Below are 57671 nucleotides of genomic sequence, written 5' to 3' on the forward strand. Positions count from 1 at the left end.
CCCGTGAGCCATAACTACATGGGCCGGATCACCGATTTTGACCATTTCGCAGTGGGTGAAAATCTTGATATCGCCACATGGGACAGCTACCCGCTGGGCTTTCTCGAGGATCGGGTGGGCGCGGATGCGGCGCAGCAGCACCGCTATGCGCGGCAGGGCGACCCTGACTTTCAGGCGTTCCACCACGATCTTTACCGCGCCGTGGGCAAGGGACGCTGGTGGGTGATGGAACAGCAGCCCGGCCCGGTCAACTGGGCCCCGCACAACCCTGTGCCACTGGCCGGTATGGTGCGTCTGTGGACATGGGAGGCCTTCGCTCACGGGGCCGAAGCGGTGTGCTATTTCCGCTGGCGACAGGCCCCTTTCGCCCAAGAGCAACTGCACGCCGGCTTGCTGCGCCCCGACAGTGCCGACGCCTTCGCGATGGCGGAGGTCCGGCAGGTCGGCGCAGAGATGGCCAAGGCTCCGGATGTGCAGCCCGCGCAGGCACCGGTCGCGCTGCTGTTCGACTATGACGCGGATTTCGCATGGGCGACCCAGCCCCATGGTGCGGATCTAAGCTATTTCGGGTTGGTCTTTCACACCTACAAGGCGCTGCGGCGTCAGGGGCTGTCGGTCGATATCCTGCCCGCCACCTGCCGCGATTTTGACGGCTACGGGCTGGTGATGGCACCGGGGGTGATGCACATGCCGGACGCTCTGAAACAGGCGCTGGCGCGCAGCGCGGCGACGGTCATCTATGGCCCCCGCAGCGGCGCGCGCACGTCCGAGATGGCGATCCCCGTGCCGCTGCCCCCCGCAATCGACGGGTTGGACGTAACGGTCACGCAGGTCGAAAGCCTGCGGCATGACATCTTCGTGCCGCTGGAGGGCGGTGGGAAAGTGATCCGCTACCGTGATGTGCTGGACGGCACGGCAAAGGTCATCTTGCAGACCGCTGACGCAGAGCCGGTTGCCATGCGCGACGGGCAGCAGATCTATCTGGGGGGCTGGCTGGATGAGCGCACGCTCGACCAATTCATCGGCGGGCTGTGCGGCGAGGCAGGTATCGACGTGCTGCCGATGCCCGAAGGGGTGCGTACCCGCACGACGGGGGGCGAACGGTTCTGGTTCAATTATTCAGATGCAGAGGTTGCCTGCCACGGTGTCGAACTGCCCGCCGCGGGCGTTCTGCGTGTGCCGCTCTGACCACAAGGGCGCGGCTCAAGAGACCGGATACCGCCGCGTCATTGGCGGTATCCGGTGCGTCACTTTACCAAGATGTGATGACGGTCCCGTGGTAGCTTTCGTCGATGAAGGCTTTGATCTCGTCCGAGTGATACGCCTCTAGCAGGGTCTTCACCCACGGCGCGTCTTCCTTGCCTTCTTGCACAACGATCACGTTCACATAGGGGTTGTCGGCGCTTTCCATCGCGATGGAATCCTCTTTGGGGCTAAGGCCCGAGGCGATGGCGTAGTTGGTGTTGATCAGCGCCGCATCCAGATCGGCCAGCGAACGGGGCAGCTGCGCCGCGTCAAGTTCTTTGAACGACAGGTCTTTGGGGTTCTCGGTGATGTCCAGAACGGTGGGCACCAGACCCGCAGCGGGGTCGACCTTGATCATGCCAAGCTGTTGCAGCACCAGCAACGCGCGCCCGCCGTTGGTGGGGTCGTTCGGGATGCCAAAGGTTGCGCCTTCTTCAAGCTCGGCGATATCGGTGATCTTGTCCGAATAGATGCCCATCGGCGTGGTGATCGTGTTGCCCACAACCGCCAGCGCAAAGCCGCGGTCTTTCATCTGTGCCTCAAGGTAAGGCACGTGCTGGAAGGAGTTCGCCTCGATGTCGCCATCGGCCAGCGCCTGGTTCGGCACCACATAGTCAGAGAATTCGACAACGTCGATCTCAAGGCCCATCGGTTCGGCCACACGGGCGACCTCTTCCATGATCTCGGCGTGCTCGCCGGGGGAAACGCCGACTTTGATCTGCTCGGCCATCAGCGATGTCGCCATAAGCGCGAGGGTAGAGGTCAGGGTCGCAATGCGTAGCATGTATATGCTCCTTTAACTGGGAAACGAAATTGGGAGGAGGAGACGGGCGCTATTGCCCGCCGCTTTTGGTGGCGCGTTTGTCGACAGCGGCTGCGATGCGTTCGCCGATCGATTGCACAAGCTGCACCAAGACGATGAGGATGATCACGACAACCGCCATAACGTCGGGCATAAACCGCTGATACCCATAGCGAATGCCCAGATCGCCCAGACCTTCGCCGCCCACGGCACCGACCATGGCGGAATAGCCGATCAGGCTCACGATGGCGAGGGTGAGGCCAAGCGTGATGCCGGGCAGCGCTTCGGGCAGCAGCACCTTGCGGATGATCTGCAACGGGGTCGCCCCCATGGCGCGCGCCGCCTCGATCAGGCCGGAATCAACCTCGCGGATCGCGTTTTCCACCAGACGCGCGATGAAGGGCACGGTGGCGATCGTCAATGGCACAATCGCGGCTGTCGTGCCGATCGACGTGCCCGCAACCATCCGCGTGAAGGGGATGATCGCGACCACCAGAATGATGAACGGCACCGACCGCGTGGCATTGACCACCAGCCCGAGCACCTTGTTGACCCACGGGGCCGACAGCAGTTCGCCGCGTTGCGAGGTCGCCAGAAACAACCCCAAGGGCAGGCCAAGCAGCGTCCCTAGCAGCGCCGAGATGGCGACCATATAAAGCGTCTGGCCCGTGGCCTCGATCAGTAGGTTGATAAGGTTAGCCGACATAGCCAAGCACCTCCGTCATAAGCCCGTGGCTTTCCAAAAATGAACGCGCCTCTGCGGCCTTGGCCACAGGCAGCGATACCAGCAGGTTGCCGAAGGGGCGGGTGCCGATTTCCTCGACCGCGCCGGCAAGGATATTGACCGGAATGCCCATGTCCTGCGTCAGCCGCGCCAGCATCGGGTCGGTGGCGTGTTGGCCCGCAAAAGTCACGCGGATCACCTCTTCGCCGCCCTGCGCGGGGGCGTTTGGGACCAGACGATCCTTGACGAAAGCGGGCAGGGTGACGCCGGTCACCCCCGACAGGAAAGACCGCGTGGTCGCATGCTGAGGCGCGGTGAAGATATCGTAGGTCTCGCCATGTTCGACGATGCGGCCCCCGTCGATCACGGCGACGTGGCTCGCGATGTCACGGACCACGGCCATCTCGTGGGTGATCAGCAGAATGGTCAGCCCCAGCTCGCGGTTGATGTCCTTGAGCAGCGACAGCACCGTTTGCGTCGTTTCAGGGTCCAGCGCGGATGTCGCCTCGTCCGACAGCAGCACTTTGGGGCCGGTGGCCAGTGCCCGCGCGATGCCGACGCGTTGTTTTTGCCCGCCCGACAGCTCTGCCGGATAGCGAGTGGCGTGCGCGCTTAGTCCGACCCGTTCGATCAGGTCGGCCACGCGGGGTTTGATTTGCGAGGACGGCACACTGGCGATTTCCAGCGGTAGGGCGATGTTGCCCGCCACGCTGCGCGAGGCCAGCAGGTTAAAGTGCTGAAAGATCATCCCCACATCGCGGCGGATCGCACGCAGCTTGGACCCTTTTGCAGCCCCCACATTCTGCCCGCCCACCAGAACCGAGCCCGTCGTAGGCCGCTCGATCCCGTTGACCATGCGCAGCAGCGTCGATTTGCCAGCCCCCGACCGTCCGATGATGCCGGTGATCGACCCTGGCGCCATCGCCAAAGAGACGCCTTCAAGCGCCGTGACAGTCGTGCCGCCGGATTTGGAATAGGCTTTGCCCACGTTCTCAAACGTGATCGAAGCGCCGTTGGGTTCTGTCATGATCGGTCCAGCCTGCGGTCGGTTGCGGTGGCGCCCGTAGACAGAAAGGCAGGGGGTATTGCAAGCGCAGTTTTCGCATACCCGCCCTGACTTTACCGATGTGCTGAACGCTAGGTTTTCACAGGTCCAGCACCAGATGCCCCCCCGCTGCCGCCGCGCGCGACTGGCAGGTGATCAACGTGGTTTCACGCTGCGCCTGTGACAGCACATAATCGCGGTGATCGGCGTCGCCCTCGACCAGCCCGCAAGCGCAAACCCCGCAGATCCCGTCGGCGCATTTCACATCCACGGGCACGCCTGCCTCTGTCAGCATATCCGACAGGCTGCGGTCGGCGGGGACGTGGATGTCTTTGCCGGTCTTGGCCAGATGGACCGTAAAGCTGTGGTTCTCGCGCGGGGGGGCTTCGGGGACGGCGAAATATTCGATGTGACACTGATCCTCGGCAAAGCCCGCGCGCGCGGCGGCGGTCATCGCGGCCTCCATATAGGCGGGGGTGCCGCAGGCGTAGGCATGGCTGCCCACAGGATGGCCCGACAGGATCGTGTCAAACTCTGCCCGACTGCCCTGATCGCTGACGTGCAGCACGGCATGGGCGGCCCAAGGGGCGGCAGCGATCTCTGCCGCAAAGGCCAGATCAGCGGCGGTGCGGGCAGAATAATGCAGCGCGAAGTCGCGGCCCAAATGGTGCAGGCGGTGCGCCATAGCAATCATCGGGGTGATACCGATGCCACCGCCCATCAACACGCTGAAGGGGGCGTCTTCGGTCAGGGGGAAATGGTTGATCGGACGCGCCGCGAAAATCTTGCGCCCCTGCGTGAAGATACGGTGCATCAGAGCGCTGCCGCCGCGGCCCTGATCCTCGCGCTGGACGGCAATGACATAGCGCGACCGGTCCGAGGGATCGCCGCACATGGAATATTGGCGCAGGTACTCGGGCGCGATCACCACATCCAGATGCGCCCCTGCCTGCCACAGGGGCAGATCGGCCCCGTCGGGATCGCGCAGTTCATATCGCGTGATGCCGTCGCTTAACACATCCGCGCGGGTGACGGTCAGCGGCAATACCGGACTATCCGCCAATGGCTTGAGCGCAGGGACCAGCCCTTGCGTGTCTCCGCTTGCGACCCGCGCGCGGTGTGTGGCGGCGGGGATCATCGCGCCATAGGCGCGGATGCCGGCCTCGCGGTCCATCGGGTCGGGGTAGGGGTAGGGATGCGGGGCAAGCGGCGCAGGGTAGACGGCCAGCGTCTGGTCCGTCGCGCGCAGCTTCAGGTCTTTTTGCAGACCGCGGGTGTTCACCGGCTTGTCCGTGGGGCGGTAGCCGCCGTCATCCTGCACCTCCAGATCCCACCACCATTTCTTGACGGGGTTGATGTCGCCACGGTCCAGCAGATCGTCGAGCTTGGCCAGCGCTGGCGCGGTGGCGGGCAGCTTCATCGCGGTCCAGCGCCACACGCTGTCGGCCAAGATCCCCTCAAGGTTCCACGGGCAGGTCTTCATGCAGCGCCCGCACATGGCGCCGCCCTCGGTCGTGATCCGGTATGTGGCGCATTTCTGGCTGTCGGATTTCCAGATCTCGTAGCCGTTGAACATCAGCTTCGGCCCCGCCGTGATCGCCCCCGAGGGACATTCCCGCGCGCATTTCTGGCAGCTTTCGCAGAATTTCTGCAGGCCGAAGTCGATCGGCTTGTCATGGGTCATCGGTAGGGTGGTCGTCACCGCGCCCGATTTCAGACGCGGGCCGAGATAGGGGTTCAGGATGACTTCGCCGATGCGGCTGACCTCGCCCAAGCCCGACAGCAGCAGCAGCGGGGGTTGCAGCACATCGCCATCCATCACCGTATGCGCCTTGGCCGGATATCCCAGATCGCGGATCAACCGCGCCAGCACGCCGCCCACAAGGCTGAACCGCAGATAGGCGCGCATGGATTGCGCCACGCTGATCCAGTCATCGCCCGAAGCCCCCTCCATCGTGTCGAAACCCTGATCAATAACGAGGCTGATCGCCTGATCATGGGGCGGGTCGATCGCGGTGCCGGTGGCGTCGTGGCTGTACCACGCCCAATCGGGGCAACGGCTGACGCCCACGGCATCGGCCCCCAGGAAATAGGCAACCGCCTTGACCATCTCTGCCGCCTGTTGCGAGGCTAGGGCGGTTTGCGTTTCGGCAGCTTGCCCGTCTTGCAGCAGGCCAAAGGCCCCAAGCGCGCGCCGCTGCGCCATAGAGGTCGGCGTCTTGCGGATGTAGCGCCCGCCGGTGGCCCCGTCTTGCAGCTTTTTGCCCATGTCCCCGAACAGCGCACGGCTGAACATATCGGTGCGTTTGGGTAGGCGCGGGATGCGCGGTTCGTCCATATAGGTCGTGGGGCTGTCCACGCGCTTAAGCTTTTCGAAAGGCTGCGCGCCATCGACAAAGCGCCGCTGTGCATAGGCGGGCGGCGTGCGGGGCAGGGCGGCGGCGGCCAGAGGGCGATCACAGGCCAGATCCATCGCCATGGTGACGGCGGCCAGCGAAAAGCGCGTGCCGAAAAAAGGAGCGGTCAGGTGACCGTCTTGGGGCAGCGCCAGCCCCGCCGCGACCGCCAGCTGGTTCAGATCCACATCGCTTGCCGTCATCGTGTGCCCGCGCGCCGGACGCCCCAGCAGGCGGATGTAATTCGACAATACCGCCGCCGATTCCGCGGCCAGTAGAGACGACCGGTGATCCTCCATCCCCGCGATCCATGTCGCACCGGGTTCATCCTGTTCGACTGCGCGAGGATGCGCGAAAAGCAGTACCAGCGCATGGGTATGGCCTACGATATCCGTCTCGGGTGCGGTGACGGAGTCGCGCAGGTCAGCCATGATCGCATCCACACCAGAGGCGAGCGTTTTGACCTGACGCGTCTGCAAATCCTGCGCCAGCCGCGCCACATCCGCATTGCGCAGGGGCTGTGCCAGATTGTGGTCGGGGGCTAGCTTGCAAATCCCCACCATCGTCGCATCGTTGAAATGGGCAAACGCCTTGAGATGCTGCGCCCGCTCGGTCAGATCGGCGGGGATCTCGGCCAAGGCCTTGTTCACCAGGCCCTCGCGGATCGCATCCAGCATGGCGCGGTGATCCCGCGTCGCTTGGGCCAGCGGACGCGCGTTCTCCGTCACTCCCAAGGGGGTGAAGGCCGGCACCGGCCCCGAAGCACCCTCCGCCCGCCGCAGCTTTTCAGTCGGGTAGGCACCCATATGGATGGGGCGGTTTTTGCGGGAACGCAGCCGTGGAGTCATGGGTATTGCCTCTTAATTCGGCGTTATAGTTGTCCTAGATCAACTATTTTGCAAGCAAACAGTAGCGGTGCGGCAAAAATGAAGTATTCATGCTTTATGACCGGACCCGAGAACACCTCTGCCGCTGCCTCCTATCGTCTGCACGACAGGCTGGGCTTTCGCGTGTCGCGGCTGGCCGCGGTTATGCGTGCCAGTCTGGATGCAGAGCTTTCGCAGCTTGGGCTGACACGGTTGGAATGGTGCGTCTTGGCCAGTATCGCGCTGGAAGGCATCACCGCGCCCTCCGGTATCGCCGAGAATATCGGCATCACCCGCCCCACGGCGTCGCGGACGTTCAAGCAGATGCGCGACAAAGGCTGGCTGGTGCAGAACCTGACAGAAGGCGACGGGCGCGCCCGTGCGATCACGCTGACCGAGGCGGGGCAAGACCTACTCGCGCGTGCGCGGGTGCTGGTCGACGCGCATCAGGCGCGGTTTCTGGACAAGCTCGCCCCCCAAGCGGCGGCGCATTTCCTATCCGCGCTGGATAGGCTGCTTGAAGGGGTTCACGACCGGTTCGACGATCCGTAAGGTGTTTCAGGTCACCACGGGAAAGACGTTCGACTGCTTCAGCACGCCATAGGCAAAGCTGGAATCAATCGACGCGATGCCGGGGATGTTGTGCAGCTTGTGGCGCACGAATTCTTCGTAGCTTTTCAGATCCTCGACCAGCACGCGCAACAGATAATCCTCGCTGCCGGTGATGACATAGCAATCGAGGATCTGTTCGGTCTCGTGCACCTTCTTCTCGAACAGTTTTACCACGTCGCCCGTGTGGCTGCTTAGCCGGATGCGCACCAGCGCGGTCACGGGCAGCCCGTACGCGCGCTCATCCACAATCGCGGTATAGCCCTTGATCACGCCCTTTTCCTCAAGCGCGCGGGTGCGCCGCAAACAGGGTGAGGGCGACAGATTCACCTGAGCTGCCAGATCCTGATTGGTCAGACGCCCGTTACGCTGCAGCGCTTTGATGATCTCGCGATCTTTACTGTCCATCTTGGCCCTCTAAGGGCAGGATATGCCCCAAATTCATAATATCGCGCAATCATTAGCAAGCATCTGCCCGTGGATACAGCGTAAAACAGCGCAAATACAACGCGCAGGACGAATATGCTCAGTTCCCCCTCACTGCCCGCCGCACATGGACTTGGTCCGCGGCAGATCCCCCTTCGGCCCCTGGTTGGCTATCTCGCGATTGCGGTGACCGTGCTGGTCTGGGCGGGGTTCGCGCTGTCCACCCGTGCCGCCAGCGGGGCGCAGCTGACGTTTGGCGATGTTGCGCTGATCCGGTCGGGTATTCCGGCGCTGTTCTTTTTACCCTTCCTGCCAAAACGTATCGCTGTGTTAAGGCAGTTGCCCGCGCATCGCTGGCTGATGATCGCGGCGGGGGCGGGGCTGCCGTTCTTCTGGCTCGCGGCTATGGGCGGGGCGCAGACCTCGGCCACGCATGTGGGGGCGTTGATTGCCGGGACGACACCGGTGTCGGTGGCTGTTCTGACGTGGGTGATCTACCGCCAGCGCCCCGCGGTGATGCTGCCGCTGGGGATCATCCTTGTGGGGGTGGCGGCGCTGATCGGGGCCTCGGGCAATTTGGCGGCAGGCAGTTTGACCGGCGTGGCGCTGCTGCTGTCGGCCAGTCTGCTCTGGGGGTGCTATACTTTGGGGCTGCGGGGCAGCGGCTTGGACCCGATTGGCTGCGCGCTGGTGCTGGCACTGCCGTCCACGCTGGTGCTGCTGCCGCTGCTCGCCACGGGGGGGCTGCCCAGCAATCTGACGCAGGTGCGACTGGCCGAGGCGATGCCGTTCATCCTTGCCCAAGGGGTCGGTGTCGGCCTTGTGTCGAGCCTGACCTATGCCATCGCCATCGCCCGCCTTGGCGTCGCGAAATGTGCCGCGATCGGGTCGCTCGCCCCTGCGATTGCGGCGGTGCTTGCCGTGCCGCTGCTGCACGAGGCCCTGACGCTTGGCACGATTTTGGCCGTTCTCATCATTTGCGCCGGCGTCATGCTGGCCAACCGCCCCAAGGAGTAACCCCGATGCTCGACGCGCTTGCCGCCCTTCCCGAAGACCCGATCTGGGGACTGACCTCTGCCTTTCGCGCCGACCCGCGCGCCCACAAGATCGACATGGTCATCGGCGTCTACCGCGATGACAAAGGGGCCACGCCGAATATGAAGGCGGTGCGCATGGCCGAACTCGCCTTGGCGCAGGACAGTGCGCCGAAAACCTACCGCGCTTTGGCGGGCAATGCGGTGTTCAACGCGGGCATGGCGCGGCTGGTCTTGGGCGATGCGCCCGCGCGGATCGCGCGCAGCCATGTGATCCAGACGGTCGGCGGGACAGGTGCCCTGCGCGTGCTGGGGGATATGCTGGCCAGCCTGCGCCCCGACACCACGGTCTGGAGTACGAACCCCGGCTATGTGAACCACCGTCCGATATTCGAGGGGGCCGGGCTGACGCTGCAGCTGTATCGCTGGCAGGCCAAGGGCGACGCGCTGGATCTTGACCGCGTGCTCGCGGATCTGGCGGCGGCAAAGCCGGGGGATGTGGTGCTGCTGCACGGCTGCTGCCACAACCCCACGGGCATCGATCCCGATGCGGATATGTGGCATGCGCTGGCCGGATTTTGCGCGGCGCGAGGGCTGATCCCGTTGATCGACATTGCCTATCAGGGCTTTGGCCGCGGGCTTGACGCAGATGCGGCGGGGCTTCGGGTGATGGTCGATGCGGTGCCCGTGGCGATGGTTGCGGCAAGCGGGTCCAAGAACATGGGGCTATATTGCGAACGTATCGGGGCGGCGATGGTGCTGGGGCCGGATGCGGCGTCCATCGCCCATGTGGGTCGCCACCTAGAGACATTGACCCGCGCGAATTATTCGATGCCGCCCGAACATGGTGCCGCTGTCGCCTGCCACGTCTTTGACACCCGCACCATCTGGGAGGAAGAGCTCAACAGTATGCGCGCTCGTGTCCAATCGCTGCGGCAGCAATTGGCAGATGCGCTGGCCGCGATAGATGCGGCCCCCGCATTTCAAGCGCTGCGGCACCATCAGGGGATGTTTTCCCTGCTGCCCCTCGCGCCCGACCAGATGGAGAGCCTGCGCCATGACCACGCGATCTATGGCACGGCCAACGGTCGGATCAATATCGCCGGTCTGCGCAGCACGCAGATCGAACAGGTCGCGGCGGCGCTTCGGGAGGTGTCACAGGCGTGACGCTGGCCCGCCCCTTGGGCCAGCGTCTGTAGGCCTTAGCGCGGAGCGGCGTCGAGCATCCCCAGACGCGGCTCTGTCAGCGAGGTCACGGCAATGCGCCCGTCGGGCAGGGTCACGGCACCCGTGGTCAACGCATAGTCCCCTGCCGGATCCTGAAGCGTTTCCAGCACCTTGCCCGAGGCATCCATTCGCAGGACAAAGCCATAGCGCAGCGGCGCGGGTTTCATTGCGTCGGGCAGGCGCATGATCACGCGGCGCAGGAAGGGGCTGTTTGCCAGTTGATCCATGACGGGGTTGCGCGGGCTGACCAGACCGACCCAGAATGTGCCATCGGGGGCGTTGTTGATATTGTCTGGAAACCCCGGCAGGTTCTCCAGCACCACCGTGCCTGCGCTGCCGTCCATGGGGAAGCGCCAGACGCGGTAGTTGCCGGTTTCGACCACAAATACCGCGCTGTTCGCGTCATCCACCGCCACCCCGTTGGCAAAGTTCAGACCGTCGGCAAAGACAGTCGTTTCGCCCGATGCGGGGTCGTATTTCAGGATGCGGCCGTTCGACGAATGCTCCACCAGATCCAACACCGACGCCGCCAGCGTGCCGCCGTTATCCTGCGCACCAAAGCGGGTCGAGGCATCCGAGAAATAGACGCTCCCATCGGCGGCGATATCCACATCATCGGCGTAAAGGATCGGGCTGCCGTCCTTGGTCGTCTCGGCCAGCAGGGTCACCTTGCCGCCGCGGTCCACCGACAGCAGGCCACGATAGGCGTCGGCGACGTAAAGCGTGCCGCTGTCGTCAAATTCGATCCCAAGGGGGCGGCCCTCGGTCTGCGCAAAGACGGTGATGGCCCCGTTCTCTTCGATCCGCAGGATTTCACCATCATGGGTGGCGACATGTACCAGCCCGTCCGGGCCGATATCGGCATCCTCCGGCCCGCTGCGGCCCTCAAGCTCGACGATCTTCAATGCGGTCAAACGGTCGTTGACCGCGAAATCACCGGTGTAGCCCTGATCCGGCGGGGCCTCCCACGCGACGGGGGCGACGGATACGGGCCAGAACGCGAGGTAGGCAAGCAAGGCCAGCAGGGCGATGCCCAGTAGTGTAAATAGTTTTTTCATCGGTGATCTCCTCCCCAGGGCTCGCGCCGAAGTAGTGGCGCACAGCGTAGGGTTGCTGATCCCTCGGGCAGGTGCAAGAGGCTACGCCGCGCGATTTATGTCAGCCGCTTTGGCCCGCGCCGAGGTCGCATCCCCCGCAGTGGTGAACACCGCGAGGGGGTGATGCTTAGCTCTCTACCTTGAACGTCAGCCCCGCATTGGCTGTGAGCCGGTCGATGATCGCACCACCAAAGGCAGGGGCCGCCGTCAGCACGCCGCCGGGGGTGTCGGCGGCTTCCTCGATCAGACACAGCGCCGCTTCGGTCAGCATTTTGGAGGTGGAGCCATAGCCCGGATCGCGGTCGCCTTTGACGCCAACGGTCAGCCGCTCTTTGTCAGCGGAGGTGCCGGTGAACATCAGGTCATAGCTGCCGTTGTCGCGTTCTTCTTTCGATGGGCCTTCGCCGGGTTTGATATCATCATCGCCCATCGGGTTGGATTTGGCGATGCTCTTGGCGATCGCCTCGCCTTTTTCGCCCTTGCCGGTGAACATCATCTCTTCATAGGTGAAATCCGTGCCGTAGGGGTGGCCCATCAGCATATTCGACCGGTGCACGTTCTTGGTATTGATCGACGCCATCACGAAGGGGGCGACCCAGATGCCGAAATCGGGGTCTTCGTAGGGTTTGTTGCCGTAAGGCTGTGTCGGCCCCTCAAACCCCGGTGTCAGCGCGAAGGACGAGACCAGACGTTTCATCACATCGGGATCCCCCATGGCCAGCTTCATCGTCTCTTTGCCCGACGCCGCCGTCCCGCCCGAGAACGTGCCCTTCATCCCGCGCACGCGTCCCTTGACGTCTTTCAGCGGCGCGCCAAAGCGTTTTTGTGCCTCTTGCTGCAGGAAATAGACGCCCATATCGAAGGGGATGCTGTCAAAACCGCAGGAGTGTACGATCCGGGCCCCGCTGGCCTTGGCGGCGTCGTTGTACTTTTCGATCATGTCCCACATGAAGGGCGGCTCGCCCGACAGGTCGACGTAATCGGTGCCCGCCTTGACACAGGCCGCGACCAGCGGCTCGCCATACAGCAGATAGGGGCCGACCGTGGTGATGATAACCCGCGCCCGGGCGACCATCGCGTCAAGCGAGGCAGGGTCAGAGGCATCGGCCTCGATCAGGGGGGTGTCGGCGGGCAGGCCCATCTCGTCGCGCACCTGCGCCAGCTTGGACGCGCTGCGCCCTGCCATCGCCCAGGATCGGTCCGGATAGGTCGCGTGGATGTATTCCGCGACCAGCCGCCCCGTGAACCCTGTCGCGCCGTAGATGATGATATCGAATTCAGCCATGTGCCGTTCCTCCCCGATTGGTTGCATGTCTTTGCGCCGACTATGGGACAGCGCAGACGGTATTGACCATTACCGAGTTTCAGAACGCTGCGTCGGGGGGCAAAAGAAACGGGCCGCAGCAGATGCTACGGCCCGTCTCGAATTCAGGTAGGATGCGTCCGGATCACTCTGCCGGGAGCTTCCATGCGTCGCGGTCGATATCCAGATCGGCATAATCGTCCGGGTTCAGCACGGGGCGTTCGACGCCTGCCTTTAGCTGACGACGGAAGTCGCGCAGCAGGCGCATGGCCACGGGGAAGAGCATCATGATCGCCAGCAAGTTGACCAGCGCCAGAATACCCATCATCGGATCCGAGAAGAAGAACACCGCAGTCGCCGCGGGTGCTGTCGCACCCAGGAAGACAATCGCGATGATCGCGATCCGCAGACCCAGAATACCCAAGGGGCTCTTGGTCAGTACCGTCATCGCGTTTTCACCCAGATAGTAGTTGTAGATGATCGACGAGAACGAGAACAGCAGGATCGCGCCGCTCAGGAAATACTGCACCCATGTGCCCAGATGCGACACCATGCTTTGCTGAGTCAGCGCCACGCCGTCGATGCCTTCGGCACCGGGGACATAGACATCGCCCAGCAGGATCACGAAAGCCGTGCACGAGCAGATGATGATCGTGTCGATAAAGACCGAAAACGACTGCGTGATGCCCTGGCTGATGGGGTGACGCACCTCGGCGGTGGCCGCGACGTTCGGGGCAGAACCCAGACCCGCCTCGTTCGAGAACAGACCGCGCCGCAGGCCTTGCGCAACCGCAGCACCCATACCGCCACCAACGGCTTCTTGCAGGCCGAAGGCATTGGTCACGATGTCATAGATCACGCCGGGCAGGCTGGTGATGTTGAGCAGGATCACGATCAGCGCCATTGCCAGATAGCCGATGGCCATGATCGGCACGACAACGTCCGACACTTTGGCAATACGGTGGATGCCGCCAAAGATGATAAAGCCCGAGATGGCCGCCAGCGCGATACCGGTCCACAGACGGTCAATGCCAAAGCTGTCCTGCATCGAACCTGCAACCGTGTTGCCCTGGAACGCGTTGAAGCCCAGACCGAAGGCCGCAATCAGGCAGATCGCATAGATCACTGCCAGCCAGCGGTATTCCTTGCCCAACCCGTGGATGATGGCCGCTGCCGGACCGCCGCGGTAGCTGTGCTCTCCGACTTTGCGCTTGAACAGCTGTGCCAGCGAACATTCGACAAGGCTGGTGGCCATACCGACCAACGCGATGGCCCACATCCAGAAGACCGCACCCGGGCCGCCAAGGGTGATTGCAACCGCGACGCCCGCGATGTTGCCGCCGCCGACACGTCCACCGACCGACACCAGCAAGGCTTCGCGCGCTGAAATCTGGTTGGAATCATCCGCGTTGTTCTTGTTCGACAGCACGCGGAACATGCGGCCAAAGTATTCGATCTGCACAAAACCGGTGGCGATTGTGATGAAGATACCGAAAATGACGAGGATCGGGATCAGCGACCATCCCCAGGTGAAGTCTCCGATCCAGCCGAAGAGCGTTTGTAGAAATTCCATATAAATGTCCCTTTGTTTTGCCGCGTTTTACGGTGTTCTTGGCCAAAGCGTAAAGCCGAATGACGCAGCGCGAAGCTCGTAGCCCCGGTGCGACGTCTAGTGCGTTGATCCTTATACAGGTTATTTCGCAATTCAACTTTCGCGGGTTGGCTCTTCGCGCGTTAATCGGCCATTTCTCCGCATTGATCCGCAGCCAGATAGGCGTGTTGCGCGTCAAACTGCGCAAAGCAGCTCAGCGCGAGGTGGATTTTGACGAAGGCCGCCTCGGCTGTCATCTGGCCGCCGTCGACCACCCCGCTATCGCGCAGCGCCTTACCCGCGGCATAGGTGCCGATCTGCATGCCGCCCTCGGCGCATTGGCTGACGGCCACCACGGGAACGCCCTTGCCTTGCGCTTTGCGCAAGGCGGCACGTAGGGCGGGGCTGTCGGGGACCGTGCCCGCGCCAAAGCAGCGCAGAACGATCCCGCCGCAGGTGGTCGCCGCATGATCCAGCAGGGCGGCGCTGAAACCGGGGGTGACGGTCAGAAGGGCAATCTCGTGGGGGCGCAGGGGGCTGAGCTGCGGGTCGGGTGCGGTGACACGCGGTGCCCTGTCGGTTGGCGCGGCGGTAAAGGCGTCCAGCGCCTGCGAATGGGCCTTGCGCACCCGCCCGCCATGCAGCCGTTTGCCGCCGAATTGCACCCAGATCCCCGCCGGTGCCGTACGCGCTGCGGCAAGCGCATCGATCAGATTGGCCGTGCCGTCCGTGTCAGCCACAGTCAGCGGTCGCATCGCGCCGGTCACGATCACAGGCTGCGCCAGACCGGGCAGCGCGAGGCACAGGGCGGCGGCGGTATAGGCCAGCGTATCCGTCCCGTGGGTCACGACGAAGCCGTCAAAGCGGCCCCGATGCTGATGGATGGTCTGCGCGATGCGCGCCCAATCCTGCGCCGTGGCAAGGGCGGAATCGATCAGCGGATCAAGGCGCAGCACCTCGACCTCTCCGGCGATCTTGCCGCTGGCCACCAGCGCTGCGACCGCATCTTCGACCACCCCGTCGCGAGGGGCGAAACCGTCGGGGGTCTGGGCCATGCCAATCGTGCCGCCCGTGTGGATCAAGAGTGTCGCCATGCTGCGCCCTTTGTGTTGATTGCCGCCCAATATGCCCCGTCCGGAGCCCTGCGAAAACTGCCGCAGGCGGACCAGAAGCGCCTGTCGCTGTCAAGCCTGCTGATCGTCGGCGCATTGGGCCAAAGCCGCCATGACGTGACATCCGGCTTGACGGGCAGGGTGCGGCGGCGCGTATATACGCCCGACACGACCGGAAGGCCCCCTGATGCGCACACCGACCCGCCGCCATTTTATCGCCCTTGCCAGTGCGGGTGCCGTCGCCGGATGCGGCGGGCAGGGCGGGTTCTCTGTCGTTGATCCGGACCACGCCGGCGCAGGTGCAGGGGCGGATGTGGGCGCGGGCGTGCAACAGCTGCTCGTCGCGACCACACGCACCGCCGATCCTGCGCCGATCGCCTATGGGGCGGGGCGGGCAAAAACGCTGGATTTCGCCCGGCTTGCCATCTCGATCCCGCCGAACCACGCGGTCGGGCAGATCGAACGCAGCCGCGGATCGCGGGCCGACCCCGCACGCCATTTCGCCCTCACCGGGGCAGAGACCTTGCCGGATCTAGAGGCGCTGGTCACTGCCGCCCGCGCCGCGTCGACACCGGGGCAAGAGGCGGTGGTCTTTGTGCATGGCTATAACAACGGCTTTGCCAAAGCCGCGTACCGTCATGCGCAGGTGGCGTGGGACTATGAACTCAAGGGGCCGCAGATCCACTTTTCGTGGTCGTCAGCGGCGAACCCCTTCGAATATACCTATGACCGCGACAGCGTGCTGATCGCCCGCGATGCGCTGGCGACTTTGCTGCGGCGCCTGCTGCGCGAGGACGGGCTGCGCGTGTCGCTGGTGGGGCATTCGATGGGCGGGCTACTGATCATGGAGACGTTGCGCCAGATCGCGCTGAGCGGAGACCGCGCCCTGCTGGATCGTTTGTCTGCGACGACGCTGATCTCGCCCGATATCGATATGGATCTGTTCCGCGCGCAGGCCCATGCGCTTGGCCATTTGCCGCAGCCCTTTACCGTGGCGATTGCGCAGAACGACCGGCTGCTGCGCCTGTCGTCGGGCTTGTCAGGGGGGGCTGCGCGTCTGGGATCGGTAGAGGATCTGGACCAGCTTGAAGGGCTTGGCGTCTTCGTGGTGGATATGACGGGCATCGCCGACACGGGCAGCAATCACTTCCTGCCGGGCACCTCGGCCTCTGCCATTGCGCTGATAAAGGGGTTGCGAGACGCCGATGCGCTGGCCCCGCAATCCCTGTCGGTCGGACCGGTGAGCATCAAGCTGGGCGGGTAGCCGCGTCGCCGTCCAGGCCCGCCGCTGAAATGGCCGCCCGAAGCGCTGTGCTAAAGCGCGCCATCATCGCGCCATCCTCTGCCAAGTTGCGGCGCAGGGATCGGGGCAGCTCCAACTGCACGCCCGCGCCGCTGCGGGTGCGGTTGCAGATGTTGCTGGGGTGTACGCCGGGCAGGGCCGTATTCAGCGCGGACGCGAACCCCGCCGCGCGCAATGCGTCGCCCACAGCGTGCCGCAGGATTTCGTCACGCCCGCCCAGCCAAACCGTGTCGGAGCCATCATCCTTGCGCCCGTGAATGGCAATCGACGTGTCCGCCCCAGCCACCAGTGCCAGCGCCCGAGGCTCATCAAACCGATGCGAGGTGATGTGGTAATCGCCATGCGCCCCGGCGCGCAGCGCCTCGAACAAGTAGAACGACAGATCATTCCCGGCGACAGCCCGTGCGATGCTTGCCGTTTCCGGTTCGATCGTCCCGCCATGGGGCGCAAGGATCGCGACGCATGTGCCGCGATCCTGCACGGTGATACGGTAGTCCCGGTCCTGCTCATGCGCCGCGGCGAGCGTGGCGAAATCGGGGTAGCGGTCGGCCATCGTCTATACGTTCAGCTTGGTGATCGTCTTGCTGATCTTGCCGCCGACGCGACGCAGGCTCACCATCTCTCCGAAGCGGATGTGCAGCCAGTCTGACCCATCCTCGGTCAGCGGTTCCGACGCGAAAATAGCCGAGGTCGCTTCACCTTCGGGGCTGGCATCGACCTTGTAGCTGTCGGCGTAGTCCTCGAAATTCTCGCCCATCAACAGGTACATCGGTTCAAGCAGCATCGACAGGGCGTAGTCATCGGTGCCGGGGCCGGCTTTGCGCAGCTCTTTCCAGTCGCCTTCGGGTGCGGTTTCGCCTTTGTGGCCGGCCCCATAGTTCACGCCGATGATCCGGTCGGTGGACACCAGAGCGATCTTCAACTTGGTCAGGGCGACCAGATCCAGCTTGCGCATCGCCTGCAATACGGCATCAAGCAGCTTCTCGAACGCCGTCTGCACGGCGTCATCGCTATCGCCCTCTAGTAGGGACAGCAGCAGCACGTAAAAGAATTCCGTGTCTGTCGTGCCTTTCATCTGCCGCAGGAAATCGTCTTTGCACAGGGGCAGCAATTCGCGTTGCAGCAGCCGCCAATGGGGCAGGGCTCCGTTTTGCGCGATGATCCACGGGGTGCCCTTGAACGAGAACGGGTGGCAGTTCTCGTCCGCCAGCACGTTGCGGGCATCATAGGCCGCAGCGCGGACATGGGCGAGCATGGTGCTGGTCTGCAAGCTGGGGATGATGCCGGGGGCGTTGTCATCGTGGAACGCGGCCATGGGGCGGTGATACAGCAGCGGTTCCTCGGGCTTCAGCAGATGCGCGCTCCATAATCCGAAGCCCCATCCGGCCAGTTGCAGGTTCGGGTGCAGCTCGGGGTCAAGGCTTTGGTTGATCAGACTGTTTTCCGGCTTGATCAGCAGGCTTTCAAGCGGGATTTCAGGCCCGATGTAGGCGAGAACGCGGCACATAGCTTTCCTATCACATCAAGGGTCGATCACGGGCACCACCAAGCGGCGGCATCTCGTATCATTCTGTCAGCTCAGGTAGGGCGGCGCGGGTCAAAGGCCAGATCAGGGGATCAGAGGGGGCGGACACCTGCGCATGTGGCAGGGCCGTCCGACATATGCAGACGGTCGCGGGTCAGCGTGTTGCGCTCACAGCGCGATAGGTGCTGTTTTGCGGCATCCGTATCGCCACTGAACCGCTGCAAGGCGCGCTGCCACGCCCGCAGGGCAGAGCGTGCGGACCAAGGCAATGCCGCTTGGGCCAGCCAGCCGCGCAGTTCCGGCGGCAAGCGGTCATAGGCGGCCATCGGGTCTTGTGTGCGACGGCGTGCGGCAAGGCTGCTGCGGCAGTTAGGCTGGCGAAGGGTGGTTTTCGGCATGGTACTTTTGTCGCTGGAAGCAAGGGGTGCGCCGCCACCGTCAAGGCAGGCAGCGGCGCAGGATGTCAGTGCGCCTGCATCTCGGCAGAGATGTCAGCGGGGCTGAGGGCCGCGGGGTAATATGTCGGCCAGTTGGTGACTTCCTTCAGCAGGGCCGCGCGATCATCCCCCCAATAAAGGTGATAGTGATCTGCCTTGGCGGGCGCGATCTTGTGGTCGCTGAACTGGAAGAACATCGGGGCCTCGACGTCGCCGCTGATCTTTTCAAAGATATAGCGCACACCGCGATTACCCTTTTCATAGGTCAACACCTCGAAGCCGTCGCTTTCATACCGCCCCTGCACCGATGTCTCGCCCGTGTAGAAGGTTGCGGTATCGCCCGAGAATACGATCCGGTCGACATCGGTGGCATAGCCGGTGGTGTAATAGGCTTTGTATTCCTCGGCGGTTTTGTCACCCTTGGCCGCCTTATGCGCCATCACCGCGTCCAGATCACCGCTTTGCAACAGCGGGTAGACGGACTGCCAGTCGCCCTCCCAATCGGCCAGCGGGCGCGGTTTGATCTGCGCATCGTCGAAATAGCCTTTGTAGATGGCGTCATCGCCGTGGTCGTGTTTGTGGTCATGATCATGGTCGTGGGCTTCGTGGTCATGCGCCTTGTCCTTGGCGTGATCCGCAAGGGCGGGCAGGGCTGTGGCGGCAAGAGAGGTCGCGGCCAGAGCGGAAAGAAATGCGGTGTGGATGCGGGTCATCATGGGCTCCATTCAGGATCGGTAGAGAAGTGATTCGTTATGTTATAACGTAACTATTTTCCTACAGGCAAGCCACGCGGAGAGCAATGATCAGAATTCTTGATTAAATCAGTCAAGGCAGTAAGGTCGGGACACGATTGCCGGTAGGGAACTTGAAAAAGGGCCGCGCAGTCGCTCTGGGAGGAGAACAAAATGAAGACTAATAATACTATTAATCGACGTTCGTTTTTGACCAAATCGGCGGTCGCTGGCGGGGCTGCGGCTGGCAGCATGCTGGCGGCTCCGGCGGTTCTGGCGCAAGCGCCATTGGTTATCAAAATGCAAACGTCATGGAATGACGCCAATATCTGGCAGGACTTCGCACGCGACTATGCCACCCGCGTCGAAGAAATGTCGGGCGGACGCGTCAAGGTCGATGTGCTGCCTGCGGGCGCGGTTGTTGCGGCGTTCCAGGTGCTGGACGCTGTGAATGACGGCTTGATCGATGCTGCGCATTCGGTGCCTGTCTATTGGTACGGCAAGAACAAGGCCGCGTCGCTGTTCGGCACAGGTCCGGTTTTCGGCGGCTCCGCAACGACCATGCTGTCGTGGTTCTACGAAGGCGGCGGCCAAGAGCTGTATAACGAGCTGACACAGGACATCATGGGCCTCGACGTGGTTGGCTACATGGGTTTCCCGATGTTTGCGCAGCCCTTTGGCTGGTTCAAGGAAGAGGTAAATTCGGTCGAGGATCTGCAAGGGTTCAAATATCGCACCGTGGGTCTGGCGGCCGATCTGATGGCCAAACTCGGCATGTCCGTCGCTCAGCTGCCGGGCGGCGAAATCGTGCCCGCGATGGAGCGTGGCGTGATCGACGCTTTCGAGTTCAACAACCCCTCGTCGGACAAGGACTTTGGCGCGCAGGACGTGGCCAAGAACTACTATCTGTCGTCCTATCACCAGGCGTCGGAAAGCTTCGAATTCCTGTTCTCGCGGACCTTCCTTGAGGATCTGGACCCGGACCTGCAGGCGATCCTGAAATATGCTGTCGAAGCGGCCTCTACCGCGAACACAGCCAAGGCGATGAACCGCTATTCCGCGGATCTTCAGTTCTTGCAGGATGAAGCAGGGGTCACCGTGCGCCGCACCTCGAAAGAGATTCTGGACGCACAGCTGAAGGCATGGGACGAACTGATCCCCGAGCTGGAAGCCGATCCGTTCATGAAAAAGACCCTCGACAGCCAGCGCGAGTGGGTCAGCCGTGTGTCGTATTACGAGCTGATGAACTCGCCCGACTACGGTCTGGCCTACGAGCATTACTTCCCTGGCAAGATCAAGCTCTGATCCCGCTGACAGGTAAAGTACAGAACCCCGGCACCTTTGTGTGCCGGGGTTTCAGACGAGGCATGGGGACATCATGATTTCATTTATACGGTTCGCCGACAGCCTGTCGGCATGGTTTGGCAAGTCATTCGCGTGGCTTATCCTGCTGATGTCCATCGGCACGGGCTACGAGGTGTTCGTACGCTATGTGCTTAACAGCCCGACGGCCTGGGCGCTGGACGTTTCCTTTATCATGTACGGCACGCTGTTCATGATGGGCGGGGCCTATACGCTGTCGCGTGGCGGGCATGTGCGGGGCGATTTCCTGTACCGGCTGCTGCAACCCAAGACCCAGGGCAAAATCGATATCGTGCTGTATATCGTCTTCTTTTTCCCCGGTGTGCTGGCCCTGATCCTGTCCGGCTGGAAATACGCCGCGCGGTCCTGGCAATACGGAGAGGTCTCCGTCAACAGCCCCGCGGGTGTGCCGATCTACCAGTTCAAAGCGGTGATCGTGGCGGCGGGCATATTGCTGTTTATCCAGGGGATCGCGCAGGTATGCCGCTGCATTATCGCGATCCGGGACAATTACTGGCTTGAAGCGGACGAAGACGTTTTCGAGACCGAAGACCTTTTGATCCAGAAGGCCAACATGGCCGAGAAAGACCATATCACATGACCGATCCGCAAATTGCCCTGATGATGCTTGGGCTGTTCATCATCTTTGTTTTTCTGGGCTTCCCGATCGCCTTTACCCTGATGGCCATGGGCATCGGCTTTGGCTACTACGCCTATTTCGATGCGCGCCGCATGTGGCGCGGTTTTGACCGGCTGGATGAAACCGCCGGACAATGGGAACAATGGTCAAGTTGGATAGAGGGGTTCTATAACAACCGAATATTTGACCTCTTCGTGAACCAGACCTTTACCGTGATGTCGAACGAGGTGCTGACGGCTGTGCCCTTGTTCCTGTTCATGGGCTATATCGTCGAACGCTCCAACATCGTTGACCGTTTGTTCACCACGCTGAACATCGCGTCCAAGAATGTCCCCGGATCGATGGGGGTGGCGGCGCTGATCACCTGCGCGCTGTTTGCCACGGCGACAGGGATCGTGGGCGCGGTTGTGACCTTGATGGGCCTGCTGGCGCTGCCGGCGATGTTGAAAGCGCGCTATGACCCGTCCTTTGCGGCGGGCATCATCTGTGCGGGCGGCACCCTGGGCATCCTGATCCCGCCGTCGATCATGCTGATCGTCTATGCGGCGGCGACCAATGTGTCGATCGTGCGCCTTTATGCGGCGGCACTGCTGCCGGGGCTGACGCTGGTGGGGCTGTATCTGGTCTATATCATCGGGCGGTCTTTGCTGCAGCCATCGTCGGCACCAAAGCCCACGGCGGATGAGGTGCCGGACATGCCGATGGGCAAGCTGGTGATGATGATCATCACCTCTTTCGTGCCACTGGCTTTCCTGATCTTTGCGGTGCTCGGGTCGATCCTTTTCGGTCTCGCCACCCCGACAGAGGCGGCGTCCATCGGTGCATTGGGCGGTATCTTCCTCGCCTTCATCTACCGCGCGATGACATGGCAGCGTTTGCGTGAAAGCGTCTATCTCACTGTGCGCACAACGGCGATGGTCTGCTGGCTGTTCGTCGGCTCCTACACCTTCTCTGCCGTGTTCTCCTACCTCGGGGGGGAGCATGTGATCTCGGAGTTCGTGCAATCCATGAACCTGTCGCCGATCCAGTTCCTGATCATGGCGCAGCTCATTATCTTCCTGCTGGGCTGGCCGCTGGAATGGTCCGAGATCATCATCATCTTCGTGCCGATCTTCCTGCCGCTGCTCGCGGTGTTCGAGATTGATCCGCTGTTCTTTGGCATCCTCGTGGCGCTGAACCTGCAGACCAGTTTCTTGACCCCGCCGATGGCGATGTCGGCCTATTACCTCAAAGGCATCGCGCCGCCGTCGCTCCTGCTGACGCAGATCTTCAAGGGGGTCATGCCGTTCCTCTTCTGCGTGATCCTGTCGATGGTGCTGATGTATGTCTTCCCGCAGATCGTCTTCTATTTGCCGGATCTGTTTTATGGACGGTAATCGGATGACGGGTCACGGGGTGGACGGCACCCCCAGCGTGACACTACTGCGTGACAGGCTGGCGTCCGGTGCGCTGGATGCGCTGGCGCTGGTCGACAGCTATATCAAGCGGATCGAGGCGCGCGAGCCGCAGGTCGGTGCATGGGCGTGGTTCGATCCCGAATTCGCGCGCGCACAGGCCCGCACGCTGGATGCGCATCGCCGGGCAGGGCGTCCCTTGGGGCGGCTTCACGGGTTGCCGGTCGCGCTGAAGGACGTGATCGACACCCAACGCATTCCCACGGAAAACGGCTGCGCGCAGGATGCGGGGCGCGTGCCCCTGCGCGACGCTTTTGTGGTAGAGAGGCTGCGCAAGGAAGGGGCGATCCTGATGGGTAAGACGGTCACGACCGAGCTTGCCTTCATGCAGCCCGGCAAGACCGCGAACCCGCATAATCTGGCGCATACGCCCGGCGGATCGTCGCAAGGCTCTGCCGCGGCGGTGGCGGACGGGATGGTCCCGCTTGCCATCGGCACCCAGACCGGCGGGTCGGTGATCCGCCCGGCGTCCTTCTGCGGGGTGACCGGATATAAACCCACCTTCGGCGCGATCCCGCGGCGGGGGGTGCTGACGCAATCGCCCTCGCTTGATACGATCGGGGTCTTTGCCAGCGACCCCGCAGGGGCCGCGCTGCTGGCCGAGGTGCTTTTCGGGCAGGATGACGAAGACAGCGCGACCACGCTTTGCGCCGCACCCGCCTTACATGCGGCGGCGACTTCGGCCCCGCCGCTGCCGCCCGTGTTCGGCTTCATCCGCCCGCCGGGATGGGAGCATGCGGAGCCGCAACTGCATGACGCCTTTGCCGAGCTGCTGGACGCGCTTGGCGATCAGGCGTTCGAGCTTCCGTTGCCAGCGGTGTTCGACACGGCAGCAGACCAGCGCAAGCTGATCAATCTGGCCGAGATGTCCTATCACTACTACCCCTATTGGCACCGGGGCGCGGACACGCTGGGGCCGATCACCCGCGACGCGATAGAGCAAGGCAACGCCGTGCCTGCCCGCGATTACCTGTCGGCCCGCGACATGCCCAAGGTGCTGAACGCCGCGCTGGACGAGATGTTCACCCGCTGCGATGTGATCCTGTGCCCCTCGGCCCCCGGTCCGGCCCCCAAAGGGTTGGAAACCACGGGCGATCCGGTGTTCAACGGGCTGTGGACCTTCTGCGGCACGCCCTGCATCAACCTGCCGCTTTTCACCTCGACCGAAGGGCTGCCCATGGGCGTCCAGCTGGTCGGCGCACGCCACAATGACGCGCGGTTGCTGCGCACGGCACAATGGCTGACCGACTGGGCCGCCGGTGCCTCTGCATAAAGGATATCTGATATGAACCGACTTCTCGCACTTGTGGCCTTTGCGACCATCACCGCCTTTCTGCTGATCCTGGCCGTAAAGGTGCCCAGCCCCGATCTGGTGATCATCGTGGCGATCACGCTGGCGTTCATCGCCTTTGATCTGTTCACCTCCAGTCGCAACAAGAAAGACTAGCCGATGTCCAAGCCCGTGATCTGGATCACCCGCACCCTGTCGAATGCCACGCTGGAACGCGCCCGCCGCGACTACGAGGTGATCTGGGATGCCGCCGACACCCCCGGCAGCGCCGAGGATATCATCAAGATGAGCGCATCCGTCGACGGGATCATCCCGTGCCACTCCGAACATTTCAGCGCCGATGTCGTGGCGCAGCTCGACCCGCGGCTGAAAATCGTCGCGAACCATTCGGTCGGGGTGGATCATTGCGATCTGGACGCGCTGCGGGGCAAGGGGATCGTCGTCACCAACACGCCCGATGTGCTGTCGGATGCCACGGCAGAGCTGGCGATGATGCTGATGCTGGGGGCTGCGCGCAATGCGGTCGCGGGGGACCGGACTGTGCGGTCCGGCACATGGGATTTCTGGTCGCCGGCCTTTCTGGTGGGCAAACAGCTGACCGGTGCGCGGCTGGGGATCGTGGGGATGGGCGGTGTGGGCCGTGCCTTTGCCCGCAAGGCGCGCGGCTTTGATATGGAGATCCACTATCACAACCGCAGCCGTCTTTCGCCCGAGGATGAAGCGGGCGCGATCTATCACGAGACACTGGAAAGCCTGCTGGCCGTGTCCGACTTCCTGTCGCTTCATTGCCCCGCGACGCCCGATACGGTCGGGCTGATGAACGCCGACCGTTTGGCGCAACTGCCCAAAGGGGCCGTGCTGGTCAACACGGCCCGCGGCAATCTGATCGACGAGGCTGCTTTGGTCGACGCTCTGGATGCGGGGCATATCGGGGCGGCGGGGCTGGATTGCTTTGTCACCGAACCGGGGGGCAATTCGGCCTTCGCGTCCTATGACAACGTGATGATGATGCCCCATGTGGGCAGCGCCACGGTGCAGACCCGCGATGCGATGGGGTTCAAGGCACTGGATAACCTTGACGCGTTCTTCCGTGGAGAGTCCCCGCCGAACGCGCTCTAGTCTAGGAACGGTCCGAAGAAATCAATGCGGACCTACGCTGAAAGAAATCGTATACGATTTACATGATCGTATTTATTTGTCATGGTGTGTTTCGAAAGGGGCGCATCATGACACTTCGGCAATCGAAATCGGACATTCTATTCGACCGGCTTCGCCATGATATCCTGTCGCTGGATCTGCCACCGGGCATGGCGCTGCGCCTACCGGCCCTGTCGGAACGCTATGCCATCGGTCTGACGCCGCTGCGCGAATGTCTGAACCGGCTGGCGGCTGAAAAGCTTGTCGTGCCCGAGCATAACAAGGGCTTTTGCGTCATCCCGCTGACCCGTGCCGATCTTCTGGATCTGGAACGCAGCCGCGATGCCATCGAAGGCGCGATGCTGGCCCATTCCGTCAGCCACGCCGATGACACGTGGGAGGCAGGGGTGATCGGCGCCTATCACCACCTGTCGCAAACGCCCGTGCCTTCGGTGATCCATAATGACGAGGCGCTGGCCCAATGGACGCGGCGGCATCTGGCCTTTCATCAGGCATTGGTGGCGGGGGCGCGCTCTGATTGGATGGCGCGGTTTGCGGGGCAGTTGCAGGACCAGTTGGGGCGCTACCACCGTTTTATTCAGGCAGGCCTGCGCGATCTGACCCAAAGCGCGCCCCCGCTGGCGGCCAAAGCGGCAGAGGTATTCTCTGCCGGTATGGCGCTAGAGCCGCATCGCGCGCTCTATCAGGCAGCGCTTGATCATGATCCGGCGGCGGCGCTTGCGGCCTTTCGCCATCACACCGGCCTGAGCATCGCCGCCTTCGAGGAGCTTTCGACGCTGATGCCGGCCCATTCGCCCTTTGCAAGAACCCTCGGCCCCCAATCGGAGACCCCCGTATGACCGGCTACAACCCCGCTGACGAAGGGGCGCAAATGTCCTTTGCCAAGGATATGTCCTATACCGATTACCTATCGCTCGACCCGATCCTCGGGGCGCAGAATTGCAAATCCGACGCCCATGACGAGATGCTGTTCATCATCCAGCATCAGACCTCAGAGCTATGGATGCGCCTGTGCCTGCACGAGCTGTCGTCGGCGCGCACCCATCTCGCGGCGGGCGATTTTGCGCCGGCGATGAAGATGCTGACCCGTGTGGCGCGCATTTTTGAACAGCTCAACAGCGCGTGGGATGTGCTGCGCACCATGACCCCCAGTGAATACAGCGATTTCCGCGACGACCTTGGCGCGTCCTCGGGGTTTCAGTCGCATCAATACCGGCTGATCGAATTCATCCTCGGCAACCGCAACCGCGCGATGATGAAAGTGCATGAACATCGCCCCGAACTGCACCAGATGCTGACGCAGGAACTGGGTACAAAATCGTTGTACCACGTGGCGCTTGATCTGCTGGCAGAGGCAACGGGGCAAAGCTTTGCCCCGCAGGCCTATGCGATGGACACGCCTCATGCGGCGGATGATGCGGTGATGCAGGCATGGGTGCGCGTCTACCAAGACCCGCGCGCCCATTGGCAGCTGTATGAGCTGGCCGAAAAGCTCGTCGATCTCGAAGATTATTTCCGCCGCTGGCGTTTCAACCATGTGACCACGGTAGAACGCATCATCGGCTTCAAACGCGGCACGGGCGGCACGTCGGGGGTGAAATACCTGCGCCGGATGCTCGAGGTCGAACTTTTCCCCGAACTCTGGAACGTACGAGGTGCCCTGTGACCCGATTGCCGATGAAAGACCGCTTTTCCCTGCCCGAGGGCATGATCTACCTTGATGGAAACTCGCTTGGGCCGCTGCCTGTGGGGACGGCCGAAAAGGTGCAGGATGTGGTGCAGGCGCAATGGGGCGCGCATCTGATCAAGGGCTGGAACCTTGACGGCTGGATGGCGCAGCCCGCACGGGTCGGCAACCGCATTGCCCGCCTGATCGGCGCGGCCGAGGGGGCGGTCACCATGGGCGACACGCTGTCGGTCAAAGTGTTTCAGGCCCTGTCTGCCGCTCTCAAGATGCGCCCCGACCGGCGGGTGATCCTGTCGGACAGCGGCAACTTCCCGTCGGACCTGTATATGGCCGAGGGGCTGATCCAGCAGTTGGGGCAAGGCTACGAGCTGCGCATCGTCGCCCCCGAGGAAGTCGCCAGCGCCATGACAGATGACGTGGCTGTCGCGATGATCACCCAAGTCGACTACCGCACGGGCCGCATGCATGACATGGCGCAGGTGACTGCGGCGGCCCATGGGGCAGGGGCAGTGATGCTGTGGGATCTGGCCCATAGCGCAGGCGCGGTGGCCGTCGATGTGGCCGCCTGCGACGCGGAATTCGCCGTCGGCTGCACCTATAAATACCTCAACGGCGGGCCGGGGGCCCCTGCGTTCATCTATGCGCGCCCCGATATCGTCGCGGACATCCAGCCCGCTTTGGCCGGGTGGCTGGGGCATGATGCGCCCTTCGCCTTCGAGACCGGATACCGCCCCGCTGCGGGTATCGAGCGCATGCGCGTCGGCACGCCCCCCGTGATCCAGATGACCGCGCTGGAGCATGCGCTTGGGCTTTGGGACGAGGTGGATATGGCCGAGCTGCGCGAGAGGTCTGTCGCGCTCGGTGAGCTGTTCATCGCGCTGGTTGAAGAAAAATGCCCCGAGCTTGTGCTGGCCAGCCCACGGGATGCAGACCAACGGGGCAGTCAGGTGTCTTTCGCGTCAAAGAACGGGTATGCGGTGATGCAGGCGTTGATCGCACGGGACGTGATCGGTGATTTCCGCGCGCCTGACATCATGCGCTTTGGCTTCACGCCTTTGTACATCGACGAAGGTGACGTGCGCGGCGCGGTCGACATCCTTGCCGACATCCTTGCGACCCGCAGTTGGGACCGGCCCGAGTATCACCAGAAGCGCGACGTGACCTGAAGGGCCAAGCGACATCGGGACGCAGCGCGGTGGCGGTGCGTCTTGGTGATGGTGGTCCGCGCGAATGAACGCTATGATCGCGCCATGCTTGATCTTCAGTCGCGCCCGAAATGCAGTGAATGCCCGATCCGCCACCGCGCCGTTTGTGCGCGGTGCGATGATGATGAACTGCTGATGCTGGAGCAGATCAAGACCTATCGGTCGTTCAAGGCGGGTGATCCGATGCTTTGGCGGGGCGACGGGCTGACCTATGTCGCGTCGGTCGTGTCGGGCGTCGCGAGCCTTGGCAAAACGATGGAAGACGGGCGCACCCAGATGGTCGGGCTGCTTTTCCCGTCGGATTTCATCGGCCGTCCGGGCCGCGCGGCGATCGACTTCGACGTGGTCGCCGTTACCGATGTGACGCTGTGCTGCTTCCAGCGCAAACCCTTCGAGGCGCTGATCGAAACCACGCCGCATATCGCCCAACGGTTGATGGAGATGGCCCTCGATGAACTGGACGCGGCGCGTGACTGGATGCTGTTGCTGGGCCGCAAAACCGCGCGCGAAAAGATCGCGACCTTCATTGAAATGCTGGCGCGGCGGCAGCAATTGGCCAATGCGGATACCCCTGGGCAAGAGCTGGTCTTGCCTCTCACACGGTACGAGATCGCCAACTATCTGGGGCTCACGCTTGAAACGGTCAGCCGCCAGCTTGGCGCGATGAAGAAAGAGGGTATCCTGAGCTTTGTCGACCGTCGCCGTTTCCGCGTGGCCGATGTGGACGCGCTGCATGCGGCCTCGGGCGATGATTGCGACTAGGGAAATATTCCCTTTGATTTGATCTGTATCAACGACGCAGGGCACCCCAAGGCGTTCCCTGTCTGCACCTTCATAGGAGAGTGCAGCATGTATAAGAATATCCTGATCCCCGTTGTTTTCGAGACCCCCGAGATCACCCAGACCGCTTTTGATGCGGCGCAGGCGCTGGCGGCACCGGACGCCAGATTGACCCTGCTGCATGTGATAGAGGCGGTGCCGGTCTATGTCGCCGAATACATTCCCACCGACATCGTGACCTCCACGCGCGAGGCGGTACAGGCGCGGCTGGATGCGCTGGCGCTAAGCGTGCCGGGGGCCGCGACAGCGATTGCGGACGGTCGCGCCGGGCCACGGGCGACACGTTGGGCCGAGGAAAACGGGACCGACTGTATCGTGATCGCGTCGCATCAGCCCGCGTTGTCTGACATCCTGCTGGGGTCGGTCGCGCAATATGTGGTGCGTCACGCCAAATGCGCGGTGCATGTGGTCAGATAGGTCGGGGCACCGCCAACGCGCTATTGCAGTCCAAGTATGCCGTCAGCGGTGGCAGCGACACGGGCGAATGCGGCGCGGTCTTTACGTGCGATCAGCCATAGGTCGTGAAACCGTCGTTGGGGCAGGGTATGCACCGCCAGCGCGTCGCGGTGCGCAAACCCCTCCACCCCTGATCGCGGCAGGATGGTATAGCCCAGTCCTTGGGCCACGGGCAGGGGGATTTGCCCGATCTGGTTGATAAAACTGCGCAGCCGCAAATGCTCTGCCCCGCGGTAGTCATCAAAGTTGCGCCCGAGAAGATCATCGGCATAGGCGTTGCCATCGGGATGCGCGATGAACCCCAAGTCATCAAGCCTCTGCAGGGTCAGATCCGCCGCGTTAAAGGTGGCGGGCAGCACGAGGCAAAGTTCCTCTTGCGACAGGGGCGTGGCCTGAACGCGGGGCATATCGGGCACCGCGGTCACCACGCCCAGATCAAGCGTCCCCGCCAGTATATCCGCCAGAATACGCGCCTGCGGCGCGGCGCTGAGGTGCATTTCCAGCTTCGGGGCCTCCTGCATCCGCGCGATCAGATACGGATACAGCCGTAATGCAAAGCTGCCAGAACACCCTATCCTGACCGTGCCTGACAAAGGATCATCGCGCTGCATCCTTTCGCGCAAGGCGCGCTCCTCTGTTCGGCGGGCACGTCCGATCGACAGCAGCTCTTCTCCGGCGGGGGTGAGGGTAAAGGACTTTCCCTCGCGCAGGATCAACGGCTGGCCGACCTGTTGTTCCAGCTTGCGGATATGCTGCGACACCCCGGGCTGGGTCATGGCCAGCCGGTCTGCGGTGCGGGTGAAATGCCCGATGTCACATAGGGTGGTGAAGGTTTCGAGCCATGAGGCGTTTAGCACGCGGATCATTCCATAAAGTTATCAATTTAATTCCATATGATAATTTTATGTTTGCACGCGGTCCACCTAAATCACGGGGTATCACAGAACAAAGGATTGACCATGACACCGACACCACGCAGTTTCTCTCATATCGGGCTTTCCGTGCCGGATCTGGACCAAGCGGTAAAATTCTACGCCGACGTGCTGGGGTTTTACGTCATCATGCAACCGACAGAGGTTGTCGAAGACGGCAGCGATATCGGGCAGATGTGTACCGATGTCTTTGGCGAAGGCTGGGGCCGCCTGCGTATCGCGCATCTTGCCACGGCAGACCGTATCGGGATCGAACTGTTTGAATTTGACGGCAACCACGCGCCCGCAGACCCGCTGAATTTCCGCCAGCACGGCACGTTCCATTTCGCCATTCAGGATCCCAACCTCGAAGACCTGCTGGCCAAGATTGTCGCGGCAGGGGGCAAGCAGCGGATGCCGGTGCGCGAATACTTCCCCGACGATAAACCCTATCGCATGGTCTATGTCGAAGACCCCTTTGGCATCGTGTTCGAGCTGTACAGCCACAGCTACGAGCTGACCTATTCCGCCGGTGCCTATAGCTAAACTCAAGTCTGTTCTGCGGGCGAATGCAGGGCTTTCGCCCGCAGTCATCAGCGCAAGATATGTCAAATAATGCAGGTCGGCGGGAACCCTCCTGCGCCGGAAGGCGGTTTTGTTGTCATAGCAACATCACGAAAGGTTTTCTCATGTCATACTGGCGCTTCTTTGCAATGATCATCACCTCTACCGTGGTGATGTTCGGCTTAATGTATCTGAACACCTACGCAATCGATCACGTGTTCTTTAGCGAAACCCGCAGCTATATGGCGCTGTATATGGGCGCGGTGATGGCGGTCATCATGCTGGCGTTCATGCTGGGGATGTACAGCAACCGTGGCGTGAATATCGCGATTTTTGCGGGCAGCGCGCTGGTTTTTGCGGTGTCGCTGTTTCTGGTGCGCAGCCAGTCCACGGTCGATGATACGGCGTGGATGCGTGCGATGATCCCGCACCACTCCATTGCGATCCTGACGAGCGAGCGTGCCAATATCTCGGACCCGCGGGTGCGCAAGCTGGCGGATGATATCATCGAAGCGCAACGGCTTGAGATCGACGAGATGAAGGCCTTGATCGCGGATCTTGAAGGCGGGCCAGCCGCAACACCGGAAATCGACGGGAAGTGAGGACACAATGACGCAACAGCAGACACAACCGGCAAAACTCTACCGTATGGTGATGCCCGACCACACCTGTCCCTACGGTCTGAAATCCAAAGACCTGCTGGAGCGTCAGGGCTTCGAGGTCGAGGATCACCACCTGACAACGCGCGAAGAGACAGACGCGTTCAAGGCGGAGCATGATGTCGAAACGACGCCGCAGAGCTTTATCGGCGGGGAACGGATCGGCGGCTATGACGATCTGCGGGTCTATTTTGGCTTGGACAAACCCAAGGATCAGCAATCTGACACGTCGTACCAGCCGGTGATCGCCATCTTTTCGGTCGCCTTTCTAATGGCGCTTGGCCTGTCGTGGTTTGCCTTCGAAAGCATCTTTACCGTGCAGGCGTTCCAGTGGTTTATCTCGATCTCCATGTGTTTCCTCGCCGTGCAGAAATTGCAGGACATCGAGAGTTTCTCGACCATGTTCCTGAATTATGACCTGCTGGCAAAACGCTGGGTGCCCTACGGCAAGATCTACCCGTTCGGAGAGGCCTTTGCAGGCATCGCCATGACCGCAGGGGCGCTCCTGTGGCTGGCAGCACCGATCGCGATCGTGATCGGCGGTATCGGGGCGATCTCGGTGATCAAGGCGGTCTATATCGACAAACGCGAGCTGAAATGCGCCTGCGTGGGCGGCAGTAGCAATGTGCCGCTTGGCTTTGTGTCCCTGACCGAGAACGTGATGATGCTGGGCATGGGGCTTTGGATGCTTGTACGGCTCTTCGGGTGATATTCTGGCACCTGCTCAGCGGAATTGAAGCCTATTCCTATTGCAAGTCCCCCCGCGCCGCATCCGCGGTACGGGGGGATTTTTGTTCGTTTGGGGCGCGGGAAACACCCCCTTCCGTGCCTGACCATAAGCGCCGCCTTAGGGGGCGATCCGCACCTCAAAGGACACAGACCCCGTTGCACCCGGTTCATGTGATCCGGTGCAGTCCCATTGCAGCGCCCCCGCATAGCCCGCCGTATCCGCCCCGGGCGTGGTCATCGTGCAGACCACATCGCCGCCGATGGAGACGGGGCTTGGAATGGCGGATGCCAGTTCTGTGTAGGGCGGCGTGCGGTCGTGGATCACGATGTTGGTCGCGGGCAGTTCGCCAGGGTTGTCGAGGAAGATGCGATATTCAAGCACATCCCCCGCAGCGGCACCGTTGCTGACGCCTTCGGGCGTGCCTTGGGTCACATTGCGGACCGTCTTGCGCAGTTTCAGTACCCCTTCGGAGGATTCTACCCGCACCAGATCGGTGTTTCGGTCCTGCTCGGTCGCGCCGGTCGCGCCATAGGTCGTGTCGGCGACCACATCAAAGGTGATGGTCGATCCCGGTGCCGCCGCACCCGAGGCGGCGACACGAGCCACCAGACAGATACGCGTGTCAGGGGTCACGGGCAGGGCGGTGGTGATGGGGCTGGTGGCCGTCCCGTCGCAGGCGGCATCCTCGAAAAGTGCGACGGAAAAGAGCCCCGGCGCGGTGATCGACTGGATATCAGTGTCAAACACCACAGAGCCTTCTGCATCGGCAAGATATTCATGCCGCAGGGTCACCACCTGTGCCGGACGGATCGCGCTTTGCTGGCTTTCGCTCAGCCGGGCGTCCTCGATCAGGCCGACATCCAGATCTGGATAGGATGTCCCTGCCGCAGGCGTGAAGGTAAAGGTGCCATCGCCGCTGGCCGGGTTGACCAGGCCGGGCAGGGCACCGGGGTTTTCGGACACGGTGAGCAAGCCGTTGTCCGGGACCACGGTGATGGTGACGTCATCGGCAAAGCCTTCGGGCAGGGTCAGGCTCCAGCTGCCGTCGCTGGCAACCTGCGGCGACCCGATCAACGTGCCGCTGCTATCGGTGATCCGGACTTCGGCAGCACCGGTGTCGGCTTCCGAGGCCCCTTGCAGCGCGTCATAGGCCGTGTCGGAACCTGCACCATTGTCGACAAAGACCTTACCAGACAAGCTTGGGCCGGACCCGGCAAAACTCACGCTCACGGCGGCTTCGTCGTCATCGGCAACCCCGTCGCCCAGATCGTCCGTCAGCGGGCCCACCAGCGGATCGCTATCGGGATCCGGCAGGTCAGAGGCGATGATCTCGGCCACGTTGGTATGCTCGCCTGTGGCGTTCATCGTGACCCGCACGGTCAGGGTTTCGCTCGCGCCATTGGCCACCTCGCCGACGTCCCATGTACCGGTGTTGGCGTCATAGGTATCGGTGCCATCCGCCGGTGTGGCAGAGACAAAGGTGAACCCGTCGGGGATCAGGTCACGGACCCGCACACCGGTGGTGCCGTCAGGGCCGTCGTTTGTCACGGTGAGCACGAAATCAAGCTCTGTGCCCGGGCCCGCTTGGGTCACCGTCTGGCCGCTGGTGTCGAACACCCCCTTGGTCAGGGACAGGTCCGCCGTCGCCCCGCCGTTCACAAACCCGAAATCAAGGGTGCGCACGCTGCCGGCGGTGATTGATACGCCCGTCTGCGGGTTCACGGTACCGGCCACAAGCCCGGGGGGCATGTCGGGATCGGCTGCGTCGACCTCTACGCGGTAGGTCGCTGTGGCAGACAGGTCAGAGAAGAGATAAGTGCCGTTGCTGGCTGTCTCTACGCTGGTCAGGAACGTGTCATCCGCGGTGTCGGCTGTGCCATTGTCGTCGTACAGGGACACGGTCACGGCGCTGAGCACGGTTTCACCGGGCTGGTAGCTGTCCGAATAGTTGGTGTCGCGGTAGACGACGCCGGACAGGTCACCTTCGGGCGGCAGCGGGCCAAAGCGCGACGGGCAGGCGGCACCGTCGTTCAGGCCACCCTCGCCGACAGGCACCGTATTGATCAACTGCCCCCCGCCCGAGCCGGAGCCCTGAAGCCCCACATCGGCCTCATAGACCTCGTTTGTGACGTTCTGGTTGATGTACATGCGGCCGTAGAAATCGAACCACACCGCGCCATAGGAACCTGTCCAGGCGGTCGGGCCGAATTCAACCGGCGCGCGGGTGCCCGACGTACCATCCGCAGGGTCGATATAGAACAGACGGTCAGAGGCCTCGTTGACACCGTACAACATGCCGTCGTTCGGATTATAGGCGATGTCCGACGGTTCAACCGCAGCCGACAGCGTGATCAAGCCCAGATCAACGGGCGCGGACGGATCGGAAAGATCCAGCAGTTGCAACGCGTTGGCCCCGTTCACACGATAGACCATCACCCCGTTGGGCAGGATGTCGCCCGCGGTGGAGCCCACCGCCGCCGACGCGGGGAGGGTCGAGACGACCTCGTAGTTGCCGGTGGAGTCCAGGCGGATCAGCTCGCGCGTTGCACTGCGCACCCCGTAGAACAACCCGTCGAGCGCATTGTAGCCCCAGCCGCCGTCATACTGCACGCCCGCAGGGGCACCGATGTCGGTCGCGGTGATGCTGTACACGCCAGCGCTTTCCGCGAAGCTAAGTCGCTGCAGCTGCGTATCCGCCTGCGTCACACGGTAGAGCGAGCCATCGCAGGTAAAGGGCACCGCCCCGGCCGAGAGGATCACTTTGTAGTCCTCGACCTCGCCATCGAAATTCAGACCAACAAAAGGGTCCGCCGCGACGGCGCTGGAGGTCGACCAGCGGATACGTGCATGGGTAAAGCCGCTGCTGATATTCGCAGGGACAGGGATGTTCAGGGTGATCTGGTTGTTGAACACCCCATCTGTATCGCCCGCGCCCCCATCACGGTAGTCGACCGCGATGTGTTCTGAGGGATCGAAGGTGCCGCTTTGGTCAAAATCGACCCAAAGCTGCAGGTTCGTGATCCCCGCGGTTACCGGAATGCCCAAGGCGAGTTGAGCGCTCAGGGTTTCATGGGTCACGATGGTCAGGGGCACGGTTGTGCCGGCCTCCAGGATGGGAAAGACGGCGATGGAATCCTCGTCGTCAAAGCCCGACAGGTCATCTGCATCGGAATCGGGGCTATGCTGAGGGGTCTGTTCGGTGTCGGGTTCGCCGGCACCCAGATAGATGTCCTGGACCACGATGTGACGCGGATCGCCATAGGTCGCGGGCGCATCGCCGCGGTCGGACAGATCGGCAGCCGCAATGACCAGCGAATAATCCTCTACCTCGCCATCCACGGCAAAATCCGATGTGCTTAACCCTGTCTCGGAGCCGTAGCGGAAGCGCGCGTAGGTGGTCGATGTGGTCGCATCCGACGGCACGGTAACGTCGATCTGGATCACGCCATCGCCCGCGACATTGTCGAATTGCGTGCCGTCATCCTTGAGGTCAAGCGCGATACGCTCGCCGAGTGTCTCTTCGAACAGACCGTCGCCGTTGAAATCGATCCAGGCCTGCAGGTTACCATTGCCTGTTACGGTCACGTCGAGCGTGCTGATCGTGCCTTGGGTCAGGACGGGGAAGGTGATCCCGTCTTCGTCGTCGGTGCCGATCAGGTCATCCGCCGTTGCCGTGGCATCCGATTGTGCAACCAGCTCGATATCCGGCTCGATAAGGCCCAGATACACACCCGGAGAGGCATCAACGCCGTGGGTCGGTGTGAGGTAGCTAAGCGGTGCATCGCCAAAATCCACACCCAGCCCGGCAAAGACCGCCACCGTAACCAACGCGCGGTCACAATCAGCGGGGTCCAGCGCATCGCAGAGCTGGTATTCGATGGTGTAGACGCCAGCGGGAACGCCCGCGGGCACAATAACGCGACCGGCTTCGGCACCGGCTGTTTCCAGAACCGGCACAGGATCGCCCGTGTTCTGCGGCACGGCTTCGGTCAGTACAGTCAGCGTCGCGGTCGGGAAGGCGGCGGGCAGGCCGTTGATTGTGTCATTCGACATGACTTCGCCTGCGGTGCCGCCCAGCAAGGTGTTCACGGGCGACGCGGTGTAGTCGTCGTCTTGCGCCACAATATCGGGCGAGGTGTTCGAGATTGCGCAAAGCTGGATGCCGGACCCCCGCGTCGCGCGACGGTCGGATGACCCTGTGTAGCCGTGGATAAATTCAGCTTCTACGAAGGTGTTGAATTCATAGGTGGCGTAGTTGTCAAAGCTCGATTCATTCGGCTCGTCTTCCCAATCAAACGGGTCGCCCACCTTTGCAGGATCCATCGCGATCGCGTTCGGTCCGGCGGGAAAGGAGGATAAGGGCGCGGTGTTGAAGAAAGAGGTCACCGTCGGGTTGGTGAGCGAGCCCACCACATCCGAAGAGTCATCGCCCTCGCCGCGACTGTCGACATCCGTTTGCTGTACAATGACCCCGTTGATGCGGCTTTGGTCAATGGCCAGACCTTGCGGGTTGGCCGCCGTGGCCGTGCCATCCTGGACCAGTCGCAGACGGTAGGTGATGTATGCGTCGTCCTCTGGCGTCATGCGCGCCTCAAGCGAGGTGTCCAGCTCAAGCGCGGTCGCATTATTGATGCTGGTGACCTGCATGACGACATCGATCGGGTTGCCGTTTATATCGGTTGTCACGTCGTCGAACAGGAAGATGTCTGACGGGGTTACATTCGTCCGGCTGCCGGACCCTGCCAACTGGGTCGATGGCTGGCGGAAGACGGACTGAGGCGTGCAGCTTTGCGAACCGGTCTCGCCTGACAGCACGCTGCTGACGATGGACAGGGATTCAGAATTCGACTGCAACCGTGAAACAAAAGGCTGGCCGATACGGCCAATGCCCGCAACCGCGTTGCTGTCCACGGACCCTGTCAGCACATCGGCCGCCTGAATGGTGTAGTCCTCCTGACAGACGACCGTTCCACCCGGGGCGACAGGCGTGGTGATCGCGGGGCAGAGCACAGGCCCCAGCAGATCGTCGTCGATCACAATGTCCTGCCCGGTGTTGAATGGCAGCGCGCCGGTGTTTGTGACCGTGTAAGTATAGGTCACAGTCTCACCCTGCGTCCCTGTGCTGGGGCTGGCGGTACGTGTCAGTGAAATGCTTTGATCCACGTTGAACGTTGCCGCACCGAACATCCCGATACCCCGCGGGGCGGGGTCATAATTGGTGAACTGGTTATAATTGCGCACGTCGGCAATAGATTCATCATACCAGAAGGTGACCGTCGAGGTGCTGTCGGGGAAGGTCGCGCGCACGGTGCCGGTGTCATCGTTGTTCGATGTGGGCGAGGCCCCGAACCCTTCGACATAGATACATTGGGCCTGGTTCGCGCCGATGGTGCCGGTGAAGCCAGACCCGGGACCGGGGCCGACCAGAAGTGCGGGTGCCGCGCTAACCGGTGCCAGCGTCGGATTGCCGTTATCGCCAAAGGCGGTCACAAGATCGCATCGGTCAGACCCGGCGTTGCTATCGCTGGCGTCAATATCCAAAATGTCGACCTGTAGATTGTCGATCGGAAAGGCGACCCCGCCCGAACTGGAGGAGATGGAGGACGTTGTCCGCGCATCCCCGATACGCCCGCGGTTTCGCGGCGCGTTGGAAATGACCACGAGCGATTCCACATTGCCCCCAAAGATAGCAGAATCGTTGGGTGTCCCTTCCCCACTGAAGGCGGTGTAGTTGCCTGTATGTTCAAAGGTCAGGTCAACCTCGAACCCGTATTGGTCCCGCAAGGTGCGTGTCAGCGGGCCAAGATTGCCGCCGGGCCAGTCGTATGTGCCCCAATCAAGTTCGAACTCGCCGGCATCAGCTTTGCCGGAGCCTGTAACGACCAAAGCCGCCAAAGCGGCAGCACAATTCAGTGTTGTAAAGGTTAACTTTGAAATCGACATCAGACGGACCTCTTGTTGCGGTGTCCCAAACACCTTGTACATTGGCCGGAGACGACCTCGCCGTCTTTCCTGCCCCCCGGGATATGTCTAAAGTTCTCATACAAGGTTAACGCGAGCGACAATGCGCAGGTACAATCCCCCTGCCTTCCAGAATAGCGCCCTATACTTTCGAGAGCGTCCCACCCAGAATCGGTAGGCGGCGCGATGCGGAAAAGCCTTTAATCCATAGGCTCTTGCTCTGTTGCCGTTTGCCCGCGGATGGTGAATATGTCGGCACCAATTCTCTCGCGCCGCACGAAAGCCAGTATTTTGCAGACAATTTTCGACATATCAGGGGTGTCTGCAGAAACTCCACCTGTTTTCGGTCACTTCGGTGAATGGGTGCAGGGGCGGTTGGGGCCGGAGGGCCCTGTGGTTCTGGTCACGATGCTGTGCCGTGCACATGGGGTGCGGGCGCGGTTTACCCGCGGGGGGGCATTGGACCTGACGCAGGGTGAACCCGCAGCGGTGAGCCTCGCACAGCTGCGACACCTGCTAGAGGCCGCAGGGCAAGATGCGGGCAGTTTTACCTTGTCTGGTAACCTTCCTGTCGGGGTCGGGGCAGGTGCATCCACGGCGGCGCTGGTGGCTTTGGCGCGGGCTGCGGGTATTGCCGAGGACCGTTTGCCGTCGCTGTGCCTGGCGGTGGAAGGGGCCACCGATCCGTTAATGTTACCGCATCCGGACCGCGTGATCTGGGCCTCGCGGTTGGCACAAAGTAAAGGCGCGCTGGGCGCGCCGCCACGGGCTGACATCATCGGCGGCTACTTTGGCGAGCCGATCCGGACCGATGCGGCGGATAGCGGTTTTGCGGATATTGCCGACCTGTTGCCAGCCTGGGAAAGCGCCGTGGCGCAGGGTGATTTGCCTCAGGTGGCGCGGTTGGCGCGCATCAGCGCAGACCGCACCACCGCGTTGCGCGGCCCTCTGGACGACCCGAGCACGATACTGGCGCAGCGGCTCGGTGCTTTGGGCTATGCGCGCGCACACACAGGGTCCGCGCGCGCGTTCATCTTTGCGCCGGGCACCGCCCCCGATGATGCTGAACAGCTGTTGGCTGACCACGGGCTGACCGGTGCGATGCGGTTCACAACCGGAGGGGACGCATGATCGGCGCGGCGGGCATCCTGCTGGGGTTTGTGATCGAGGCGGCTTTGTCCTGGCCTGCACCGCTTTATGCGAAAATCGGCCATCCGGTGTCTTGGATCGGCCACGCCATTCGCACGATCGAGACGCGGTTGAATGGCGCCAATACATCGCCCGCACGGTTGCGCCTGTTGGGCGGTGTCGGGGTCTGCCTCGTGCTTGCGCTTGCCGTCTTGCCTGCGATTGTGGTTGCCGCGTTGCTGCCGTCTGGCTGGGCGGGCTACGTTGTCGGCGGGCTGCTGGCGTGGCCCTTTCTGGCACCGCGGTCGCTGTTCGACCACGTCCAGGCCGTGGCGACGCCTTTGATACAGGGCGACATTGCAGAGGCACGTTTTGCCGTATCGATGATCATCGGGCGCGATCCTGATCAGCTGGACGCTGCCGCGATTGCCCGTGCTTCTATCGAAAGCCTGGCCGAGAATGCCTCGGACGGGGTGGTGGCTCCGGTGTTTTGGGGCGTGCTGCTGGGGCTGCCGGGGCTGGTGGCCTATAAGGCGATCAACACGATGGATTCGATGATCGGGCACCGGTCCGCGCGCTACCGGCACTACGGGATGGTGGCTGCGCGGCTCGACGATCTGGTCAATCTGATCCCGGCGCGGGCAACGGGGCTGCTGTTCGTGATCGTGTCGGGCCAGCCACGCCGCGCCGCCGCCGTGATGCTGCGCGATGCGCGCCACCACCGGTCCCCCAACGCCGGTTGGCCCGAAGGGGCGATGGCCGGTGCGCTGAACGTGCGCCTGTCCGGCCCGCGTGTGTACGGCGAAGAGATCGCGGATGAACCCTGGCTCAATGCCGAAGGGACCGAGGCCGATGCAACCACCCTGCGACGGGCGCTGACGCTTTACCTTCGCGCCATGTTCGTATTAGCAGTCGTGTTGGCGCTGGTGGCGCTGATCTGACAGGGGCAAGCGATGCGGGATCACGGCGGCAATCTGGATGGGGCGATCAAGGCGTTCGGCGGCGACCGCGCCGATTGGATCGATCTGTCCACGGGGATCAACACGGTGCCCTATCCGGTGGGGCCGATCTCGCCAGAGGCATGGACCCGTCTGCCTGAACCCAGTGCCCTTGGCGCGCTGGAAGACGCCGCGCGGCGGGCCTATGGTGCAAGCTGTGCTGTTGTGCCAGTGTCAGGGGCGCAGGCGGCGATCCAGCTGGTGCCGCGTCTGATCGCGCCCGGGCAAGCCGCGATCCTGTCGCCCACCTATAACGAACATGCCGCCGCACTACGGGCCGAAGGCTGGCAGGTCACCGAAGCCACGGATCTTGCCGCGCTTGAAGGGTATGCCCTTGCCGTAGTGGTCAACCCGAACAACCCCGACGGGCAGCGCCACGCCCCTGACGCCTTGCGCGCGCTTGCCGAAACGGTCGAGCTTTTGATCGTGGATGAAAGCTTTGCCGACCCCGATCCAGAGGTGTCGCTGGTCCGCGGCGGGGCCGAACTGCCGAAAAATATCCTTGTGATGCGGTCCTTTGGCAAGTTCTACGGGCTGGCGGGGCTGCGCTTGGGTTTTGTGCTGGCGGCAGAGCCTTTGGCCGAAAGGCTGCGCGCGATGACGGGGCCATGGCCGGTTTCCGGCATGGCGATAGAGGTCGCCTTGTGCGCGCTGAACGATGCTGACTGGGCGGCGCAGACCACCGCGCGCCTGCAAGGCGAGGCGGCGCAATTGGATGCGATGGCGGCGCGGGCAGGGTGGGGGCTGGTAGGCGGCACCCCGCTGTTTCGCTCCTACGCGACGCCGGATGCCACGGCTGCGCAAAATGCCTTGGCCGGACATCACATCTGGTCGCGGATCTTCCCCTATTCCGACAGCTGGATCCGTCTGGGCCTGCCCGGTCCGGCCGGTGATTGGGCCCGGTTAGAGACCGCGCTGAAAGACGGCGCGTGATCCGGCGGATCACTCTGACAGGGCGGCGGGTGCTGCTGGGGCTGGTGGCCGCCCTGATAGCCGCGACGTCAACCCGCGCCGCAGACCTGCCCCGTGTGGTGTCGATGAACCTGTGCACGGACCAGATGGTACTGCTGCTGGCGGATCCTGATCAAATCACCTCTCTCAGCCGATTGGCGCGCGATCCGCGATCGTCGTCGTTGGCGCAGGAAGCCTCGGCACATCCGCAGAACGCGGGCGGTGCAGAAGAAATATACCTTTCCGCGCCGGATCTGGTGTTGGCAGGGCAATACTCCGACAAAGCGACCCTCGCGATGCTGCGCCACCTTGGCCTGCGGGTAGAGCAGATGCCGATCACCAAGGCGCTTGACGATATTCCCGCGCAGATCCGGTGGATGGGCGACCTCTTGCAACAGCCCGCGCGGGCAGAAGCGATGGCCCGCGACGTCGAACAGACATTGGCCGCGCAGCCCGCCCTGACCCCCGATGCCCCTGTTGCGGCGTTCTATTACCCGAACGGCTATTCGCTGGGGGTGGATACTTTGGGCCACGACATCGTGACCACCGGCGGACTGCGCAACCTCTCGGAGAAACTCGGACGCCGGAACAGCGGGCGTCTGGCGCTGGAAGACCTGGTGATGAATGCCCCCGATGTTCTGGTCACCACGACCCCCTATCCCGGAGGTTCCCGATCCGAAGAGATCATGCTACATCCTGCGCTCGCACAATACGCCAAGACCGGCCGGATGGTGTATAGCTCGCCAGATTGGGTCTGCGGCACGCCGTTGGCGCTGCGGGCGGTGCAAGACGTACGCAGGGCAGGCAACCAGATACGCCACGAGGAGAGATAACAGATGACCGACAGCACCCCAGACCAGAACAAGCGCCACGCCGAAAAGATGGCGAAGGTCCAGACGGCCCGCGCCAAGATGATGGCGGAAAAGACCGTGACCAAGGGGTTGATCATCGTCCACACCGGGACCGGCAAGGGTAAAAGCAGCTCTGCCTTCGGGATGATCATGCGCTGCATCGGGCACGGGTTCCCCTGCGCGCTGGTGCAGTTCATCAAGGGCGCACGGGTGTCCGCGGACCGTCAACTGCTTGAGGACCGCTTTAGCGATATCTGTCAGGTCTATGTGATGGGCGAGGGCTTTACCTGGGACACGCAAGACCGCGAACGCGACATCGCCGCCGCCGGACGCGCATGGGAAAAAGCCAAAGAGCTGATCCGCGACCCCAACAACCGCATGGTGCTGCTCGACGAGCTCAACATCGCGCTGCGCTATGGCTATATCGACGTGCAGGATGTGGTCGATTTCCTGCAGGCCGAGAAGCCGCATATGACCCATGTGGTGATCACCGGCCGCAACGCGCCCGACGCCTTGATCGAGATTGCGGATCTGGTGACCGAGATGAAGGAAATCAAACATCCTTTCCGCAAACAGGGTATCGCCGCACAGGCCGGTGTGGAATTCTGATCGCCACCGGGGCAGGGCATTCGCCCGCGCCCCGCTTGGCAAAGGGCGGATATCATGGACAAGATCACGCTGGTCACCGGCGGAGCAAAATCGGGCAAGAGCCTTTTTGCCGAAAACCACCTACGCGCCTACGGGCTGCCGCTGGTCTATATTGCCACCAGCCAGGCCTTCGACCCCGAGATGGAGGACCGCATCGCCGCACATAAGGTGCAACGCGGTGACGGTTGGGACACGGTGGAGGAGCCCCTTGATCTATGCGGCGCGCTGATGCGCACCGATGGGGCGGGCGCGCGTCTGGTCGATTGTATGACGCTGTGGCTGTCCAACGTGATGCACGCCGAACGCGACTGGCAGGCGGAGCTTGAAAAAATGCTGGACAGCTTGCGCACACAGTCCTCTCCGGTGGTGCTGGTCACGAATGAGGTGGGCGGGGGCATCGTGCCGATGTCCGCGCTGGCACGGCGCTACCGCGATGCCTCGGGCCTGATGAACCAGCGCATTGCAGCGGTGGCGGGGCATGTCGTGTTGGTCAGCTGTGGTCTGCCCCTGACGCTGAAGGGCAGTGCGCAGGCTCCGGCCTCGCTTGCCTGACCCATGATCCCGACATACGATAGATTTCCAAACGAAAGAGACCCCTTTGCATGGCGCATGTGACTTTTCCCCTGACTTCCCTGTCCGACCTTGACGCGCTGACCCGCGATTTGCCTCAGGTTGATGCCGTCGCTCAAGACGCCGCGCGCGACCGGCAGAATGCGCTGACCAAACCGCCCGGATCGCTGGGCCGGCTGGAGGAACTGGCGGTGTTCATGGCGGGTTGGCAGCAACAGGCGGTGCCGCAGATCGACATGGCGCAGGCCCTCGTCTTTGCCGGTAACCACGGGATCTGCGCGCAGGGGGTGAACCCTTTCCCGCAAGAGGTGACGGCCCAGATGGTGCAGAACTTCAAGGCGGGGGGCGCTGCGATCAACCAGCTGTGCCGCACCAATGACGCGCAGCTGTCGGTGATTGATCTGGACCTTGACCGCCCCACGGCCGATTTCACGCAAGGCCCCGCGATGACCGAGGCGGACTGTGTCGCGGCTCTTAACGCAGGGGCGGCGGCGCTGCATCCGGCGGCCAGTGTCTTGATCCTGGGCGAAATGGGGATCGGGAATTCCACCGTCGCGGCAGCGCTGACGGCGGCGGTCTTTGGTGGGGCTGTGCAAGATTGGGTCGGGCGTGGCACCGGTTCGGACGACGAAGGTCTGCGCCGCAAGGTCGACGCCATCACCCGCGGACTTGCCCGCCACGCCGCCACCCCGCAGGATGGGGCGTCTATCCTGATGACCTTGGGCGGGCGCGAGCAGGCGGCGATCTGCGGCGCGGTGCTGGCCGCACGGCAACGGCGTATTCCGGTGATCCTTGACGGGTTCATCTGCACCGCCTCTGTCGCACCGCTCTTCGCGCTTGCCCCTGCGGCGCTGGACCATTGTCTGATCGGGCACCTGAGCGTCGAGCCCGGGCATAAACGTCTTCTGGATGCGATCGGCAAGACGGCCGTGCTCGATTTCGACATGCGGTTGGGCGAAGGATCGGGCGCCGCGCTGGCGCTTGGTATCCTGCGCTCGGCGCTGGCGTGCCATAGCGGCATGGCGACCTTTGCCGAAGCCGGCGTGGCGGACGGCTGATGCTGCGCGCCCGGGTGGCCGAGGCGCGGCTGGCGATGCTGCTGCTGACCCGTATCCCCGTGGGATATCTGCGCGATCCGATCCCCGCGACAGGAGCCTCGGCCTGGGGCTGGCCTTTGGCGGGGGCGGTCGCGATGCTGCCAGCCAGTCTGATCTACTGGGCGCTGCACGCGGCGGGCTTTGGCCCGACAGTTGCGGCCCTTGGTCTGATCTTTGCCACGACACTGCTGACCGGCGCGATGCACGAAGACGGGCTGGCCGATATGGCCGACGGGTTCGGCGGCGGGCAGACCCGCGCGCGCAAGCTCGAGATTATGCGCGACAGCCGCATTGGCAGCTACGGGGTGATGGCCCTGATCCTGACGGTGGCGCTGCAGGTGGCGCTGATCGCACGGCTGGATCATCCTGCACTGGTCGTGCCTGCCGCGCTTGGTCTGTCGATGGCCAGCCGCGCGATGCTGCCGTTCTGGCTGGCGCGGATGCCCGCCGCGCGGGCCGACGGGCTGGGGCACGGCGCGGCGCAGGTGCCGGCGACTTGCGTCTATATCGCGGTCGCCTTTGGCTTGATTGGGCTGCTGCCCTTGGGCTTTGGCGCGGCGGCGGTGATCTTTGCGGGGGTCGTCGTGGCCACCGCGCTGGTGGCCGCGCTGGCGCTGCGGCAAATCGGCGGGCAGACCGGCGACGTGATCGGCGCGATGCAGAAACTGGCCGAACTGGCGGGCTGGGGCGTCACCGTCTATCTCTTTGCCTGACGCGTCCGAGCCGCGCGCCCCCTTTGACCGGCCGCAAATCCGATGTAGCAAGGGCCCATGTCGAAAAAGACCCTGAACACCGCAAATCTTGCCGCCCTCGGGGCGGAGCGGCTGGCCGAACTGTTGATCGAGGTCAGCACCGGCAGCGCCGATATGAAACGCCGTCTGCGGCTTGAGTTGAGCCACAACCTCGGCCCCGCTGAACTGGCGCGCGATGTGCGCAAGCGGCTGGTCACGATCCGGCGGGCCAAAAGCTATGTCGGGTGGCGCAAGCGGACTGCGCTGATCAAAGACCTGCGCACCCAATCCGCGATGATCATCGACAAGATCGCCCCAGACGCCCCCGCCGACGCCTTCGACCTGCTGTGGGAGTTTCTAGCGCTTGCCCCTTCGGTCATGGATCGGGTGGACGACAGCAAGGGGGACGTGGGAGCCGTCTTTACTGACGCGCTTGCTGAGATCGGCCAGATTGCCGCCCGCGCCCCGCTAGACCCGATCGCGCTGGCGGAACGCACGTGGGAGGCGGTGCAGGGGAATACCGACGGCGCTTTTGACGGGATTATCACGCGCATTGCCCCATCCTTGGGCGACAAGGGGCTCGCACATCTGAAGGGGCTGATCCAAAGCTTTGACGCGGCGCCACTGGACGCGACAGAGGATCACCCCGCCTTGCAATTCCTGCGCGAGCTGCGCGGGCGCAATGCAAACTACGCCGCGCAACGCAAGAAACGCTTTGTCCAGATGCACCTGCGCGAGGTGGCCTTGGCGCAGGGCGATACGGAGACCTACATCTCGCTGTTTTCACCCACCGATCTGGCGCGGCCCACCGTTGCGGTCGAGGTGGCGGCGCTCTGGTCGGCCGCTGGCAATCACGATGCCGCGCTTGATGTTCTTGAGGGTGCGCGCCCCAAGGGGAAAGAGGCGGGGCGGCAGGCGTGGGACGCGGCCTATATCCACGCGCTGATCGCATCGGGGCGCGAGGACGAGGCGCAAGCCCACCGCTGGCGCTGTTTTACCGAAACGCTCGACCCAGAGATGCTGCGGGCGCACCTCAAACAGCTACCGGATTTCGATGATCTTGAGGTAGAGGAGGCCGCCAAGGCCCATGCGGCCACGTTCAAGGATCTCAACGCGGCGATCGCCTTTTTCCTCGCGTGGCCCGACCTGCGCGGGCTTGCAGCGATGATCGAAGCGCGCGCCGAGACGTTGAATGGCACCCATGTCGCCCCTCTCTCTGATGCCGCCGATGCGCTGCGGGCGCGCCATCCTCTGGCGGCAGCGCTGTGTTGGCGCGCCATGATCGAAGCCGCGCTGTGGGAAAGCGCCAAGTCGCGCTACGCGCTGGCGGCAGATCACCTGATGGACTGCGCCGCCGCGGATATCGAGATAGAGGATTACGGAGCTTTCGAAAGCCACGACGCCTTTGTCCGGCGTTTGCGCAAACGCTATGCCCATAAGGCGGGGTTCTGGACGCGGGTCACCTGATCTGCGCGTGCTGGGTCTTTTCTTGCGGCGACGCGGGAACCAACAGGCACGCCGCGCGTATGGATGCATGAGTATTTTCAAACGCGCCGCCTTCGCCGCCATTGCCGCCCTTGGCTTTGCCCTTCCTCTTGCAGCTACCGCTGATGTGGTGGGCAATGTCGATGTGGACTGGCTGGGCAATGACATCGTGGTAGAGGCGGTCCAAGACCCCGAGGTCAAGGGCGTTACCTGCCATCTGGCCTATTTTGAACGCGGCCTGATCGACCGGCTGCAAAAGGGTAATTGGTTCGAGGACCCGTCGAATTCCTCCATCTCTTGCCGCCAGACCGGCCCGATCGAGATTGGGGACATCTCGCGCGATGACGAGGGCGAGACGGTGTTTAGCGAACGCCGGTCCGTGATCTTCAAGACGCTGAAGGTCAAACGGATTTTCGACGAGAAAAACAACACCTTGGTCTATATCAGCCACGCGCGCGATGTGCAGAACGGGTCTGCCAAAATGTCGATGTCGACCGTGCCGCTCTATGTGCCGACCAAATAGGCAAAGCTTTGCCAAGGCGTATCATCCGCTTTGCCCGCCCCCATGCTTCGGCTATTCTATGCCGAAGTCATAACAAACAAGGGCGCGGGCAGTATGAGCATTTCTCGAAGAAGTTTCACCGTCGGATTGGCAGCATTGGGTCTTGCGGCCTGTAGCACCGGCAACAGGGCAGGCAGCTTTGCGCCGCGCAGCGATGCGGGGCTGGCACCGGACCTGCAACCCCAACCGAACGCGGGCTATGACGCGTGGGTTTCGGCGTTCAAGTCACGCGCTGCGGCGCAGGGCATTTCCGACAGCACGCTGCGTCGTGGCTTTGCGGGGGCGGGCTATCTACCTGGGGTGGTCAAACGGGACCGCAACCAGACGGAATTCAGCCGCTCGCTTGAAGATTACCTTGCCATTGCGGCATCGGACGAGCGTGTCACCAAGGGGCGCGCGGCATTCGCGCGCCACCAAGGCGTGCTGCGCCAGATAGAGGCGCGCTACGGCGTGCCTGCCGAAGTCGTCACCGCCGTGTGGGGGCTGGAAAGCTTTTACGGGGAACGGCGCGGGAATGTGCCGGTCGTGTCGGCGACATCGACGCTGGCCTATGACGGGCGTCGCGGGGCCTTTTTCGAGAAACAACTGATCGCGGCGCTGCGTATCCTTGAGCGCGGCGATGTCTCGGCTGCCGGTCTGACCGGAAGCTGGGCCGGTGCCATGGGCCACACGCAGTTCATCCCCACCTCCTATCAATCCTTCGCGGTAGATTTCACCGGCGACGGCAAACGCGACATCTGGTCTGACGACCCGTCGGATTCGCTGGCCTCCACCGCCGCCTATCTGGCGAAGTCGGGCTGGAAGTCCGGCCAGAAATGGGGCGCAGAGATGGGCACCGCGGCGGCAAGCTCTGCTACGCCGGTGCAGATCCTCCAGCCGGATGCGGGCGGGCCGCGCTTTGCGATCTTTAACAACTTCAAGGCGATCAAGCGCTATAACAATTCGGACAATTACGCGATTGGCGTCGGGCATCTGTCGGATCGTATCGCAGGGGGCGGGCCTATTCAGGCCAGCTTTGGCCCCGATAAATACGGGCTGACCATTGACGACCGCAAGGCGTTGCAAGAACGGCTGACCGCCCGCGGCTTTGACACAGACGGCACCGATGGTGTGATCGGCCCGAACAGCCGCAAGGCGATCACCGCCTATCAGCAAAGCCAGGGGCTGCCCGCAACCGGTGACCCGTCGCGCGCGCTGCTGGCGCGGTTGGGCTGATACCGCGATGAAACGATGATCCGCCCGCTTAGCTCGGGCGGATCAGATCGGCGATTTCGGACAGTTTGCTGGCCAGCGGGCTGGTCTTGCGCCAGATCATCCCCACACGGCGCGTCGGTTCGGGCGCGGGAAAGGCGTTGACCGCCACCTGCGCCGACCGCGTTTCCACGGCGACGGCCATCTCGGGGATCAGCGTCACGCCGATGCCCGCGTCGACCATCTGCACCAGCGTGGACAGGGAGCTCGCATCCAGCCCCTCGCGCGCGGTTTCCGACTGCATATCGCAAAACGACAGCGCCTGATCGCGAAAGCAATGCCCTTCCTCAAGCAGCAGTAACTTCATCTCGTTCAAATGTGCGCTGCTGGGGATCGGCTTGCCGCGATCAGCCTCGGGGCGCACCAGCATGAATTTCTCGTCAAACAGGGTGACTTCGGTCAGGGAGGGTTCTGACACGGGCAGGGCGACGATGGCAGTGTCGATGCGCCCCTCGGTCAGCTCGGTGATCAGCCGCGGGGTCATGGTTTCGCGCACGTGGATATCCAGCGCGGGGTTCATCCGGGTCAGCTTGGTGATGATCGAGGGCAGCAGATAGGGGCCGATGGTGGGGATGATGCCGATTCTCAGCCGGCCCATCAGCCCGTCCTTGGAGGCGCGCGCCATATCCTGAAGCTCGTCCACCCCCTGCAGGATCGCCCGCGCGCGCGGCGCGAAATCGACGCCAAAGCTGGTCAATGTGATATTCCGCCCGCCGCGATCAAAGAGAGGCGTTTGCAAGTTCTGCTCCAACTCCTTGATTTGCACGGATAAGGCGGGCTGCGAGATCGCGCAGGCCTCGGCGGCGTGGCCAAAGTGACGGTGATGGGCAACGGCCTCAAAGTAGCGAAGCTGTTTAAGGGTGATGTTGGTCATAGTTAATTATTATCAAACTGATAGGAAATGCCAACTTAAACTAATCAATAACTGCTGTTAGAACAATTCCAGAAAGACGGGGCAGACTGTATCGCGCCCCCGACATCCATCCCCCGTGACGCGGTGCAAAACCGCGCACCAGACAGATAATATCGGAGACCACCATGGACGGAAATGACGTCGAAAACATCAGCAAATGCCCGGTCGTCGGCAGCCACGGCCGCAACTCAAAGCGCGGTGCGCGGTCGTTGAACGAATGGTGGCCGAACCAGCTGAACCTCAAGCTGCTGCACCAGAACACCATCGATTCGAACCCGCTTGGGCCAGACTTTGACTATGCCGAAGAGTTCAAGAAGCTCGACGTTGACGCGGTCAAGGCTGACTTGCATGCGCTGATGACGGATTCGCAAGACTGGTGGCCCGCGGACTATGGTCACTATGGCCCGTTCTTCATCCGTATGGCATGGCACGCGGCAGGCACCTACCGGACAGCGGATGGCCGTGGCGGGTCCAGCACAGGCACGCAGCGTTTCGCGCCGCTCAACAGCTGGCCGGATAACGCCAACCTCGACAAGGCGCGCCGCCTGCTGTGGCCGATCAAGCAAAAATACGGCAACCAGATTTCCTGGGGTGACCTGATCATCCTGTGCGGGAATATCGCGCTGGAATCGATGGGGCTGAAAACATTCGGCTTCGCCGGTGGCCGCGTGGACCGTTGGGAACCCGAAGAGGATGTCTATTGGGGCCCCGAAGACGAATGGCTGGGCAACAAACGCTACAGCCAGGAACGCGCGTTGGAAGACCCGCTGGCCGCTGTGCAGATGGGCCTGATCTATGTGAACCCCGAAGGGCCGGACGGCAAACCCGACCTGCAAGGGTCGGCCAATGACATCCGCGACACCTTTGGTCGGATGGCAATGAACGACTATGAAACCGTCGCGCTGATCGCGGGTGGTCACACCTTTGGTAAGGCGCATGGTGCCGTGGGCGGCGAAAATGCCGGCCCCGATCCCGAAGCCTCGCCATTGGAAGCACAGGGCTTTGGCTGGACCAACAAGCACGAGACAGGCCACGGCATCCACGCCCTGACCAGCGGGCTTGAAGGCGCATGGTCGCAGAACCCGATCAGCTGGGACATGACCTATTTCGACAACCTGCTCGGGCTCGACTGGGAAATGACCAAAAGCCCTGCCGGTGCCGTACAGTGGACCCCAAAGAACGGCGACGCCGCAGGCACCGTGCCGGATGCGCATGATCCGTCCAAACGTCACGCGCCTATCATGTTCACCTCTGACCTCGCGCTGCGCGAAGACCCCGAGTATTTCAAAATCTCGACGCGCTTTCATGAGAATCCTGAGGAATTTGCCGACGCATTTGCCCGTGCATGGTTCAAGCTGACCCACCGCGACATGGGACCGATTGCCCGCTATCTGGGCAAGGACGTTCCCAGCGAAGAGCTGATCTGGCAGGATCCGATCCCCGCCGTGACGCATACGCTGGTCGATGACGCAGATGTGGCATCGCTGAAAGCCAAAGTGCTGGAGTCGGGGCTGAGCGTTCAGGAACTGGTGGCCACCGCTTGGGGCTCTGCCGCGACCTTCCGCGGGTCCGACAAGCGCGGCGGTGCAAATGGCGCGCGCATCCGTCTGGCACCGCAGAAAGACTGGCCGGTGAACGAACCCGATCAGTTGGCCAAAGTGCTTGGCGTGCTGGAAACGATCCGCGCAGACTTCAACAACGCGCAGTCGGGGGACAAAGAAATCTCTGTCGCTGACCTGATCGTGCTGGCCGGTGCCGCCGGGATCGAGAAAGCCGCCAAGGACGCGGGCCATGACGTGACCGTGCCCTTCGCACCGGGCCGCGGCGATGCCTCGCTTGAACAGACCGAGGTTGACTCCGTCGCCTATCTTGAACCCGTCACCGACGGCTTCCGCAACTTTGCCAAGAACCGCTATTCGGTCACCACGGCAGAGCTGCTGGTCGACCGCGCCCAGCTTCTGACGCTGACCGCGCCAGAGATGACGGTTCTGGTCGGGGGGATGCGTGCACTGGACGTGAACGTGGGTCGCGCCAAACACGGCGTGTTCACCGATGCGCCCGGCACGCTGAACAACGACTTCTTCACCACATTGCTGGATATGGGCACCGTGTGGTCGAAGGCGGAAGAGACCGCGACGGACGACATCTATGAAGGCCGCGACCGCGCCACGGGTGAGCTGAAGCACACCGGGACCGCTGTTGATCTGCTTTTCGGGTCGAACTCGCAGCTGCGCGCGATTGCAGAGGTCTATGCAGGTGATGTCGCGAAAGACAAATTCGTGACCGATTTCATCGCCGCCTGGACGAAGGTGATGAACCTCGACCGTTTTGACCTCGCCTAAGGGTAGGTAACGAGTGCCAAGGGCGCGGCCGGTATCCGGTCGCGCCCTTTTTTGGGTCGTGGTGTCAGATGAAACAGGGCTTAGCTGCCCGCGTGGCGTAGCAGATGGGCCTGTGCCTGCTTTGCCGTGGGTGGGGTGCTGCCGCCCAGCAACAGCAGATGCCAGTAGAATTGTACTTCCGCCGGATCGGTCATCAATGCGGCAAAGCTGTCATGGTGCCACTGCGCCGCCCGCGCGTGCGCGTCGGCCACACCGGGCAGGGCGCGCAGGCGGGCAAACTCTGCCAGTGTGGCGTCCAGCATCGGGTCGATCATCGTGTCAGCGACGGTGTTGAAATTACGCTCCGCCCAGTAATGCAGATCCAGCCGCTTTGTCGTCCGGTTGGGCAGGCCGCGCCCGCGCTTGACCATAAACTCGCCCGCCGAGCGCAGGGAATAGTGGTTCAGCCGCGCGCGCGCTTGGCTCTGCATCACGCCGAACAGGTTGATCCGGTTGTCATTTTCGGCAAAGCCCCCGGGGGCGGCCTGAACACCCCCGAGATTCCACAGCGGGCTGACACCGCGCTTTTTCTTGGGCCGATGCACGCCGAGCTTCTGAAAGGCAGCGGGCCGGTGCAGGGTCTTGAAGAAGCTTCCCGCAGGCAGAAAGAACGGATCAGGGGCCGCATGGCGAAACCGCAGCGGGGTGAGCATATCTTGCAACGCCTCTTGCCCGTCCGCGCCGAAAAACCGCCACGGCAGGGCAATCGCGTCGGTATCCGCGGGGACAGAGGCGATCAGATCGGGCAGCCCGCGCATCGGTGCTGCGAGGGTTAGAAACTCATCCGCGTCGAAAAACAGCGCCCAATCGGCCTGTTTCATCAGATCATGGCGATCGGCCAGACGCATGGCCTGCCATTGCACCGATGTGTCGCCCTCGGGGGTAAAGGGCACATGGGTCACATCATCCAGCAGGTCCAGCAGGGCCGGCGTGCCATCGGTGCAATCATGGGTAAAGATCAGAAAATCCGTCACCCCCGCCGCGCGGTGATGCGCGATCCATTCTAGGCAATAGGGCCCTTCGTTACGCATGCAGGTTACGGCAAGGATACGTGTCACGGGCGGGCAGTCCCTTGGGTCAGGATATCAAAGGTTGGGTAAATGACTCTCATGCGGGTCAGGGCAAGTCAATCGTTGCCACAGGCGATGCCGCGTCGGCTTAGGATTGTTTACAAGCCGGGGTCGGCTAAGCTATCGTTCTGCCAATGTATTTGAAACCACCACGGTGCATTTCAGCCCCGCGTTTCGCGCCACCAGAGAGGCCCCATATATCATGAACACCCGTCGCCCTGTCGCCTCCCTTTGGATTGGCGAAAAGCTTCATTATCTGAACCAGCTTTGCCTCAAGTCCCATGTCGTTGCAGGTCATAAAACGATCCTGTATTGCGCCGATAAAGTCGACAACGCCCCCGAAGGGGTCGAGGTGCGCCCCGCGTCCGAGATCATGGACATTGACCGCGAGCTGGTCGCCGCGACCAGCGCCTCGTTTCTGTCGAATGTGTTCCGCTACAAGATGATCCAGAAGACCGGCGCGATCTGGATCGACTGCGACGCTTTCTGCCACCAGCCTTTCCCCGAGGATCAGGAATATATCTTTGGCCGCCACGGCATGTCTGGCGCTCTCAACTGTGGTGTCGTGGGGTTGCCGCAGGAATGCGAGTTGATGGATCAACTGCTGGATTACTACGATAACCTGCCGGACTATCCCGCATGGTGGAACAAGAACCAGCGCAAAAAATACGACCGCCAAGACCCCAAACTGACCCACGCGCACCGCATCTATAATGCCGAGCGTACGGCCTTTGGCCCACAGGCGTTTACCTATTTCGCCAAGCAGACCGGCCAGTATGAAAAAGCCAGCGAACGCGAGGTGCTGTATCCGGTGCCGTTCCAGTTGAACGACATCTTCTATGACCCGCATGGCCGCGTCGAAGGGCATTTCACCGGCAAAACCCTGTCTGTGCACCTTTATACCAATGGCACGAAACCGTGGTGGGAAAAGAACGAACCTCTGCCCGGTTCCTATGCCGCGCGGATGTGCGAAAAGATCGGGATCGACCCGTCCAAAGCGCTGCGCTAAGCCGCGTTACGAAGGGCCTTTGCCATCAATCTGAAACCGCACACCAGCCGGCACGGCAAGCTGCTGGCCATCTCTATGATGAAGGACGAGGCACCATTCCTGCTGGAGTGGTACGCCCATCACCTTGCCGTGGGGTTCACCAAGATACTCGTTTACACAAACGATTGTTCCGATGGCACCGATGACATGCTGATCCGGCTTGAAGAGCTGGGTCTGGGCTACCACCGGCGCAACGATATCCCCGAAGGGGTGAAGCCGCAGCCATCTGCGATGAAATACGCGCAGGCCGAACCCAAAGTCGCCGAGGCCGACTGGATCTTGATGTTCGATGCCGATGAATTCCTCTGCATCAACTATGGCGACGGCACGCTGGACCCGATGCTGGACGCGGCGGGGGATGCCAACGGCATCGTGATCACCTGGCGCATCTTCGGCTCTGGCAATGTGGTCGATTGGTCGCGCGATCCGGTGACCGAACAATACCTCTATGCGGCCCCGCCGACGTGGAACAAGGGCTGGGGCGTCAAGACGCTGTTCAAGTTTGACCCTGACAAATGGAAAATCGGCATCCATCGCCCGTCGATCAAGAACAAGCATCTGGAGACCGGCTTTCCCGACACTGTGAAATGGCTCAACGGATCCGGCCAGCCGATGGAGGATTACTTCAAGTTCCGCGGCTGGCGGTCGATCCGGCGCACCGTGGGCTATCAATGGGCGCAGATGAACCACTATGCGGTCAAATCGGTCGACAGCTATGCGATCCGCAAGTTTCGCGGCAATGTGAACAACAAGAAAGACAAGTATAACGCCGACTACTGGTCGCTGCAGGACCGCAACGAGGTCTACGACGACAAGATCCTGCGCTATACTGAACGGCGCAAGCAGATCATGGAGGAGCTGCTGACTGATCCGGTTCTGTCGCGTCTCCATTATGCCGCTATCGAAAAGGTCGAGGCACGGCTTGAAGAATACCGCGCGACCGACGCCTATGCAGAGCTGAAGCAATCGCTGCTTGAGGCATCCGAGGTGCCGATCACGCAGATCGTGGCCAAGCCGCCCAAGGCCCGCGACCCCGAAGAGATCGCCAAGCTGATGTCTCAGGTCGAGAAAAACGTCGCCGACCGCCCCGCCGAGGAACGCCGTAGCGTGCCGGAAGCCGCATTCGCGGATGTCGCAGAGGGCGGCGACGGGTTCGTTCCGGGCGACATTGACGTATCAGTTCAAACGGCGGTGGACTGGGTGCCCAACCACGATATCGCCCTGCCTGCGGATGTACGTATCTTTGCGCAAAGCACGCTCGAGCTTGTGATGCGCGGCAAATACCAAAGACGCATGGCGCGCATGACCGGGCGTATGGTCGAGGATGGCCAAAAGGTGCTCGACCTTGGTGCGGGGATCGGTTTTCTGTCGATTCATGCCGCGCAAACGGTGTCAGAGGCGACGGTCCTCGCGCAGGAGGATAACAGCTCGCGGTTGGCGATCATGCGCGACGTGCTGGACCATAACGCGCTTGAAATGGGCGACCGTTTGTCCATGATCAACGCGCCGGTGATCTGCGACAACGATGCCGAAACCCTTGCGCGGGTGAACCAGATGATCGCGGACCATCAGCCGGATGTTCTGCGCATCAGCTACGAGGAACTGGGCGGCGGATTGCTTAGCCGGGTGACGCTTGGCCCGGTGACGCGTGTCGTGTTGTTCGGGCCTGCCGTGGCCGCGTTCCATGCACAACGGAGCAAGGTCAAAGACCCGAGCCTTTCGCCCGACCAGGACCAAAGCATGCCCGAGTTTGTTATCATCGAGCCAAAGCAGGCTGCCCATGCGACCTGAGACGGCTTTCCCGAAGGGGGTGGCGACTGCGGTGCTTTTGCCGCCTCGGGGATGGTGACATAAACGATGCTGAAGGGGGCGCGAAACGGCGCCCGACCCGCCAATAGGAACGTATCAAATGCCAGACCACGCCCCCAGTAAACGCGGTGTCCTTCTTCGGGCAAAGAACGGCGACGTGATCGGCTTTGACGAAACGGGCCTGCGCCTGAACCTCTCGGACAGCGTGATCGCGGATATCCATCGTCGCCTGCCTGCCGGAGCGCAGACGCTGCCCGTCGATGCGGCTGTGTTGGGCGATGTCGATGCGTGGAACCTTCGAGAGCAGGGGGAATGGTACGTGTTTGACGCGAACCTGCCCGGTGCCCAAGGCACGCGGCAATTCCGGCGCAAGATCACCGCTGCCCCGGACGCCAGCGCGCCTGACATTATCGCCGACACGTCGGGTGCGGTCTTTGGTGTTCTGGCCATCGGGGGCACGCGGCGGGCGGTGACTGTGGATGAAACACTGTCCTTCCCCTACCATGTCGTGACCACCGGTGATGACCTGGGGCCCGCTGGGGCTGCGGGGACAGAAACGCTGGCACCCACTGACCTGATGCAGCGCCTGACCGAACAGACCCGCGACAGCCTGATCGCCGACGAAATTCTGCGTCGCAGGCACGCGGAGCACCGGGCCCTGCCACTGCTTTATGCGCGCACCGAAACCGACAGCAGCGCCAGCATCAGCGCGTTGATCGACGGGGCCGCCCTTACCAGCTTTCATCAGACTGTCGCCAACCTTTGTGCCGCCGCGCGCGCATTGGGTAAACCGGCCAAGGTCCTGTCTGTGGGGCTTGATTTCACGCTCGAAGATGTTCTGAGCACGGGGCCCGAATGGTGCGCCGCGATGCACGCGCTGATGCGCCGTATCACGGATATCTTCGCCGACCACGGACTGCGCAAGCCGCTGTTTACGGCTGTCTTTGATGCAGGGACGCGGGATGTATCGGACTCGGACGTGCTGCGCGCGCAGTGGGATTTGGCATGGAACAAGGGCGGGCACGATCACGTCTACGCGGCACCGGGCTATATGTTCGCGCTGGATGAATTTGGCCGGCCCACAGATATCGCGCGGCTGCAAATGGCCGAGATGGAGGCCTGCGCGATCGAGGCGCGCAACAGCGACCAACCGTGGAACTGTCCCGTTCTTCTGCTGGCAGAGCGTGAGCCCGACAACCCCAGCGTGATCCGTTGCCGCGGGGAGGGGATGGGCCCCTTTGTGCTGGATGCCGCCGACCCGCTGAATGCCGGTGGTGCCTGTGGTTTCCGCCTGGAAGGGGATCGCGCCGGTGCCAAGATTACCAGCGTGCAGGTTGATGCCAAAGACCGTAACGATCTGCTGATCACCTGTGACAAGCCTCCGACGGGGGAGGGGCTGACGCTGTGTTACGCTATCGGGGCCGCACCCAGCGACGACGGGATGCCCGCCAATCGCGGGGCGCTGCGCGACGGGTTCTGCTATGCCAGCCGGACCGGAGAGATGTTACACCGTTGGGCGCTGCCAGCCGCGCTGCCGGTGCACTGATGCAAGATTTTACGCCCCTTTATGTCGATATCGACCTGCCCGAAGGTGCCTTGTTGCGCGATGACGCAGCGCAGGCCAGCGTCGTGGACGCCTGTCACCCCAATGATGCGCAGGCGGTCTGGTACCATGCCCATGCCCCAGCCATGACCTTCAATGCGCAAAAGGCGATTACCCAATGGGCCGCCGAGAACGGACTTGGCTCGCCCGCGCGCCCTGTCGATCCGAATGACGACAATGGCAC

Annotated in this window: 52 protein-coding genes (2 of these 52 only partly in view); 35 read left to right on the forward strand and 17 right to left on the reverse strand. The window is 62.6% G+C overall.

Annotation, left to right across the window (positions count from 1 at the left end; genetic code table 11):
* Positions 1-1188, forward strand: the 3' portion of a protein-coding gene (locus tag AADW22_RS05910; protein ID WP_407474452.1) for a beta-galactosidase. The gene continues 714 nt to the left of window position 1, outside the view; only the last 1188 of its 1902 coding nucleotides appear in the window; its start codon lies off the left edge, out of view; its stop codon occupies positions 1186-1188.
* Between the two features lie 64 nt (positions 1189-1252).
* On the opposite strand, the gene AADW22_RS05915 is transcribed toward AADW22_RS05910, so the two are convergent.
* The 4 genes from AADW22_RS05915 to AADW22_RS05930 form a co-directional block, all read right to left on the reverse strand.
* Positions 1253-2029, reverse strand: a complete 777-nt coding sequence (locus tag AADW22_RS05915) for a MetQ/NlpA family ABC transporter substrate-binding protein (protein ID WP_037943683.1) — start codon at positions 2027-2029, stop codon at positions 1253-1255.
* Between the two features lie 49 nt (positions 2030-2078).
* Entirely contained in the window at positions 2079-2753 is a 675-nt protein-coding gene (locus AADW22_RS05920) for a methionine ABC transporter permease (RefSeq protein ID WP_009826399.1), read from the reverse strand.
* On the reverse strand, positions 2743-3798 hold the full coding sequence (locus tag AADW22_RS05925; protein WP_407474453.1) for a methionine ABC transporter ATP-binding protein: 1056 nt from the start codon (positions 3796-3798) through the stop codon (positions 2743-2745). The genes AADW22_RS05920 and AADW22_RS05925 overlap by 11 nt, the downstream gene beginning before the upstream one ends.
* A 118-nt stretch (positions 3799-3916) precedes the next feature.
* Positions 3917-7060, reverse strand: a complete 3144-nt coding sequence (locus AADW22_RS05930) for a 2Fe-2S iron-sulfur cluster-binding protein (protein WP_407474454.1) — start codon at positions 7058-7060, stop codon at positions 3917-3919.
* Positions 7061-7156: 96 nt separating this feature from the next.
* On the opposite strand from AADW22_RS05930, the gene AADW22_RS05935 reads away from it, so the two are divergent.
* Positions 7157-7630 carry a MarR family winged helix-turn-helix transcriptional regulator gene (locus AADW22_RS05935; protein WP_407474455.1) on the forward strand — a complete coding sequence of 158 codons (474 nt, stop codon included), beginning with the start codon at positions 7157-7159 and terminating at the stop codon, positions 7628-7630.
* Positions 7631-7636: 6 nt separating this feature from the next.
* Here AADW22_RS05935 and AADW22_RS05940 read toward each other — a convergent pair whose 3' ends face one another.
* Positions 7637-8095, reverse strand: a complete 459-nt coding sequence (locus AADW22_RS05940) for an Lrp/AsnC family transcriptional regulator (protein ID WP_037943687.1) — start codon at positions 8093-8095, stop codon at positions 7637-7639.
* Positions 8096-8209: 114 nt separating this feature from the next.
* Between AADW22_RS05940 and AADW22_RS05945 the strand changes: the two genes are divergently transcribed.
* A complete protein-coding gene (locus tag AADW22_RS05945) occupies positions 8210-9130 on the forward strand; it encodes a DMT family transporter (protein WP_260005074.1) in 921 nt (306 codons plus the stop codon).
* Positions 9131-9135: 5 nt separating this feature from the next.
* Positions 9136-10314 (forward strand): aromatic amino acid transaminase, encoded by a 1179-nt coding sequence (locus AADW22_RS05950; protein ID WP_407474456.1) that lies wholly within the window; start codon positions 9136-9138, stop codon positions 10312-10314.
* A 35-nt stretch (positions 10315-10349) separates the two neighbouring features.
* On the opposite strand, the gene AADW22_RS05955 is transcribed toward AADW22_RS05950, so the two are convergent.
* The 4 genes from AADW22_RS05955 to AADW22_RS05970 all read right to left on the reverse strand — a co-directional run bounded on the left by AADW22_RS05955 (position 10350) and on the right by AADW22_RS05970 (position 15459).
* On the reverse strand, positions 10350-11432 hold the full coding sequence (locus tag AADW22_RS05955) for an SMP-30/gluconolactonase/LRE family protein (protein WP_278375584.1): 1083 nt from the start codon (positions 11430-11432) through the stop codon (positions 10350-10352).
* Positions 11433-11598: 166 nt separating this feature from the next.
* Entirely contained in the window at positions 11599-12756 is a 1158-nt protein-coding gene (locus AADW22_RS05960; protein ID WP_407474457.1) for a saccharopine dehydrogenase family protein, read from the reverse strand.
* Positions 12757-12919: 163 nt separating this feature from the next.
* Positions 12920-14347, reverse strand: a complete 1428-nt coding sequence (locus AADW22_RS05965) for a sodium:alanine symporter family protein (RefSeq protein ID WP_037943691.1) — start codon at positions 14345-14347, stop codon at positions 12920-12922.
* 161 nt (positions 14348-14508) lie between these two features.
* A complete protein-coding gene (locus AADW22_RS05970) occupies positions 14509-15459 on the reverse strand; it encodes an asparaginase (protein WP_407474458.1) in 951 nt (316 codons plus the stop codon).
* Between the two features lie 205 nt (positions 15460-15664).
* Here AADW22_RS05970 and AADW22_RS05975 point away from each other — a divergent pair, with 205 nt between their 5' ends.
* Positions 15665-16741 carry an alpha/beta hydrolase gene (locus AADW22_RS05975; RefSeq protein ID WP_407474459.1) on the forward strand — a complete coding sequence of 359 codons (1077 nt, stop codon included), beginning with the start codon at positions 15665-15667 and terminating at the stop codon, positions 16739-16741.
* On the opposite strand, the gene AADW22_RS05980 is transcribed toward AADW22_RS05975, so the two are convergent.
* The 4 genes from AADW22_RS05980 to AADW22_RS05995 form a co-directional block, all read right to left on the reverse strand.
* Complete coding sequence (locus AADW22_RS05980; protein ID WP_407474460.1) at positions 16725-17333, reverse strand: poly-gamma-glutamate hydrolase family protein; 609 nt, start codon at positions 17331-17333, stop codon at positions 16725-16727. The two genes, AADW22_RS05975 and AADW22_RS05980, sit on opposite strands and share 17 nt — an antisense overlap.
* A 3-nt stretch (positions 17334-17336) precedes the next feature.
* A complete protein-coding gene (locus AADW22_RS05985; RefSeq protein ID WP_407474461.1) occupies positions 17337-18287 on the reverse strand; it encodes a class II glutamine amidotransferase in 951 nt (316 codons plus the stop codon).
* A 110-nt stretch (positions 18288-18397) separates the two neighbouring features.
* Positions 18398-18703, reverse strand: a complete 306-nt coding sequence (locus tag AADW22_RS05990; protein WP_407474462.1) for a DUF6525 family protein — start codon at positions 18701-18703, stop codon at positions 18398-18400.
* A 65-nt stretch (positions 18704-18768) separates the two neighbouring features.
* A complete protein-coding gene (locus AADW22_RS05995; RefSeq protein ID WP_407474463.1) occupies positions 18769-19455 on the reverse strand; it encodes a ZinT family metal-binding protein in 687 nt (228 codons plus the stop codon).
* Positions 19456-19647: 192 nt separating this feature from the next.
* On the opposite strand from AADW22_RS05995, the gene AADW22_RS06000 reads away from it, so the two are divergent.
* From AADW22_RS06000 to AADW22_RS06050, 11 genes are all read left to right on the forward strand, one after another.
* On the forward strand, positions 19648-20778 hold the full coding sequence (locus AADW22_RS06000) for a TRAP transporter substrate-binding protein (protein WP_037963297.1): 1131 nt from the start codon (positions 19648-19650) through the stop codon (positions 20776-20778).
* Between the two features lie 73 nt (positions 20779-20851).
* Positions 20852-21436 (forward strand): TRAP transporter small permease subunit, encoded by a 585-nt coding sequence (locus AADW22_RS06005; protein ID WP_005852157.1) that lies wholly within the window; start codon positions 20852-20854, stop codon positions 21434-21436.
* Positions 21433-22851, forward strand: a complete 1419-nt coding sequence (locus AADW22_RS06010; protein ID WP_005852158.1) for a TRAP transporter large permease subunit — start codon at positions 21433-21435, stop codon at positions 22849-22851. The genes AADW22_RS06005 and AADW22_RS06010 overlap by 4 nt, the downstream gene beginning before the upstream one ends.
* A 4-nt stretch (positions 22852-22855) precedes the next feature.
* A complete protein-coding gene (locus AADW22_RS06015; RefSeq protein ID WP_407474579.1) occupies positions 22856-24202 on the forward strand; it encodes an amidase in 1347 nt (448 codons plus the stop codon).
* 12 nt (positions 24203-24214) lie between these two features.
* Complete coding sequence (locus tag AADW22_RS06020) at positions 24215-24376, forward strand: hypothetical protein (protein ID WP_184582721.1); 162 nt, start codon at positions 24215-24217, stop codon at positions 24374-24376.
* A 3-nt stretch (positions 24377-24379) separates the two neighbouring features.
* Positions 24380-25339, forward strand: a complete 960-nt coding sequence (locus AADW22_RS06025; RefSeq protein ID WP_407474464.1) for a 2-hydroxyacid dehydrogenase — start codon at positions 24380-24382, stop codon at positions 25337-25339.
* 107 nt (positions 25340-25446) lie between these two features.
* Positions 25447-26217, forward strand: a complete 771-nt coding sequence (locus AADW22_RS06030) for a GntR family transcriptional regulator (RefSeq protein WP_407474465.1) — start codon at positions 25447-25449, stop codon at positions 26215-26217.
* On the forward strand, positions 26214-27044 hold the full coding sequence (locus AADW22_RS06035) for a tryptophan 2,3-dioxygenase (protein ID WP_407474466.1): 831 nt from the start codon (positions 26214-26216) through the stop codon (positions 27042-27044). Before AADW22_RS06030 ends, AADW22_RS06035 begins: the two co-directional genes overlap by 4 nt.
* Positions 27045-27055: 11 nt before the next feature.
* Positions 27056-28231, forward strand: coding sequence for a kynureninase (gene kynU / locus AADW22_RS06040; protein ID WP_407474580.1), 1176 nt, complete (start codon positions 27056-27058; stop codon positions 28229-28231).
* Positions 28232-28279: 48 nt separating this feature from the next.
* Complete coding sequence (gene fnrL, locus AADW22_RS06045) at positions 28280-29032, forward strand: transcriptional regulator FnrL (RefSeq protein WP_005852166.1); 753 nt, start codon at positions 28280-28282, stop codon at positions 29030-29032.
* 87 nt (positions 29033-29119) lie between these two features.
* Positions 29120-29527 (forward strand): universal stress protein, encoded by a 408-nt coding sequence (locus AADW22_RS06050; RefSeq protein ID WP_037963283.1) that lies wholly within the window; start codon positions 29120-29122, stop codon positions 29525-29527.
* A 20-nt stretch (positions 29528-29547) separates the two neighbouring features.
* Here the strand turns inward: AADW22_RS06050 and AADW22_RS06055 are convergent, their stop codons facing one another.
* On the reverse strand, positions 29548-30432 hold the full coding sequence (locus AADW22_RS06055; RefSeq protein WP_407474467.1) for a LysR family transcriptional regulator: 885 nt from the start codon (positions 30430-30432) through the stop codon (positions 29548-29550).
* Positions 30433-30525: 93 nt separating this feature from the next.
* Between AADW22_RS06055 and AADW22_RS06060 the strand changes: the two genes are divergently transcribed.
* The 3 genes from AADW22_RS06060 (at position 30526) to AADW22_RS06070 (ending at position 32409) form a co-directional block, all read left to right on the forward strand.
* Positions 30526-31023, forward strand: coding sequence for a lactoylglutathione lyase family protein (locus tag AADW22_RS06060; protein ID WP_074635437.1), 498 nt, complete (start codon positions 30526-30528; stop codon positions 31021-31023).
* 143 nt (positions 31024-31166) lie between these two features.
* Complete coding sequence (locus tag AADW22_RS06065; RefSeq protein WP_009826428.1) at positions 31167-31643, forward strand: DUF305 domain-containing protein; 477 nt, start codon at positions 31167-31169, stop codon at positions 31641-31643.
* A 7-nt stretch (positions 31644-31650) separates the two neighbouring features.
* Positions 31651-32409, forward strand: a complete 759-nt coding sequence (locus AADW22_RS06070; protein ID WP_260005106.1) for a glutaredoxin family protein — start codon at positions 31651-31653, stop codon at positions 32407-32409.
* A 138-nt stretch (positions 32410-32547) separates the two neighbouring features.
* Here AADW22_RS06070 and AADW22_RS06075 read toward each other — a convergent pair whose 3' ends face one another.
* Positions 32548-38373, reverse strand: coding sequence for a GEVED domain-containing protein (locus AADW22_RS06075; RefSeq protein WP_407474468.1), 5826 nt, complete (start codon positions 38371-38373; stop codon positions 32548-32550).
* Between the two features lie 267 nt (positions 38374-38640).
* Here AADW22_RS06075 and AADW22_RS06080 point away from each other — a divergent pair, with 267 nt between their 5' ends.
* From AADW22_RS06080 to AADW22_RS06130, 11 genes are all read left to right on the forward strand, one after another.
* Entirely contained in the window at positions 38641-39522 is an 882-nt protein-coding gene (locus tag AADW22_RS06080; RefSeq protein ID WP_407474469.1) for a hypothetical protein, read from the forward strand.
* Positions 39519-40460: an adenosylcobinamide-phosphate synthase CbiB gene (gene cbiB, locus AADW22_RS06085; protein WP_407474470.1), complete on the forward strand. Its 942-nt coding sequence runs from the start codon at positions 39519-39521 to the stop codon at positions 40458-40460. Before AADW22_RS06080 ends, cbiB begins: the two co-directional genes overlap by 4 nt.
* A gap of 12 nt (positions 40461-40472) precedes the next feature.
* Positions 40473-41450 (forward strand): threonine-phosphate decarboxylase CobD, encoded by a 978-nt coding sequence (gene cobD, locus AADW22_RS06090; RefSeq protein ID WP_407474471.1) that lies wholly within the window; start codon positions 40473-40475, stop codon positions 41448-41450.
* Complete coding sequence (locus tag AADW22_RS06095) at positions 41447-42301, forward strand: ABC transporter substrate-binding protein (protein ID WP_407474472.1); 855 nt, start codon at positions 41447-41449, stop codon at positions 42299-42301. Before cobD ends, AADW22_RS06095 begins: the two co-directional genes overlap by 4 nt.
* A 3-nt stretch (positions 42302-42304) precedes the next feature.
* Entirely contained in the window at positions 42305-42928 is a 624-nt protein-coding gene (cobO, locus tag AADW22_RS06100) for a cob(I)yrinic acid a,c-diamide adenosyltransferase (protein ID WP_037943712.1), read from the forward strand.
* Between the two features lie 54 nt (positions 42929-42982).
* Positions 42983-43519 carry a bifunctional adenosylcobinamide kinase/adenosylcobinamide-phosphate guanylyltransferase gene (gene cobU / locus AADW22_RS06105; protein WP_407474473.1) on the forward strand — a complete coding sequence of 179 codons (537 nt, stop codon included), beginning with the start codon at positions 42983-42985 and terminating at the stop codon, positions 43517-43519.
* Positions 43520-43569: 50 nt separating this feature from the next.
* Positions 43570-44595 (forward strand): nicotinate-nucleotide--dimethylbenzimidazole phosphoribosyltransferase, encoded by a 1026-nt coding sequence (gene cobT, locus AADW22_RS06110; protein WP_341204906.1) that lies wholly within the window; start codon positions 43570-43572, stop codon positions 44593-44595.
* On the forward strand, positions 44595-45347 hold the full coding sequence (locus tag AADW22_RS06115) for an adenosylcobinamide-GDP ribazoletransferase (RefSeq protein WP_407474474.1): 753 nt from the start codon (positions 44595-44597) through the stop codon (positions 45345-45347). The genes cobT and AADW22_RS06115 overlap by 1 nt, the downstream gene beginning before the upstream one ends.
* Before the next feature lie 57 nt (positions 45348-45404).
* Positions 45405-46832 carry a DUF6880 family protein gene (locus tag AADW22_RS06120; protein ID WP_407474475.1) on the forward strand — a complete coding sequence of 476 codons (1428 nt, stop codon included), beginning with the start codon at positions 45405-45407 and terminating at the stop codon, positions 46830-46832.
* Positions 46833-46899: 67 nt separating this feature from the next.
* Positions 46900-47373, forward strand: coding sequence for a CreA family protein (locus tag AADW22_RS06125; protein WP_407474476.1), 474 nt, complete (start codon positions 46900-46902; stop codon positions 47371-47373).
* A 93-nt stretch (positions 47374-47466) separates the two neighbouring features.
* Positions 47467-48627 (forward strand): lytic murein transglycosylase, encoded by a 1161-nt coding sequence (locus AADW22_RS06130; RefSeq protein WP_407474477.1) that lies wholly within the window; start codon positions 47467-47469, stop codon positions 48625-48627.
* Positions 48628-48655: 28 nt separating this feature from the next.
* Here AADW22_RS06130 and AADW22_RS06135 read toward each other — a convergent pair whose 3' ends face one another.
* Positions 48656-49537 (reverse strand): LysR substrate-binding domain-containing protein, encoded by an 882-nt coding sequence (locus tag AADW22_RS06135; protein ID WP_407474478.1) that lies wholly within the window; start codon positions 49535-49537, stop codon positions 48656-48658.
* A 164-nt stretch (positions 49538-49701) separates the two neighbouring features.
* Between AADW22_RS06135 and katG the strand changes: the two genes are divergently transcribed.
* On the forward strand, positions 49702-51918 hold the full coding sequence (gene katG, locus AADW22_RS06140) for a catalase/peroxidase HPI (protein WP_407474479.1): 2217 nt from the start codon (positions 49702-49704) through the stop codon (positions 51916-51918).
* 80 nt (positions 51919-51998) lie between these two features.
* On the opposite strand, the gene AADW22_RS06145 is transcribed toward katG, so the two are convergent.
* A complete protein-coding gene (locus tag AADW22_RS06145; protein ID WP_407474480.1) occupies positions 51999-53015 on the reverse strand; it encodes a glycosyltransferase family 2 protein in 1017 nt (338 codons plus the stop codon).
* 214 nt (positions 53016-53229) lie between these two features.
* Here AADW22_RS06145 and AADW22_RS06150 point away from each other — a divergent pair, with 214 nt between their 5' ends.
* From AADW22_RS06150 to AADW22_RS06165, 4 genes are all read left to right on the forward strand, one after another.
* Complete coding sequence (locus tag AADW22_RS06150; protein ID WP_289081948.1) at positions 53230-54036, forward strand: hypothetical protein; 807 nt, start codon at positions 53230-53232, stop codon at positions 54034-54036.
* A gap of 75 nt (positions 54037-54111) precedes the next feature.
* The gene (locus AADW22_RS06155) at positions 54112-55866 is read left to right on the forward strand and encodes a glycosyltransferase family 2 protein (RefSeq protein WP_407474481.1); all 1755 of its coding nucleotides are present in this window, start codon (positions 54112-54114) and stop codon (positions 55864-55866) included.
* A 118-nt stretch (positions 55867-55984) separates the two neighbouring features.
* Positions 55985-57430, forward strand: a complete 1446-nt coding sequence (locus AADW22_RS06160) for a hypothetical protein (RefSeq protein ID WP_407474482.1) — start codon at positions 55985-55987, stop codon at positions 57428-57430.
* Positions 57430-57671, forward strand: the beginning of a protein-coding gene (locus AADW22_RS06165) for a hypothetical protein (RefSeq protein ID WP_407474483.1). It continues 568 nt past the right edge of the window; the window shows 242 of its 810 coding nt (coding positions 1-242); the start codon lies at positions 57430-57432; the stop codon falls past the right edge of the window. Before AADW22_RS06160 ends, AADW22_RS06165 begins: the two co-directional genes overlap by 1 nt.

Source organism: Sulfitobacter sp. PM12, assembly GCF_045586035.1.
GTDB classification, from domain to species: Bacteria; Pseudomonadota; Alphaproteobacteria; order Rhodobacterales; family Rhodobacteraceae; genus Sulfitobacter; species Sulfitobacter pontiacus.

What these genes read in the sequence shown, in the direction of transcription:
- AADW22_RS05925 (WP_407474453.1), bottom strand. Translation starts at nt 3,798, where the DNA reads ATGACAGAACCCAACGGCGCTTCGATCACGTTTGAGAACGTGGGCAAA.
- kynU (WP_407474580.1), top strand. Translation starts at nt 27,056, where the DNA reads ATGAAAGACCGCTTTTCCCTGCCCGAGGGCATGATCTACCTTGATGGA.
- AADW22_RS06025 (WP_407474464.1), top strand. Translation starts at nt 24,380, where the DNA reads ATGTCCAAGCCCGTGATCTGGATCACCCGCACCCTGTCGAATGCCACG.
- AADW22_RS05955 (WP_278375584.1), bottom strand. Translation starts at nt 11,432, where the DNA reads ATGAAAAAACTATTTACACTACTGGGCATCGCCCTGCTGGCCTTGCTT.
- cobT (WP_341204906.1), top strand. Translation starts at nt 43,570, where the DNA reads ATGGCGCATGTGACTTTTCCCCTGACTTCCCTGTCCGACCTTGACGCG.
- AADW22_RS06080 (WP_407474469.1), top strand. Translation starts at nt 38,641, where the DNA reads ATGTCGGCACCAATTCTCTCGCGCCGCACGAAAGCCAGTATTTTGCAG.
- AADW22_RS06055 (WP_407474467.1), bottom strand. Translation starts at nt 30,432, where the DNA reads ATGATCCGCGTGCTAAACGCCTCATGGCTCGAAACCTTCACCACCCTA.
- AADW22_RS05980 (WP_407474460.1), bottom strand. Translation starts at nt 17,333, where the DNA reads ATGGCCGACCGCTACCCCGATTTCGCCACGCTCGCCGCGGCGCATGAG.
- AADW22_RS05930 (WP_407474454.1), bottom strand. Translation starts at nt 7,060, where the DNA reads ATGACTCCACGGCTGCGTTCCCGCAAAAACCGCCCCATCCATATGGGT.
- AADW22_RS06050 (WP_037963283.1), top strand. Translation starts at nt 29,120, where the DNA reads ATGTATAAGAATATCCTGATCCCCGTTGTTTTCGAGACCCCCGAGATC.
- cobO (WP_037943712.1), top strand. Translation starts at nt 42,305, where the DNA reads ATGACCGACAGCACCCCAGACCAGAACAAGCGCCACGCCGAAAAGATG.
- AADW22_RS05945 (WP_260005074.1), top strand. Translation starts at nt 8,210, where the DNA reads ATGCTCAGTTCCCCCTCACTGCCCGCCGCACATGGACTTGGTCCGCGG.
- AADW22_RS06020 (WP_184582721.1), top strand. Translation starts at nt 24,215, where the DNA reads ATGAACCGACTTCTCGCACTTGTGGCCTTTGCGACCATCACCGCCTTT.
- katG (WP_407474479.1), top strand. Translation starts at nt 49,702, where the DNA reads ATGGACGGAAATGACGTCGAAAACATCAGCAAATGCCCGGTCGTCGGC.
- AADW22_RS06030 (WP_407474465.1), top strand. Translation starts at nt 25,447, where the DNA reads ATGACACTTCGGCAATCGAAATCGGACATTCTATTCGACCGGCTTCGC.
- AADW22_RS06065 (WP_009826428.1), top strand. Translation starts at nt 31,167, where the DNA reads ATGTCATACTGGCGCTTCTTTGCAATGATCATCACCTCTACCGTGGTG.
- AADW22_RS06035 (WP_407474466.1), top strand. Translation starts at nt 26,214, where the DNA reads ATGACCGGCTACAACCCCGCTGACGAAGGGGCGCAAATGTCCTTTGCC.
- AADW22_RS05985 (WP_407474461.1), bottom strand. Translation starts at nt 18,287, where the DNA reads ATGTGCCGCGTTCTCGCCTACATCGGGCCTGAAATCCCGCTTGAAAGC.
- AADW22_RS06150 (WP_289081948.1), top strand. Translation starts at nt 53,230, where the DNA reads ATGAACACCCGTCGCCCTGTCGCCTCCCTTTGGATTGGCGAAAAGCTT.
- AADW22_RS06070 (WP_260005106.1), top strand. Translation starts at nt 31,651, where the DNA reads ATGACGCAACAGCAGACACAACCGGCAAAACTCTACCGTATGGTGATG.
- AADW22_RS05935 (WP_407474455.1), top strand. Translation starts at nt 7,157, where the DNA reads ATGACCGGACCCGAGAACACCTCTGCCGCTGCCTCCTATCGTCTGCAC.
- AADW22_RS06015 (WP_407474579.1), top strand. Translation starts at nt 22,856, where the DNA reads ATGACGGGTCACGGGGTGGACGGCACCCCCAGCGTGACACTACTGCGT.
- cobU (WP_407474473.1), top strand. Translation starts at nt 42,983, where the DNA reads ATGGACAAGATCACGCTGGTCACCGGCGGAGCAAAATCGGGCAAGAGC.
- AADW22_RS06130 (WP_407474477.1), top strand. Translation starts at nt 47,467, where the DNA reads ATGAGCATTTCTCGAAGAAGTTTCACCGTCGGATTGGCAGCATTGGGT.
- AADW22_RS05915 (WP_037943683.1), bottom strand. Translation starts at nt 2,029, where the DNA reads ATGCTACGCATTGCGACCCTGACCTCTACCCTCGCGCTTATGGCGACA.
- AADW22_RS05995 (WP_407474463.1), bottom strand. Translation starts at nt 19,455, where the DNA reads ATGACCCGCATCCACACCGCATTTCTTTCCGCTCTGGCCGCGACCTCT.
- AADW22_RS06125 (WP_407474476.1), top strand. Translation starts at nt 46,900, where the DNA reads ATGAGTATTTTCAAACGCGCCGCCTTCGCCGCCATTGCCGCCCTTGGC.
- AADW22_RS06005 (WP_005852157.1), top strand. Translation starts at nt 20,852, where the DNA reads ATGATTTCATTTATACGGTTCGCCGACAGCCTGTCGGCATGGTTTGGC.
- AADW22_RS05950 (WP_407474456.1), top strand. Translation starts at nt 9,136, where the DNA reads ATGCTCGACGCGCTTGCCGCCCTTCCCGAAGACCCGATCTGGGGACTG.
- AADW22_RS05970 (WP_407474458.1), bottom strand. Translation starts at nt 15,459, where the DNA reads ATGGCGACACTCTTGATCCACACGGGCGGCACGATTGGCATGGCCCAG.
- AADW22_RS06115 (WP_407474474.1), top strand. Translation starts at nt 44,595, where the DNA reads ATGCTGCGCGCCCGGGTGGCCGAGGCGCGGCTGGCGATGCTGCTGCTG.
- AADW22_RS06010 (WP_005852158.1), top strand. Translation starts at nt 21,433, where the DNA reads ATGACCGATCCGCAAATTGCCCTGATGATGCTTGGGCTGTTCATCATC.
- AADW22_RS05975 (WP_407474459.1), top strand. Translation starts at nt 15,665, where the DNA reads ATGCGCACACCGACCCGCCGCCATTTTATCGCCCTTGCCAGTGCGGGT.
- AADW22_RS06155 (WP_407474481.1), top strand. Translation starts at nt 54,112, where the DNA reads ATGATGAAGGACGAGGCACCATTCCTGCTGGAGTGGTACGCCCATCAC.
- fnrL (WP_005852166.1), top strand. Translation starts at nt 28,280, where the DNA reads ATGGTGGTCCGCGCGAATGAACGCTATGATCGCGCCATGCTTGATCTT.
- cobD (WP_407474471.1), top strand. Translation starts at nt 40,473, where the DNA reads ATGCGGGATCACGGCGGCAATCTGGATGGGGCGATCAAGGCGTTCGGC.
- AADW22_RS06135 (WP_407474478.1), bottom strand. Translation starts at nt 49,537, where the DNA reads ATGACCAACATCACCCTTAAACAGCTTCGCTACTTTGAGGCCGTTGCC.
- cbiB (WP_407474470.1), top strand. Translation starts at nt 39,519, where the DNA reads ATGATCGGCGCGGCGGGCATCCTGCTGGGGTTTGTGATCGAGGCGGCT.
- AADW22_RS05960 (WP_407474457.1), bottom strand. Translation starts at nt 12,756, where the DNA reads ATGGCTGAATTCGATATCATCATCTACGGCGCGACAGGGTTCACGGGG.
- AADW22_RS05990 (WP_407474462.1), bottom strand. Translation starts at nt 18,703, where the DNA reads ATGCCGAAAACCACCCTTCGCCAGCCTAACTGCCGCAGCAGCCTTGCC.
- AADW22_RS05940 (WP_037943687.1), bottom strand. Translation starts at nt 8,095, where the DNA reads ATGGACAGTAAAGATCGCGAGATCATCAAAGCGCTGCAGCGTAACGGG.
- AADW22_RS06060 (WP_074635437.1), top strand. Translation starts at nt 30,526, where the DNA reads ATGACACCGACACCACGCAGTTTCTCTCATATCGGGCTTTCCGTGCCG.
- AADW22_RS06120 (WP_407474475.1), top strand. Translation starts at nt 45,405, where the DNA reads ATGTCGAAAAAGACCCTGAACACCGCAAATCTTGCCGCCCTCGGGGCG.
- AADW22_RS06000 (WP_037963297.1), top strand. Translation starts at nt 19,648, where the DNA reads ATGAAGACTAATAATACTATTAATCGACGTTCGTTTTTGACCAAATCG.
- AADW22_RS06160 (WP_407474482.1), top strand. Translation starts at nt 55,985, where the DNA reads ATGCCAGACCACGCCCCCAGTAAACGCGGTGTCCTTCTTCGGGCAAAG.
- AADW22_RS05965 (WP_037943691.1), bottom strand. Translation starts at nt 14,347, where the DNA reads ATGGAATTTCTACAAACGCTCTTCGGCTGGATCGGAGACTTCACCTGG.
- AADW22_RS05920 (WP_009826399.1), bottom strand. Translation starts at nt 2,753, where the DNA reads ATGTCGGCTAACCTTATCAACCTACTGATCGAGGCCACGGGCCAGACG.
- AADW22_RS06075 (WP_407474468.1), bottom strand. Translation starts at nt 38,373, where the DNA reads ATGTCGATTTCAAAGTTAACCTTTACAACACTGAATTGTGCTGCCGCT.